Annotated in this window: 49 protein-coding genes and 1 other RNA gene (1 of these 50 running past the window's edge); 17 read left to right on the top strand and 33 right to left on the bottom strand. The window is 66.7% G+C overall.

Annotated features, from left to right (window positions below):
• Together D472_RS0111820 and D472_RS0111815 are read left to right on the top strand one after the other, a co-directional pair.
• Positions 1 to 516 carry the 3' portion of a PadR family transcriptional regulator gene (locus D472_RS0111820; RefSeq protein WP_017604693.1) on the top strand. The gene continues 447 nt to the left of window position 1, outside the view, so 516 of the gene's 963 nt are visible here — the last part of the coding sequence; its start codon lies beyond the left edge, outside the window; the stop codon is at positions 514 to 516.
• 93 nt (positions 517 to 609) lie between these two features.
• Positions 610 to 789, top strand: coding sequence for a type II toxin-antitoxin system HicB family antitoxin (locus D472_RS0111815; RefSeq protein WP_017604692.1), 180 nt, complete (start codon positions 610 to 612; stop codon positions 787 to 789).
• Between the two features lie 103 nt (positions 790 to 892).
• On the opposite strand, the gene D472_RS0111810 is transcribed toward D472_RS0111815, so the two are convergent.
• Positions 893 to 2,086 (bottom strand): NAD(P)-dependent malic enzyme, encoded by a 1,194-nt coding sequence (locus D472_RS0111810; RefSeq protein ID WP_017604691.1) that lies wholly within the window; start codon positions 2,084 to 2,086, stop codon positions 893 to 895.
• A gap of 381 nt (positions 2,087 to 2,467) precedes the next feature.
• On the opposite strand from D472_RS0111810, the gene D472_RS0111805 reads away from it, so the two are divergent.
• The 7 genes from D472_RS0111805 (at position 2,468) to D472_RS0111775 (ending at position 8,006) form a co-directional block, all read left to right on the top strand.
• Positions 2,468 to 3,379, top strand: a complete 912-nt coding sequence (locus D472_RS0111805; protein WP_017604690.1) for an ABC transporter substrate-binding protein — start codon at positions 2,468 to 2,470, stop codon at positions 3,377 to 3,379.
• 68 nt (positions 3,380 to 3,447) lie between these two features.
• Positions 3,448 to 4,407, top strand: a complete 960-nt coding sequence (locus D472_RS0111800) for an amino acid ABC transporter permease (RefSeq protein WP_026117604.1) — start codon at positions 3,448 to 3,450, stop codon at positions 4,405 to 4,407.
• 17 nt (positions 4,408 to 4,424) lie between these two features.
• Positions 4,425 to 5,237, top strand: coding sequence for an amino acid ABC transporter ATP-binding protein (locus D472_RS0111795; RefSeq protein WP_086003782.1), 813 nt, complete (start codon positions 4,425 to 4,427; stop codon positions 5,235 to 5,237).
• A gap of 221 nt (positions 5,238 to 5,458) precedes the next feature.
• Positions 5,459 to 6,049 carry a class I SAM-dependent methyltransferase gene (locus tag D472_RS0111790; RefSeq protein ID WP_017604687.1) on the top strand — a complete coding sequence of 197 codons (591 nt, stop codon included), beginning with the start codon at positions 5,459 to 5,461 and terminating at the stop codon, positions 6,047 to 6,049.
• Positions 6,050 to 6,163: 114 nt separating this feature from the next.
• Complete coding sequence (locus D472_RS0111785; RefSeq protein WP_017604686.1) at positions 6,164 to 6,655, top strand: GNAT family N-acetyltransferase; 492 nt, start codon at positions 6,164 to 6,166, stop codon at positions 6,653 to 6,655.
• A 125-nt stretch (positions 6,656 to 6,780) separates the two neighbouring features.
• A complete protein-coding gene (locus D472_RS0111780) occupies positions 6,781 to 7,206 on the top strand; it encodes an ATP-binding protein (protein WP_017604685.1) in 426 nt (141 codons plus the stop codon).
• Positions 7,207 to 7,247: 41 nt separating this feature from the next.
• The gene (locus tag D472_RS0111775) at positions 7,248 to 8,006 is read left to right on the top strand and encodes an RNA polymerase sigma factor SigF (protein ID WP_017604684.1); all 759 of its coding nucleotides are present in this window, start codon (positions 7,248 to 7,250) and stop codon (positions 8,004 to 8,006) included.
• Positions 8,007 to 8,301: 295 nt separating this feature from the next.
• Here D472_RS0111775 and D472_RS0111770 read toward each other — a convergent pair whose 3' ends face one another.
• Positions 8,302 to 8,700, bottom strand: a complete 399-nt coding sequence (locus D472_RS0111770) for a hypothetical protein (protein WP_017604683.1) — start codon at positions 8,698 to 8,700, stop codon at positions 8,302 to 8,304.
• Positions 8,701 to 8,874: 174 nt separating this feature from the next.
• On the opposite strand from D472_RS0111770, the gene D472_RS0111765 reads away from it, so the two are divergent.
• On the top strand, positions 8,875 to 9,807 hold the full coding sequence (locus D472_RS0111765; protein WP_026117602.1) for a diacylglycerol/lipid kinase family protein: 933 nt from the start codon (positions 8,875 to 8,877) through the stop codon (positions 9,805 to 9,807).
• A 274-nt stretch (positions 9,808 to 10,081) separates the two neighbouring features.
• Positions 10,082 to 10,339, top strand: coding sequence for a WhiB family transcriptional regulator (locus tag D472_RS0111760; protein WP_017604681.1), 258 nt, complete (start codon positions 10,082 to 10,084; stop codon positions 10,337 to 10,339).
• 100 nt (positions 10,340 to 10,439) lie between these two features.
• Here D472_RS0111760 and D472_RS0111755 read toward each other — a convergent pair whose 3' ends face one another.
• Positions 10,440 to 11,984: a sensor histidine kinase gene (locus tag D472_RS0111755; RefSeq protein WP_017604680.1), complete on the bottom strand. Its 1,545-nt coding sequence runs from the start codon at positions 11,982 to 11,984 to the stop codon at positions 10,440 to 10,442.
• Between the two features lie 144 nt (positions 11,985 to 12,128).
• On the opposite strand from D472_RS0111755, the gene D472_RS0111750 reads away from it, so the two are divergent.
• Entirely contained in the window at positions 12,129 to 12,869 is a 741-nt protein-coding gene (locus D472_RS0111750) for a GntR family transcriptional regulator (RefSeq protein ID WP_017604679.1), read from the top strand.
• Between the two features lie 41 nt (positions 12,870 to 12,910).
• Here the strand turns inward: D472_RS0111750 and D472_RS0111745 are convergent, their stop codons facing one another.
• The 4 genes from D472_RS0111745 to D472_RS0111725 form a co-directional block, all read right to left on the bottom strand.
• Positions 12,911 to 14,242 (bottom strand): HD-GYP domain-containing protein, encoded by a 1,332-nt coding sequence (locus tag D472_RS0111745; RefSeq protein ID WP_026117601.1) that lies wholly within the window; start codon positions 14,240 to 14,242, stop codon positions 12,911 to 12,913.
• Positions 14,242 to 15,597 carry an HD-GYP domain-containing protein gene (locus D472_RS0111740; protein WP_193373456.1) on the bottom strand — a complete coding sequence of 452 codons (1,356 nt, stop codon included), beginning with the start codon at positions 15,595 to 15,597 and terminating at the stop codon, positions 14,242 to 14,244. Before D472_RS0111740 ends, D472_RS0111745 begins: the two co-directional genes overlap by 1 nt.
• A 790-nt stretch (positions 15,598 to 16,387) precedes the next feature.
• Positions 16,388 to 16,693, bottom strand: a complete 306-nt coding sequence (gene rsrA / locus D472_RS0111730; protein ID WP_017604675.1) for a mycothiol system anti-sigma-R factor — start codon at positions 16,691 to 16,693, stop codon at positions 16,388 to 16,390.
• Complete coding sequence (locus D472_RS0111725) at positions 16,690 to 17,364, bottom strand: sigma-70 family RNA polymerase sigma factor (RefSeq protein ID WP_017604674.1); 675 nt, start codon at positions 17,362 to 17,364, stop codon at positions 16,690 to 16,692. The genes rsrA and D472_RS0111725 overlap by 4 nt, the downstream gene beginning before the upstream one ends.
• 340 nt (positions 17,365 to 17,704) lie before the next feature.
• On the opposite strand from D472_RS0111725, the gene D472_RS0111720 reads away from it, so the two are divergent.
• Positions 17,705 to 18,529 (top strand): methyltransferase domain-containing protein, encoded by an 825-nt coding sequence (locus tag D472_RS0111720; RefSeq protein ID WP_017604673.1) that lies wholly within the window; start codon positions 17,705 to 17,707, stop codon positions 18,527 to 18,529.
• A gap of 98 nt (positions 18,530 to 18,627) precedes the next feature.
• Here the strand turns inward: D472_RS0111720 and thiC are convergent, their stop codons facing one another.
• The 8 genes from thiC to D472_RS0111680 form a co-directional block, all read right to left on the bottom strand.
• On the bottom strand, positions 18,628 to 20,295 hold the full coding sequence (gene thiC / locus D472_RS0111715; protein WP_083903444.1) for a phosphomethylpyrimidine synthase ThiC: 1,668 nt from the start codon (positions 20,293 to 20,295) through the stop codon (positions 18,628 to 18,630).
• A 233-nt stretch (positions 20,296 to 20,528) separates the two neighbouring features.
• Positions 20,529 to 21,377 (bottom strand): SOS response-associated peptidase, encoded by an 849-nt coding sequence (locus tag D472_RS0111710; protein WP_017604671.1) that lies wholly within the window; start codon positions 21,375 to 21,377, stop codon positions 20,529 to 20,531.
• A 10-nt stretch (positions 21,378 to 21,387) separates the two neighbouring features.
• Positions 21,388 to 22,446, bottom strand: a complete 1,059-nt coding sequence (locus D472_RS0111705; protein WP_017604670.1) for a DUF3068 domain-containing protein — start codon at positions 22,444 to 22,446, stop codon at positions 21,388 to 21,390.
• Positions 22,443 to 26,882, bottom strand: a complete 4,440-nt coding sequence (locus D472_RS0111700) for an alpha-(1->3)-arabinofuranosyltransferase (protein ID WP_017604669.1) — start codon at positions 26,880 to 26,882, stop codon at positions 22,443 to 22,445. The genes D472_RS0111705 and D472_RS0111700 overlap by 4 nt, the downstream gene beginning before the upstream one ends.
• Complete coding sequence (locus D472_RS0111695) at positions 26,879 to 28,225, bottom strand: glycosyltransferase family 4 protein (RefSeq protein WP_017604668.1); 1,347 nt, start codon at positions 28,223 to 28,225, stop codon at positions 26,879 to 26,881. Before D472_RS0111695 ends, D472_RS0111700 begins: the two co-directional genes overlap by 4 nt.
• A gap of 256 nt (positions 28,226 to 28,481) precedes the next feature.
• Positions 28,482 to 28,622 (bottom strand): hypothetical protein, encoded by a 141-nt coding sequence (locus D472_RS28635; RefSeq protein ID WP_017542507.1) that lies wholly within the window; start codon positions 28,620 to 28,622, stop codon positions 28,482 to 28,484.
• 260 nt (positions 28,623 to 28,882) lie between these two features.
• Complete coding sequence (locus D472_RS0111685) at positions 28,883 to 30,679, bottom strand: hypothetical protein (RefSeq protein ID WP_017604667.1); 1,797 nt, start codon at positions 30,677 to 30,679, stop codon at positions 28,883 to 28,885.
• Positions 30,679 to 32,586 carry a hypothetical protein gene (locus tag D472_RS0111680; protein WP_017604666.1) on the bottom strand — a complete coding sequence of 636 codons (1,908 nt, stop codon included), beginning with the start codon at positions 32,584 to 32,586 and terminating at the stop codon, positions 30,679 to 30,681. The genes D472_RS0111685 and D472_RS0111680 overlap by 1 nt, the downstream gene beginning before the upstream one ends.
• Positions 32,587 to 32,773: 187 nt before the next feature.
• Here D472_RS0111680 and D472_RS0111675 point away from each other — a divergent pair, with 187 nt between their 5' ends.
• Complete coding sequence (locus D472_RS0111675) at positions 32,774 to 33,679, top strand: hypothetical protein (protein ID WP_017604665.1); 906 nt, start codon at positions 32,774 to 32,776, stop codon at positions 33,677 to 33,679.
• Positions 33,680 to 33,875: 196 nt separating this feature from the next.
• Here D472_RS0111675 and D472_RS0111670 read toward each other — a convergent pair whose 3' ends face one another.
• Positions 33,876 to 34,391: an NADPH-dependent FMN reductase gene (locus D472_RS0111670; RefSeq protein ID WP_017604664.1), complete on the bottom strand. Its 516-nt coding sequence runs from the start codon at positions 34,389 to 34,391 to the stop codon at positions 33,876 to 33,878.
• 621 nt (positions 34,392 to 35,012) lie between these two features.
• On the opposite strand from D472_RS0111670, the gene nagA reads away from it, so the two are divergent.
• From nagA to D472_RS0111655, 3 genes are all read left to right on the top strand, one after another.
• Positions 35,013 to 36,146 (top strand): N-acetylglucosamine-6-phosphate deacetylase, encoded by a 1,134-nt coding sequence (gene nagA, locus D472_RS0111665; protein ID WP_017604663.1) that lies wholly within the window; start codon positions 35,013 to 35,015, stop codon positions 36,144 to 36,146.
• Positions 36,147 to 36,248: 102 nt separating this feature from the next.
• Complete coding sequence (locus tag D472_RS0111660) at positions 36,249 to 36,557, top strand: hypothetical protein (RefSeq protein WP_017604662.1); 309 nt, start codon at positions 36,249 to 36,251, stop codon at positions 36,555 to 36,557.
• A gap of 98 nt (positions 36,558 to 36,655) precedes the next feature.
• Positions 36,656 to 37,162 (top strand): SRPBCC family protein, encoded by a 507-nt coding sequence (locus tag D472_RS0111655; protein ID WP_017604661.1) that lies wholly within the window; start codon positions 36,656 to 36,658, stop codon positions 37,160 to 37,162.
• A gap of 18 nt (positions 37,163 to 37,180) precedes the next feature.
• On the opposite strand, the gene D472_RS0111650 is transcribed toward D472_RS0111655, so the two are convergent.
• The 17 genes from D472_RS0111650 to D472_RS25345 all read right to left on the bottom strand — a co-directional run.
• Positions 37,181 to 37,897: a DUF2812 domain-containing protein gene (locus D472_RS0111650; RefSeq protein WP_017604660.1), complete on the bottom strand. Its 717-nt coding sequence runs from the start codon at positions 37,895 to 37,897 to the stop codon at positions 37,181 to 37,183.
• Entirely contained in the window at positions 37,894 to 38,226 is a 333-nt protein-coding gene (locus D472_RS0111645; RefSeq protein WP_017604659.1) for a PadR family transcriptional regulator, read from the bottom strand. Before D472_RS0111645 ends, D472_RS0111650 begins: the two co-directional genes overlap by 4 nt.
• Positions 38,227 to 38,237: 11 nt before the next feature.
• The gene (locus tag D472_RS0111640) at positions 38,238 to 38,978 is read right to left on the bottom strand and encodes a CPBP family intramembrane glutamic endopeptidase (protein WP_017604658.1); all 741 of its coding nucleotides are present in this window, start codon (positions 38,976 to 38,978) and stop codon (positions 38,238 to 38,240) included.
• A gap of 282 nt (positions 38,979 to 39,260) precedes the next feature.
• Positions 39,261 to 39,632: a transfer-messenger RNA gene (ssrA, locus tag D472_RS27590) on the bottom strand.
• Positions 39,633 to 39,997: 365 nt separating this feature from the next.
• Positions 39,998 to 41,998 (bottom strand): penicillin-binding transpeptidase domain-containing protein, encoded by a 2,001-nt coding sequence (locus D472_RS25350; RefSeq protein WP_017604657.1) that lies wholly within the window; start codon positions 41,996 to 41,998, stop codon positions 39,998 to 40,000.
• A gap of 38 nt (positions 41,999 to 42,036) precedes the next feature.
• Entirely contained in the window at positions 42,037 to 42,501 is a 465-nt protein-coding gene (gene smpB / locus D472_RS0111630) for an SsrA-binding protein SmpB (protein ID WP_017604656.1), read from the bottom strand.
• A gap of 76 nt (positions 42,502 to 42,577) precedes the next feature.
• Positions 42,578 to 43,489: a permease-like cell division protein FtsX gene (gene ftsX / locus D472_RS0111625; RefSeq protein WP_017604655.1), complete on the bottom strand. Its 912-nt coding sequence runs from the start codon at positions 43,487 to 43,489 to the stop codon at positions 42,578 to 42,580.
• A 90-nt stretch (positions 43,490 to 43,579) separates the two neighbouring features.
• Positions 43,580 to 44,269: a cell division ATP-binding protein FtsE gene (ftsE, locus tag D472_RS0111620; protein WP_017604654.1), complete on the bottom strand. Its 690-nt coding sequence runs from the start codon at positions 44,267 to 44,269 to the stop codon at positions 43,580 to 43,582.
• A 355-nt stretch (positions 44,270 to 44,624) separates the two neighbouring features.
• Positions 44,625 to 45,737: a peptide chain release factor 2 gene (gene prfB / locus D472_RS0111615; RefSeq protein ID WP_026117599.1), complete on the bottom strand. Its 1,113-nt coding sequence runs from the start codon at positions 45,735 to 45,737 to the stop codon at positions 44,625 to 44,627.
• Between the two features lie 276 nt (positions 45,738 to 46,013).
• A complete protein-coding gene (locus D472_RS0111605; protein ID WP_017604651.1) occupies positions 46,014 to 50,888 on the bottom strand; it encodes an NAD-glutamate dehydrogenase in 4,875 nt (1,624 codons plus the stop codon).
• 610 nt (positions 50,889 to 51,498) lie between these two features.
• Positions 51,499 to 52,191 carry an HAD family hydrolase gene (locus D472_RS0111600; protein WP_017604650.1) on the bottom strand — a complete coding sequence of 231 codons (693 nt, stop codon included), beginning with the start codon at positions 52,189 to 52,191 and terminating at the stop codon, positions 51,499 to 51,501.
• Positions 52,192 to 52,311: 120 nt separating this feature from the next.
• Complete coding sequence (locus D472_RS0111595) at positions 52,312 to 52,770, bottom strand: DUF6912 family protein (protein WP_017604649.1); 459 nt, start codon at positions 52,768 to 52,770, stop codon at positions 52,312 to 52,314.
• An 80-nt stretch (positions 52,771 to 52,850) separates the two neighbouring features.
• A complete protein-coding gene (locus D472_RS0111590; RefSeq protein WP_017604648.1) occupies positions 52,851 to 53,501 on the bottom strand; it encodes an HAD family hydrolase in 651 nt (216 codons plus the stop codon).
• Positions 53,502 to 53,627: 126 nt separating this feature from the next.
• Complete coding sequence (locus D472_RS0111585) at positions 53,628 to 55,301, bottom strand: glycoside hydrolase family 3 protein (protein ID WP_017604647.1); 1,674 nt, start codon at positions 55,299 to 55,301, stop codon at positions 53,628 to 53,630.
• Between the two features lie 103 nt (positions 55,302 to 55,404).
• Entirely contained in the window at positions 55,405 to 55,914 is a 510-nt protein-coding gene (locus tag D472_RS0111580; protein ID WP_017604646.1) for a PTS sugar transporter subunit IIA, read from the bottom strand.
• Between the two features lie 95 nt (positions 55,915 to 56,009).
• Positions 56,010 to 56,246 (bottom strand): glucose PTS transporter subunit EIIB, encoded by a 237-nt coding sequence (locus D472_RS0111575; protein ID WP_017604645.1) that lies wholly within the window; start codon positions 56,244 to 56,246, stop codon positions 56,010 to 56,012.
• 146 nt (positions 56,247 to 56,392) lie between these two features.
• Positions 56,393 to 57,671 (bottom strand): PTS transporter subunit EIIC (locus D472_RS25345; RefSeq protein WP_033303636.1); only part of this gene is annotated, 1,279 nt, incomplete at its 5' end.

Genomic DNA, 57,671 nt, shown 5'->3' with positions numbered 1-57,671 from the left:
GACGAGTCCTCTCGGGAGCGGGACCGTGGTGACGGCGGCATGTGGGCCCGCGAGTGGGAGAGGTTCGCCCAAGGTATCGGGGAGACCTTCGGTGCGGCCTGGGGTCGCACCGGCACCGGCCATGAGGAGGACACCACCCAGAAGGACACAGGTGAGCACGACCGCGCTCGTGGGGGCGAGCAGTCGGAGTTCGAGCACGCTCTGCGGGACTTCTCCACGCGGGTTCGCGACATGGTCCGGGGCGCCGGCCAGGTGGGCGGGTCCGCCGCCCACGACCTGCGCCGCATCCTGGACGAGACCATCGAGGTGATCCGACGCGACATGGACCGGTGGGGACCCTCCTCCGAGGGCCGCGAGGACCCCGGGGAGAAGGACGCCGACGAACCCATGACGCGCACGTTCGGGGAGAGCACCGCGCAGGAGCCCCCTCAGGGGTCGAAGGCCCGCCCCATGCCGCCTTCAGGCGGCGACCCTTGGTCCACCGCCACCGGTGAGGACGAGCAGAAGAAGGACTGACCACCGATGGGACGGGCCCGGGAGACCACACGGGGGCGTGGTCTCCCGGGCCCGTCGAGATCGGTGGAGTCCCTCGACCAGAAAGAAAGACCGGTGTTGGTCCCTTACACGATCGAGCTGGACGAAAACGGGGTCTGGTACGCCTACGCACGGTTGCGGCCCGGTGTCGGTGCCCACGGGGAGGGGGACACCCCGGACGCCGCGCTCGCGGACCTGCGCGAGGCGCTCGCCCCGTTGGTCGAGGAGGCCGGCGCACCATTGGAACTCATGTGATCGCTCCGATGGCACGCGGTCTCCAGAGCGTGTCCGACCCGGCACGAGTGGCAGGGGCCGGCACGACCATCATGGTCGCGCGGGCCCCCGGGTCGCACGCGCGCTAGCGGCGTGCGACGCCGTCCTTGCGGGCCTGGGCGGCGACGGCGGCGGAGACCGCCGGGACCACGCGCTCGTCGAAGGAGCTCGGGATGACGTAGTCGGCGCTCAGGTCGTCACCGACCAGGTCGGCCAAGGCCTTGGCCGCGGCCAGCTTCATGTTCTCGGTGATGTCCGAGGCTTGGACGTCGAAGGCGCCCCGGAAGACTCCGGGGAAGGCCAGAACGTTGTTGATCTGGTTCGGGAAGTCGCTGCGCCCGGTGGCGACGACGCTCGCGTACCTACGGGCGACGTCCGGGTGGACCTCCGGGTTCGGGTTGGCCATGGCGAAGATGATGGCGTCGTCGGCCATGTCGGCCACGACAGACTCGGGAACCTCGCCGGCGGACAGGCCGATGAACACGTCCGCGCCCTTCAAAGCGCTCTCGATGGAGCCCTGGAGGCCGGCCTTGTTACTGATCGCGGCCAGTTCCCGCTTGATCGGGGTCAAGCCCTCACGGCCGTCGTAGATCATGCCCTTGGAGTCGGCGACGGCGATGTCACCGACACCGCCATCGATGAGCATCTTGGTGACGGCGACGCCGGCGGCACCCGCACCGGAGACGACCACGCGCAGGTCCGCCAAGGTGCGTCCGGTGATGCGTGCCGCGTTGTGCAGCGCGGCGACGGTCACGATGGCGGTTCCGTGCTGGTCGTCGTGGAAGACGGGGATCTCCAAGCGCTCACGCAGCTTGGCCTCGATCTCGAAGCAGCGCGGGGCGGCGATGTCCTCCAGGTTGATGCCACCGAAGGAGGGCGACATGCGCACGATGGTTTCGACGATCTCGTCGACGTCGGTGCAGTTGAGCGCGATCGGCACGGAGTCGACGTCGCCGAACTGCTTGAACAGCAACGACTTACCCTCCATGACCGGCAGGGAGGCCTCGGGGCCGATGTTGCCCAGGCCCAGGACCGCGGTGCCGTCGGTGACGACGGCGACCAGATTGCTCTTCCAGGTGTAGGTCTCGACCAGGTCCGCGTTCTCGGCGATCGCATCGCAGACACGGGCGACGCCTGGCGTGTAGGCCAGGGAGAGTCCTTCGTGGTCGCTGACGTCCACGGAAGAGGTGACGTGCAGCTTGCCGCCACGGTGCATGGCGAAGGCCGGATCCTGGTCCAGCTCGGACGTGTTCTGGGTACGCGAATCAAAGGTGGTCACTACTCAAACCCCTCGGTCTGCTGTTCATCCCGCGTCGGCCATGACGAAGGACGGTGGGCAACGGATCGCACGCGAAGACGTAAGGGTGCTAGGGGTGCCCTCCACGGCGCCGGTCGGCCATGACCGGTCGTGTTCGCCGGGAGGAACGGTCTTCGCCGGACTCTTATGCGAGTACTGCGCGTCCGCATCTCACGGGGATGGCCCGTTACGCAATTCTCTCACAACGGTGACCACAGGAACATCGCGGGGCGACATGATGAGATGTTACCGACTCATCTGGACATGCAGCATAATGTTCCGAATGCCGTTCCAGGCTGGCGGTGTGGCCCCGAGAACCCGCCTCCGACCAGGCACGATCCGTGCCCATGAAGGAGACCCCAGATGCCCTTGCGCAAGCCTCTTCCCTATTTCACCGCCCTCGCCGCCGCGGGCCTGCTGACCCTGTCCGCGTGCGGCGACGGTGACGACGGCGGCGGTGATGACGCCGCACCCGAGGCACCGGAGGTCTCCGCCGACGAGGAGCTCGCCGCACTCGTCCCGGACCAGATCCGTGAGTCCGGTGTCGTCAGCATCGGTGTCGAGGCCGAGTACCCGCCCGGGGAATACCTGGACGACGACGGTGAGACCGTCCTCGGTTTCAACGTGGATCTGGTCACAGCCGCTCTGAACAAGTTGGATCTGGAAACCGAGTGGGTCCCGGCCAACTTCGACTCCATCATCATCGGTGTCGACACCGGCAACTACACCCTCGGCGCCTCCTCCTTCAGCATCACCCAGGAGCGCATGGAGGCCGTGAACATGGTGAGTTACTTCTCATCCGGTACCCAGTGGTTCGCCAAGACCGGCAATCCCGAGGGGGTGGACCCCGACGACGCCTGCGGCATGCGCATCGCCGTGCAGACCGGCACCACGCACGACACCGACATCGAGGCCCGCAGCCAAGCCTGTGTCGAGGCCGGCGAGGAAGCCATCACCATCGAGAAGTTCCAGAACCAGCCGCTGGCCACCTCCAGCGTGGTCTCCGGTGTCAACGATGCCTCCCTGGCCGACCTGCCCACTTCCCTGTTCGCCCTCCAGGAGACCGGGGAGCAGCTCGAGTTCATCGGTGACCAGTACGACGCCGCTCCATACGGCGTCCTCACCCACAAGGACGACACCGAGATGGCCGAGGCCCTCTCCGCGGCGTTCAACGCCATCATCGAGGACGGCACATACGACACCATCCTCCAAGAGTGGGGCATCGAAGTCGGTGCCCTGGAGGCTTCCGAGGTCAACCCCTCGGTCGACGAGTAGAAGCGCCCTCCACGGAGCATCTGCCCGACGTCCGAAGGTATCCGTCCTCTCTATCGAAAGTCTGACCCGTGACCTCACCGAGTCCATCGGTGGACGGCCCGGGGTCGCAGGAGCCGACCCCGGGCCGTTCGACCGACCCGATCACCGCGGTCCCCGTCCGTTACCCGGAACGCTGGGTCGCCGCGGGGGTCGTGCTGGTCTTGGCCGCGATGTTCGTGAACATGCTCGTCACGAACCCCGCGTTCAACTGGCCCTTCATGCTCGAGCACATGTTCTCGGACCCGGTCCTGCGCGGCGTCTGGGTGACCCTCAGCGCCACCGTGCTGTCCATGATCATCGGCATCCTGTTGGGCGTCATCCTCGCGGTGATGCGCCTTTCGGGGAACCCGATCCTGGTATCGGTCTCCTGGCTCTACACCTGGTTCTTCCGTGGCGTGCCCCGCTTGGTGCTGGCGGTGCTCTTCGGCAACATCGCCATCTTGTACTCGACGATCCACATCGGGCTCCCCTTCGACAACTACTGGATGCCCATGCTGGGCTTGGAGGGAGACGCCCGCTTCTTCGCGATCGACGCCCGCACCCTCCTGACCGGGTACACGGCGGGTCTACTCGCCCTGTCCCTGTCCGAGGGCGCCTACATGGCCGAGATCATCCGAGCGGGCCTGCAGTCGGTGGACAAGGGCCAGACCGAGGCCGCCCAAGCCCTTGGAATGAGCCGGAGCAAGATCATGCGGCGCATCACCCTGCCGCAGGCCATGCGGGTCGTCATCCCACCCACCGGCAACGAGACCATCGCCATGCTCAAGGACACCGCCCTGCTGGCCTACGTTCCGGTGACCATCGAACTCTTCTACCAACTCCAGGCCGTGGGAACCCGCACCTACCAGATCTTCCCGATGCTGGTGGCGGCGTGCCTGTGGTACCTGGCGATCACCAGCGTGCTGATGGTCGGCCAGTACTTCATCGAACGCAGGTTCAGCCGTAGTGAGCGCGGGGCCGGCGGCCACGTCGTGGGAGGGGCGCACTGATGGCCGAGGAGAATCACATGACCGGCCTCGACCAGGGCTTGGAGAGCACGGAGAGAACCGGGCCCTCCTCGGACGCGCTCGTCGTCGCCGAGAACGTGCACAAGAGCTTCGGCCGCCTAGAGGTCCTCAAGGGCATCGATCTTCAAGTCCGGCGCGGTGAGGTCATGTGCATCATCGGCCCTTCCGGGTCGGGCAAGTCCACGTTCCTGCGTTGCGTCAATCACCTGGAGAAGCTGTCCGCCGGCCGCCTGTGGGTCAACGGCGAACTGATGGGCTACCGGCAAAGGCGTGATCGTCTGTACGAACTGCGCGACAGCGAGATCGCCGCCCAACGCAGCGACATCGGCATGGTCTTCCAGCGCTTCAACCTGTTCCCACACCTGACCGTGCTCGGCAACGTCATCGAGGCCCCGACACAGGTCAAGCGCATACCCAAGGCTCAGGCCGTCGAACACGCCTTGGAACTGCTGGAACGAGTCGGGCTGCCGGACAAGGCGAGCGCCTACCCCGAACAACTCTCCGGAGGACAGCAGCAACGCGTGGCCATCGCCCGCGCACTGGCCATGGAACCGTCCTTGATGCTGTTCGACGAACCCACCAGTGCCCTGGACCCGGAGCTGGTCGGCGAAGTCCTGGACGTCATGCGCGACCTGGCCGAGGGCGGCATGACCATGGTGGTCGTCACCCACGAGATGGGTTTCGCCCGTGAGGTGGGCGACTCCCTGGTCTTCATGGACGACGGTGTCGTGGTGGAGGAGGGCTCGCCCACCCAGGTACTCTCCGATCCACGGCATGAGCGCACCCAGGCGTTCCTGTCCAAGGTTCTTTGACCTCCCCGACTCCTTCGGGGCCCGAGTGTCACGCGACGCGCGGGCCCCGTAACCCAACCCGGCGCCCCACACCCCCGCGACCGGGGCGCCGGGCCGGACCTGTCCCCCATGGGCGTGTGAGTGCCACCTGATCCAGGGACACACTCCCTCTTCCCTTGACCACGAGGGTCCGGTCCCAGAGTCTTTACTCAGGGGCGTCCCATCCGGCCCCGGGGAGAGGCATGGATTCGCGTACGGAGAAGACACGTCGGCTCTGGGAACACCGGGCGGGCCTTTACGACTTCGGAGGCCACTGCGAACACGTGGCCATCCGCAACACCAGGGAATTGCTGTGCGGCGGGGCTCGTGGCCGCACCCTGGAGGTGGCCGTGGGAACCGGACGGAACCTGCGCTACTACCCGCCCCAGGTCAAGCTGACCGGGTTGGACCTGAGTTCCGCCATGATCGCCAGGGCCGCGAAGAAGGCCGAGGATCTGGGGCTCGCGATCACCTTCGTGGAGGGCGACGCCCAACGACTCCCCTTCGCCGACCGCTCTTTCGAAACGGTGCTCTGCGCTCTCTCCCTGTGCACCATTCCTGACCAGGAACGGGCTCTACGGGAAATGCACCGAGTCCTGGTCCCCGGTGGTCGACTGCTGTTGGTGGACCACATCGAGTACACCCGTATGCCGTTGCGGCTGAGGGAGCGCAGGCGTGAACATCCGCGTCGGCTGCCCCGGGAGGTCGCCGAGGAGGTCGGCTTCGAGGTGGGCCACCATGACCGACTGTTCTTCGGTGTGGTGGAGCGGGTGGTGGCACACCGGCCGCACTGACCCTTCGGTCGGGAACCGATCGCCACATGCCACACCTCGGTCACACGAGCCCTCTCCGCCCAGCGCATACCCTGGAATCACCCGCAGGCCCCGACCCTGATCCGAGGTGGTCCGATGATCCGTCCTGCCCGTCCCGACGACGTTCCCGTCATCCATCGGATGATCGGCGAACTCGCCGAGTACGAGAAGGAACCCGACGCGGTGGTGGCCACCGAGGAGGATCTGGACCACGCCCTGTTCGGACCGAACGCGACGGTGTACGCGCACGTCGTGGAGCACTCGGGTGCCGACGGTGCCCTCGTCCCGGCCGGGTTCGCGCTGTGGTTCCGTAACTACTCCACCTGGACCGGCAGACACGGGATCTACTTGGAGGACCTGTACGTACGACCCGATCTGCGCGGTCACGGGTACGGCGGAGCCCTGCTGCGCCATCTTGCACGAATCTGCGTGGAACGTGGTTACGGCCGCCTGGAATGGTCCGTGCTCGACTGGAACGAGCCCGCCATCGGGTTCTACGAGTCGCTCGGTTCCACCGCCATGGACGAATGGACGGTCCGTCGCCTGGATGGTGACGCGCTGGTCGCTCTGGGTTCCACGAGGGACTGAGATCGGCCATTCGTCTCGTGTTCGGCCACCTTCGGACGGACACGGTCTCACTTCCCTGCGTCAGTGGCAGGGTGAAACCAGATACATTGCTCTCAAGCGGCAACCTCGCCCCCCGAAGGAGGGACGTGACCGAAGAAACCGCTGTGCCCATGGCCGACGCCACCGGTGTACGCGACGCTGTCACCGTCAACATGCCCGCCGATAGTGCCTACCTATCGGTGTTGCGAACGGCGACGGCGGGCTTGGCCGCCCGGCTCGACTTCACCCTCGACGAGATCGAGGACCTGAGGATCGGTGTCGACGAGGCCTGCGCGATGCTCCTCACCCAGGCGCTGCCCGGCACAGAACTGACCACGGAATTCGAACTCACCCCCGAGGGGATGCGCATCTCCGTCTCGGTGTTGACCGCGGATGGGCGTCTCCCGGCTCGCGACACCTTCGCCTGGACCGTTTTGTCGGCCCTGGCGGGAAACGTGGATGCCGGGGTGGGCCCGAACGACCGCGTCTACATCGTCTTGTACAAACGCCGTGGCATGTTGGAGCCGGCGTGAGCGAAAGGGGGCCCGCTCTGACAGCGAAGACCGAGCACGCGGTGCCCGACCGGGCGCGTGCCAGAGAGTTGTTCGAGCGCCTTAGCGAACTCGACCCGGAGGCGCCCGAGCGCCGAGCGATTCGCGACGAGCTCGTCGAACTCCACCTTCCCTTGGTGGAGTACCTGGCCCGGCGCTTCCGCAACCGTGGTGAGTGGCTGGACGACCTCACCCAGGTGGCCACGATCGGGCTGATCAAGTCCATCGACCGCTTCGACCTGGAGCGCGGGGTGGAGTTCTCCACCTACGCGACCCCGACGATCGTTGGTGAGATCAAGCGCCACTTCCGTGACAAGGGCTGGGCGGTCCGGGTTCCCCGTCGTCTCCAAGAACTGAAACTGTCCCTGACCAAGGCGGTCAGCGACCTGTCACAGCGCGAAGGGCGCTCCCCTACCGTGGCGGAGTTGGCCCAGCACCTGCAGATGACGGAGGAGGAGGTGCTGGAGGGCCTGGAGTCCGCCAACGCCTACTCGACGGTGTCCCTGGACGCCCCCGACAGCGGGGACGAGGACGCGCCCGCGGTGGCCGACTCGTTGGGCATCGTCGACGAGTCACTAGAGGGTGTGGAATATCGGGAGTCCCTGAAGCCGCTCTTGGAACAGCTTCCGCCCAGGGAGAAGCGGATCCTGCTGCTGCGTTTCTTCGGCAACATGACCCAGTCGCAGATCGCCCAGGAACTGGGGATCTCGCAGATGCACGTGTCCCGCCTATTGGCACGGACCCTGGCCCAGCTCCGACAGGCGCTCACCACCGACGACTAGCGGGGTCCACCCGTTACGGAGCGGCGTCCAAGATGACGCCTCACAAGGCGGCGAAAAGCCCACGTAGGGGTTCCTACGTGGGCTTTTCGCCGCCACAGCGAGGTGCCGTTCCAAGGGCCGCCACAAAGCGAACCTCGGCTGGCACGACACCAGGTCCAGGCACCGGCGGCCTTCTGCGAGAAGAGTCGGGCCGCGAGCCCTGAAGGGATCGCGCCATGGTCGCCCGCCGAGGGTGAACGAGGTGCGACGGTTGGAGACGGCAAAGGCCCGAAAGGAACGCGGCACGGCCGCGGTGCTAACCGCCCTTGGAGGGCTCGTCGGGGAACAGCACCGCGGTCGTCGGCGGCGCCAAGACGGCGGCGGCCGCGACGACGGCCGTGCCGAGCATGATCGAACCGACCACGTACTGCTCGCTGGTGAACATGTAGTAGGACACCACCGCCATGAACAGCTGGGTGACCACCACCGGAGTGCGGGCCCATTCGCGCAGTTGCCACAGGCCGCGCGCGACGAAGATCAGCAGGGCGCCGACACCCGCACCGATGACGGTGAGCGGGATGGCCGAGGAGACCACATCGGTGGCCTGCCCGGTGATCGCGGTGTACAGACTGAAGAGTCCGCCGGCGGCCGCGGCCAAACCGATCAGGGCCTCCAGCGCGGCGGCGACGATGAGAGTGATGGGACGCGAAGACACCAGACGAGCCTATACGCGTCCTCATCCGGACCCGGTCCCACCCCTTGTCGTTCTCGCCCCCTGCTCGCGCTCCGTTCCGTTTCTGGGCACGACGTCGAACGACCTGAGCCCTGCCGCCGTGACCGGCCAGGGCCGGCTCCGTCGCGGCACCCCGCACGGCACTAGACTGTGCGGGTGCGCGCCCTCTTCATCGTGAACCCCAAAGCAACCACGACCACCGACCGCACCCGCGAGGTGATCCTGGGCGCTCTGGCCTCGGAGTTGAAGATGAGCGTCGTCGAGACCGCCTACCGCGACCATGCCCGAGGGCTGGCTCGGCAGGCGGCGGCCGACGGTTTCGAGCTCGTGCTGAGCCTGGGCGGTGACGGAACCGTCAACGAGGTCGTCAATGGTCTCCTCTCCACTCCGGAGGGTCTCAAGCGCCCCCGCTACGCGGCGATCCCCGGGGGCAGCGCCAACGTGTTCATCCGGGCGCTGGGGGTCTCGGGCGACCCGGTGGAGGCGACCGGCCAGGTTCTGGCGGCGATCCGATCCGGCCGGGAACGGGAAGTGAACCTGGGACGCGTCACCAGCGACCAGGACGATCGCTACTTCACCTTCTGCGCGGGTTTCGGCTGGGACGCGGACGTGGTGCAGCAGGTGGAACACGAACGTGAAAACGGCCGGAAGGCCACGCCCGCGTTGTACGCGGAGGTCGCGGTAAAGCTGTTCTTCGGTGGAGATATACGCGACCCGTCACTTACCGTGTCCACCGATGGAAAGGTCCTGGAAGAGGTCTATTTCGCCCTGGTCACCAACACGACCCCATGGACGTACGCGGGAGCTCTGCCACTGCAACCGACTCCGGCTTCCCGTTTCGAGCTGGGTCTGGACGCTTTCGCGCTGACTCGCTCCTCGTACTGGCTCACCGGCTGGGTACTTTCTCAAATGTTCCTGCCCAAAGGGCTTCCCGCTCGCGGTGACGGCTACGTGACCTGGCATGACCAGGGCTCGCTGCGGATCAACTCGCGCCACCCCCGAGCCTTCCAAATCGATGGTGAATACCTGGGGGAACGCGAACAGGTCAACTTCCATTCGATACCGAAGGCATTACGAATCTTCTGTTAATTCGGGGAAAGAGCGCCATTCCCTGACACTGTGACGCACCCGACACGCCGAACAGGACCTTTGACCTCGGGAGCTCTTGCGTGCCTGTCGCGTCCCTGTCACGCTCAAGATATCGCCGCGAGTTACAGGCGAGTTAAATGGGCGCTTCCCACGTGGCCGTGGGGTGAAGGCTCGACCCTTGAGGCCGTTGACCTCTTTCCGGTGGCGACTCTTCCACCGGGTGCCCTTGCACAGCGATCGTGAAAAGCTTCACAACCTGTGAGGAGTGGACCGCATGGACTGGCGCCATGACGCAGCCTGCCGTGACGAAGACCCCGAACTCTTCTTCCCCATCGGTGACTTCGGCCCCGCCCTGATCCAGATCGAGGAGGCCAAGGCCGTCTGTCGACGTTGTCCGGTCAGCTCCGCCTGCCTCAAGTGGGCCTTGGAGAGTGGACAGGACGGCGGTGTCTGGGGCGGCACCTCCGAGGAGGAACGGCGCCGGCTCAAGCGCCGTGGTTCCGCCTCGCGCCCGATGGTCCGCAGCCACTGAGTGTTTCCGTCTGGGCGGAAACCAGGAGAGAACTCCGACCGACCCCGCCGACGCAACGGGGGGACGGCCCGCCGAACGACGCGTCTTCGGGCCCCTACCCCTAGGGGAGCGCGCCCTCCGGGTGCTCTAGTGGCAGACTGATCGCGACTTCCGTACCGCCGCCCTCCTTCGGCTCGACCGCCAAAGTCCCCCCGAGTTCCCCCACGATCAGGGTCCGCACGATCTGCAGGCCCAGACTCGTGGCTCCTTCCAGGTCGAAGTCCTCCGGAAGCCCACCACCATCGTCCGAGACGGCCAGTTCCAGACTGCTCGGCCCTGCGGCCCCCGGTCCGGCTTCGGAGCGCCGCACTCGCACCTCGATCTCCCCTGGCCCCTGCCCCAGTCCGTGTTCCACCGCGTTCTGCACCAATTCCGCCAGAACCATCGACAACGGTGTCGCCACGAGCGCGTTCAGCAGACCGAACCCACCGATCCGGCGCGGAACCACCACACTTCCGGTGGAAGACACCTCCGCCGCCATCTGCATGACCCGATCAGCGATGTCATCGAAGTCCACGACCTCGTCCGGGGTGTGCGAGAGCATCTCGTGCACGATCGCGATCGACCCGACCCGACCCACCGCCTCGTCCAACGCGGCCCGGGCCTCGGGCACGTCCAAGCGTCGAGCCTGAAGCCGTAGCAACGCCGCCACGGTCTGAAGGTTGTTCTTGACCCGGTGGTGGATCTCCCGGATGGTGGCGTCCTTGGTCATGAGCTCACGCTCACGGCGGCGCAGTTCGGTGACGTCCCGAACCATCACCAGGGCACCGATGCGTACCCCGTCGATGATCAGCGGAATCGCTCGCAGTTGCACGGTGACCCCGCGTGCTTCCACCTCGGCTTCCTGAGGCGCCCGGCCACTGGCGGTGTAGGTCAGGTTCTCGTCCCGGGCCTCCCCCGCCGCGGCCAACTCCAGGGTCGTGCGGTCCAGCCGGGCACCGACCAGGTCGGCGGTCAATCCCAACCGCCGATAGGCGGACAGCGCGTTGGGGCTGGCGTAGACCACCTCTCCGTTCTGGTCCAGTCGGAGTAGACCATCGCCGACCCGAGGAGAGCGCACCATGAGCGGCCCCTGGTCGCTGAAGGGGAAGGCACCCTCCGCGATCATCTGCGCCAGGTCGCCCGCGCTCTGCAGGTAGGTGAGTTCCAGTCGACTGGGTGTACGCGCCGAGCTGAGGTTGGTGCTGCGCTGAATGACGGCGATGAGGTTGCCCTGCCGGCGTACCGGAATGGTCTCCTCACGCACCGGGACCCCGCCGGACCAGTCGGGGTCACCGTCCCGACAGATCCGCCCCTCGCTCCAGGCACGGTCGATGAGGGCTCGGCGACCGACCAACCGGAGCCCGGAGCGGGAACCGGCCTCGCTCATGTCGTCACGCAGGACGCTCTCGACCAGGTCGTCCTGGAAAGCGGTCGGACCGGTGGTGGGACGCATCTGGGCGATGGCGACCCAACCATCGTTCTCACGGAGTCGCACCCATAGCACGAGATCGGCGAAGGACAGGTCGGCCAGCAGTTGCCAGTCGGAGACCAGAGAGTGAATCCACTCCAGATCCGCCTGTTTGAGTGACGTATGACGGCGGATGAGATCGCTGAGGTGAGGCACTCACAAATCATCCCATGGAGCCATGCATACTCAAGAGGTACACACTCGACCAGTGGTCCACACCAATCTGTGGTCCCCGGCTACCGGATGACCCCTGCCGGAAAGGGTGTGCACGATGAATGCGGGACGCTGCGGAGGAGATCGATGACTGGACAGCGCACACTGGACGGCAACCCCCGGGTGCCCAAGTACTACCAGGTCAAGAAGCAGTTGCTCGAGCTGATCGAGGCGATGCCCGCCGGAAACCCGGTCCCACCCGAACGCGCTTTGGCCACCCAGTTCGGCACGTCGCGCACCACGGTGCGCCAGGCTCTGACCGAAATGGTCGTCGAGGGTCGTCTCCTGCGTATCCAGGGCAAGGGCACGTTCGTCGCCAAGCCGAAGGTCGCCCAAGTCCTCCAGCTGACCAGTTACACCCAGGAGATGCGCGCCCACGGCCTGCATCCCGCCACCCGCATCCTGGACGTCAGCTACATCAACGCCGACGACCAGCTCGCCGAGCTGCTGTCGATCCGTTCAGGCGGGCGTGTGCTGCGTATCGAAAGACTCCGGCTGGCCAACGGCGAGCCGATGGCCGTGGAGACCGCCCACCTGGCCGCACGACGCTTTCCGGGGCTCAGACGTCAACTCGACCGCTACGCCTCGCTCTACGAGGCTCTGGCGAGCGCGTACGACGTCTCCCTGGCCGAAGCGGAGGCGTCCATCGAGACGGTGCTGGCGACCCCGAACGAGGCTCGGCTACTCGGTGTGGACGTCGGTCTGCCGCTGGTCCTGCACTGTCAGCACAGCTTCGACGGTGATGGACATCCGGTGGAATGGGTCCGCTCCCTTTACCGCGGTGACCGATACAAGTTCGTCACCCGACTGCGCCCGCCCACGGCCTGACCGAACCGCCTCCTTAGAGGACGGACGGTGGCGAGGGTTGCTCAGCCGCGACGGATGACACCGGCCAAGGCGTCCACCACGCGCGGGTCGTACTCGCTGTCGGTGTCCATTCGCAGCCGTTCGACCACAGCGACGCGGCGTTCGACGTCGCGGTTGTCCCCGACCAGGTCATCGAAGGCGTTGGCGACCTTGATGATGCGACAACCCAACGGCGGCGCACCCTCGTCACCGTCTCCATGGAGCGGTTCGCACTGTCGACGGACCAGTTCGGCGACGTTGTCCAATACTCCGGTCTCCCGGATGATCGCCGAGCCCAACTCTGCGATCCTGCGCTGTTCGCGCGGTGAGGCCAGCACGGTGGCCCCACCCGCGATGGGCTCGTGTAGGGACAGCTGGCCGATGTCGTGCATCAGCGCCGCGTACTCCAACTCCAACAGCTCACGCTCGCTCAGTCCCAATTCACAGGCGATGCCGTGGGCCAACCGACTCACCCTGCGGGAGTGCCCGTTCTCCACGTAACCGCCCACCTCTGTGACCCGGGACAGGGCCCGCACCGTCTCCAGGTAGGTGCGACGCACCTCGGCGTGCCGGCGAAAGGCCACTTGGGAGACCAGCAGTGGAGCGCTGAACACCAGCAGACCCACCAGTCCGGTGACGGTACAGGCGAGCGCGATGAGCACCCCACTGGAGGCGATCGCGCCACCGGTGGCGACCTGGGCACGGGCCTCGTCGCGCGCGGCCACCCGGAGCCGGGTGCGCAGCCGCTCGGCCCGCAAGATCGCCGAGACGACCACGTCCACCAGCCAGGCCACCATCACCAGCAGCGCCATGAGCATGACGACCTGGACCGAGGGGCCGCTCAGGGACAGCTGTGCGGCCAAGGGACGGAAGGCGGCCGCGAGCAGCAGGGCGGTGAACACCCGTCGGGCGACCCCCTCCACGCTGGGGCTCCGACCCACCGCCACGTGCGGGAGTTCTCCCAAGGCCACTCCCAGGGCGACCACCGCGACCACCTGACCGGCACCGTGATGGACCTGCTCTCCGCCCAGGCTGATCAGGAGCGCGTAGGCGATGGCCCCCGACACGGCGATCGGGGCCGACTCCCGATTCCCCGGAAGATTGATCCTGGTCAGCTCCCCAATAGCGATGACCAGGCAAAAAGCCAGTGCCACGTGGGGTTCGACGACTCCGTTGACGGCCGTGCCCACCAGCGCCACCAAGGAGGCCGCGCCCACCCCGGCCACCAGCATGGCCCTCAGCGGGCGCGCCGTGCGCCAGGAAGGCCCACACCGTCGTCGGTGTTCCAGGGCACCGCCCTCTGGTCCACCACCTTCGGCCCCCGAGTCAGGAGGCCCGTCCGTCCGCTGGGTCATCACCGGTCCTGCCCACCCGTCACGACTCCGGCCGAGGTGGATTCGGCGGCCTTGGTCGCCTCGTCACCACCCCTCTTGGCCGGCTCGGCCGACGTCGGAGCGTTCGATCCCTCGAGTTCTGTGTCCTCGGTGGAACCATAGTGACCACCGGGCGGTTCGGCGATGTCCGGGGTCTGCCACCCTTCCCGGGAAACGGCCCGGACCAAGGCCTCGACCATCTTCGGATCGAACTGGGTACCGGCGCATCGACGGAGTTCGGCGATGGCCTCCTCCACCGACCAGGCCTTGCGGTAGGACCTGGTGGAGGTCAGGCAGTCGAAGACGTCGGCCACGCTGATGATGCGGGCGGATTCGGGGATCTCCATACCGACCAGACCCATGGGGTAGCCGCGCCCGTCCAAGCGCTCGTGGTGGTGCCGGATGCCGGCGAGCGCCTCGTCGAGGAAACTGATCTCGCGAACGATCTCGTAACCACGGGTCGGATGGAGCTTGATGGCGGCGTACTCGTCGTCGGTGAGTTTGCCGGTCTTTTGGATGACCTTGGTGGGCACCCCGAGCTTGCCGATGTCGTGGAGCATCCCCGCGTAGCGGATCTTCTGTACCCGTTCGGCGGACATACCCAGTTCGGCGGCGATCATGGCCGCGCCCTCGGCCACCCGCATACAGTGCCCGCGCGTGTAGTAGTCCTTGGTCTCCACCGCCTGGCACAGGGTGGCGAGCGTGGCCTCGTGCGCCCGCGCTTCGGCGATCTGTTGGCCGAAGGTCCAGCGTGCGATGAACAGGGGCAACAGGATCAGCAACGGCGCGACGATCCCGACCGCGCCCCAGACCGCCGCGATGGCCAACCCCAGCATCTGGTAGCCGATGGAAGTGACCTCCAAGGCGAGCAGGGGGCGCCAGCGCCGTGGCCGTGGGCCGGCGGCCCGGCCCGCCCCCAGTCCCCACATGAGGAGGCCGATGAGCAGCGAGTTGATCAGGGTGTGCGTCAGGACGGCGGCGACGTAGGGGAAGACGATTTCGGGGAAATCCGACTGCCCGGGCACCCCGACGGTGCCGCCGAGTAGAAGATAGACATGTCCGGCCGTGTAGGCCGCCAGTGCGTACTGCGCTCCGTTGAAGGCCCGTTTGACCAGGATCTGCCTGCGCAGCGCCAAACAACAGGCGAAACCGACCACGGCGGCCCCGGCCGGGCCGACCAGGACGACCGCGGCCAGGGCCACGGCCGAACTGGGCGAGATCCCGGCCTTTTCGTCGTCGACGAGGACGTGCGTGCTGATCGACTCCGCGACGACGAAGAGAACCACCATGAGCACCAGGGTTCCCAGGTCGATTCCCGAGTAGGGACCGATGAGCACGATGGCGACAGCACTGACAACGATGATTCCGACGTAGACACGCGCGCCCCCTGGAAGAGCCCGCACCCTCGTTCACCCCCCGCCGACAACGACCGAACTGTCATGGTTTCAACGGTTCTGTTCTACCACCAGGTCCATCCGGTAAAAGCGGAAGCCATGAAAATTCCGTACATCGACATCATGAGCATGCCCGCGAACATCGCGATCCCCTCTCTCCACGGCGACGCCTCACTCACACACCGAGCACGCCGCACAAATTGACCCATTCGTTGGATATGGCGTTCAGTTTAACGGCCCTCGGCACCGCCAGGATTGCCCATGACCCGAACCGAACTTCTCCGAGGAGGGATCGCCCCTCGGAAGTTCCGAACTATGGAATTACTAATCCAATTAGCAATTCCAGCTTGCTACACAGCGTAACCATGCCCTTTGCCTCGAAACGGTCGACGCACCTCCCCTCGGCGGATCCAGCCACCATCCACACCGAACCCGACCAGGAGCCACTACCCCCCGTGACCAAATGAAACGACTGGGCGAACCCCGAAGAAATCCATTCCGAGTCGGTCACGACCGAAAATACCCGCACCCCATCGGGCGTGTCGACCACCCCCGAAACCACTCACAGGGGCACCTAGTGACCAAAACTCTCATACTTAAGGGAAAATACTCCGCACACCACCACAAAAGCATATAAACGCATCGGAACCCAACAGATAACAGCAATAGGAACCAGAGCACAAAAAATGGCGAAGGCTGGAATTCCAGCCTTCGCCATCCGTCGGGAAACCCTTCAGGCGGGCGGGGTCCCCAGCTCGGCCTCACGAGCCAATTGCTCCTGGCGGGCTCGGGCCAACCGACCCAGGACCTTGTCCCGCAGGTCCAACGGGACCGGATCGCAGCCGCAGTGCTTGGCGACGAGCTTCTTCACGGCTTCCTCCAAGCCGTACTCGTCCAGACATGGGCTACATCCATCCAGATGCCGACGCACCTGGTCGCAGTCGCCTTCTTCGAGTTCACCGTCGATGTAGACGTAGAGCTGTTCGAGCACCTCACTGCACGGGGTGCCCGTTTCCGATTCGTCCTGACCACCGCTCATCGTCGATCTCCTCGATCCGACCCACTCGCCTGTGCCCGCCCACCGGCGGAAGAACCCGTGGCGACCGCCTCGGCGGCCGCGGCCGCGCGCGTCGCCGGGAGGAAGCCACGGTCCACCGCGTACTCCTCCAAGTACGAACGAAGCTGGCGCCGCCCACGGTGCAGGCGCGACATGACCGTCCCGATGGGGGTCCCCATGATCTCGGCGACCTCCTTGTACGCGAACCCCTCGACATCGGCGAGGTAGACCGCGATCCGGAAGTCCTCCGGAAGCTCCTGCAGCGCACGCTTGACATCGCTGTCGGGAAGATGCTCGAGTGCTTCGGCCTCGGCCGACTTCAACCCCACCGAGGTGTGCGACGCGGCCTGTGCCAACTGCCAATCCTCGACATCCTCGGTACCGGCCTGCTTCGGCTCTCTCTGCTTCTTCCGATAGGAGTTGATGAAGGTGTTCGTGAGGATGCGGTACAGCCACGCCTTCAGGTTGGTTCCGGCCTTGAACTGGTGGAAGGAACCGAACGCCTTGGCGAAGGTCTCCTGAACGAGGTCCTCCGCGTCAGCGGGGTTACGGGTCATGCGCAACGCCGCCGAGTAGAGTTGGTCGAGGTAGGGGAGCACGTCCCTCTCGAACCGCTCGTCCCGTTCCTCGGCTGTCTCCTGGCTCTGTTCCAAGCCCTTCGGCCTCCTTGCACTGGTCCCGTCTGGGGCGTCCATATCCCAACGATACGGCCCCACGGCCCGGACCTGCGCATCGACGCCACCCGACGTCGGCACCACTTCCTCGCGTTCAAGACACGCGCCGGTGGTCGACATGGTCTCGTGCTCCCCCTCACATGCGGTGAAACCCCCGGACACCCACTCTCCGGACGGTGCTGTTGACAACAACGGGCCTTGTGAACTGATTCCGTCCACACCGGGAACGAAGGTCCCGGGAAAGTCGGTCGAACGGCCCCCTCTTCGAAGGTGAGGCATGGAAGAGTGCGGGTAGGACTACTTGAACGTTGGGAGAGGAGTGCACGTGCGACCGTCCTCGACTCCGGCCTCCGATCGCCCTCGATCGCCCGCGGCGCAGTTCGCCGCTACCGACCGGTTGTCCGATTACTGGCGGTTCTACTGGGCCGTCGCCGAAGCCCAGATCAGCCGTTGGTTGCCGACCTCGCCTTCCCTCCTGCTCGATCTGTCCAGTCCGGACTTCCAGGGCACGCCCCGCGCCGTGGCCGCCGGGCACGACGTGGTCACCCTCCTACCATCGGTGGACACCGCCATGCGTCGCCCCCTCACCCTGGTGAACGGTCGCGCGACGATACCCCGGCCGACACGACCCAAGGGCCGATGGCGCCATGTGATCGGTGACTCCGCCTTCCTGCGTTCCTTCGCGGCCGACACCTTCGACGGAGTGATCGCCGACAACCGGGTACTCTCGCGACACCTGGCCACGGAAGCGTCCATGGTCGAGATCGCGCGTGTCCTACGAACCGGAGGACGCGCGCTCGTGTGCGTGGACTCCGTGGTCCTGGGCATGGCCCTGCTCGCCGAACAGGACTACTGGCCCGAACTCAGTCACGCCCCCAGCGCCGACGTGTTGCTGGTGCCCTGGCCGGACGGCTCCATCACCCGCTGCTTCACCGCCGAGCAGCTCACCGAGGTGGTCACCGAGGCCGGCCTGGAGCTGGAGTGGATCAAACCGCGCACGGTGCTGTCGGTCTCCACCGTGGAGATGATGTTGGCCCGTGACCCTCGATCGATGGGCCGCCTGGTGGAAATGGAGATGCGCGCCGCCGAGTCCGACGACTACGTAGGAGTGCACCTCATCGCCAGTGTCGTCAAACCCGGTTGAGCCCTCACTTTTGGGGTGGCCTCGGTACCGCCCCGTCTTGAAGGGACCGGTGGACCCGCACGGGTGGACGGGCCCGCCGGCAAGGGGCACTCCCCCGATCAGTCGACCAAGGGCAGGTAGAGGCGGTTACCACCCTCGGCGAACTCCGCGGACTTGTCGGCCATACCCTTCTCGATGGCCTCCACCGTGTCCAGGCCGTTCTCCTCGGCGTACCTGCGCACGTCCTGGGAAATCTTCATCGAGCAGAACTTGGGCCCGCACATGGAGCAGAAGTGCGCGGTCTTCGCGGGTTCGGCGGGCAGGGTCTGGTCATGGAAGGACCGGGCGGTCTCCGGGTCCAAGGACAGGTGGAACTGATCCCGCCAACGGAACTCGAAACGCGCCTTGGACAACTCGTCGTCCCATTCCCGTGCCTTGGGGTGACCCTTGGCGACGTCAGCGGCGTGGGCGGCGAGTTTGTAGGTGATGACACCGACCTTGACGTCGTCACGGTCGGGCAGCCCCAGGTGTTCCTTCGGGGTGACGTAGCAGAGCATGGCGGTGCCGTGCCGAGCGATCTGCGCGGCACCGATCGCGGAGGTGATGTGGTCGTAGCCGGGGGCGATGTCGGTGGTCAGAGGACCGAGCGTGTAGAACGGCGCCTCACCGCACGACTCCTCCTCCAGACGCACGTTCTCCGCGATCTTGTCCATCGGCACGTGGCCAGGGCCCTCGATCATCACCTGCACGTCGTGGGAACGGGCGATGTGGGTGAGCTCACCGAGGGTGCGCAGCTCAGCGAACTGGGCCTCGTCGTTGGCGTCGGCGATGGATCCGGGGCGCAGCCCATCGCCGAGGGAGAAGGTGATGTCGTAACCACGGAAGATCTCACAGAGTTCCTCGAAATGGGTGTAGAGAAAGCTCTCTTCGTGGTGGGCCAGGCACCAGGCGGCCATGATGGAACCGCCGCGCGAGACGATTCCGGTCACGCGTCGGGCCGCCAACGGCACGTAGCGGAGCAGGACGCCCGCGTGGACCGTCATGTAGTCCACGCCCTGTTCGGCCTGTTCGATGATGGTCTGACGGTAGATCTCCCAACTGAGCCTGGTGGGGTCGCCATCGACCTTCTCCAGCGCCTGGTAGATGGGGACCGTGCCGATCGGGACCGGAGAATTGCGGATGATGCGTTCTCGAGTCTCGTGGATGCGCTTGCCCGTGGACAGGTCCATCACCGTGTCGGCGCCCCAACGGGTGGCCCAGACCATCTTCTCCACCTCCTCGGGCACGGAGGAGGTGACGGCGGAGTTCCCGATGTTGGCGTTGATCTTGACGAGGAAATTCTTACCGATGATGGTCGGTTCGGATTCGGGATGGTTGCGGTTGACCGGGATGACCGCGCGGCCGATGGCGACCTCATCGCGCACGAACTCGGGGGTGACCCCCTCACGGGAGGCGACGAAGCGCATCTCAGGGGTGATGATGCCCGCCTTGGCGTAGCTCGCTTGGGTGACCGAGCCGTTGACGGGGTCCAAGGCCCAGTCCAGGCGGGTCCTGGTGAGTCCTTGGTGAACGTCGATGTCGGCGGTGTCGTCGGTGTACGGACCGGATGTGTCGTACAGATCGAAGTGGCTGCCGTTGGTGAGTTCCACCCGTCGCCGTGGGACGCCGAGCGTGAGTCCTTCGGGGGTTTGGACCTCGCTGTACACCTTGTGAGATCCCATGATGGGACCAGTGGTCACCTGGTGCACGTCGGTGGTGGAAAGGTCATGGCTGTCCATAGCCGTCATGGCGCGCCTTCCTACGTCGGAATTACCCGAACAGGTTCTGCGGTCGGCGACACCGATGAGTCGCCCTCTCAGCCCGCCATGGCGCGAGCTCCCGCGTTGTTTATTCACGTGTGCGCACGTCGAATGTGCGTGGGGACGCCTCGATCATCGCGCCCCGGCCGGGGAAGACCCTCTCCCCGTGGCCTCGCACACCATACACAGGCCACGCCCTGGCCTGTCCACCATCTCCGGGGTCAGAAAAGTGTGTCCGATGCGTCGCCACCGGCGGACGAGACGGGCTCCAGCAGGTCGGCACGGTTGTTCTTGATGCTGTTGACGTCCGTGGAGACCTCGTCGACGACGAAGCGGTCCGCCGGGGTGCGGTTCATCAGGTGGAACAGCTCCTCGGTTCCCGAGGCCGGGTCGAGCCAGGACGCCCACGCGTCCGTGGGTACGACGATCGGCATGCGTTCGTGGATGTGCGCCAGTTCGGGCGCGGCCTCGGTGGTGATCACCGCGCACGACCAGACCCAGGCGGCCGGGTCGTTCTCGTCGACCTCGGGATCGCGCCAACGCTCGAAGATCCCGGCCAAGGCGAGCGGCTCGTCTGTCTCGTAGTGAATGGAGAAGGGTTTCTTGGCGGCCTTGGCCTTGCGCTTTTTGTGTTGGGGATCGGTCGCGGGAGAGGTGCTCGCCTCGGCCGTTCCGTCCTTGTTCAGCAGCTGCCACTCGTAGTAGGCGTCGGCCGGGAGCAGACAGCGACGGTGTCGGAAGGCCGATCTGAACGCGGGCTTGTCCGCGACGGTCTCCCCACGTGCGTTGATCATCCGATAGCCGATGTTGCGGTCCTTGGCCCAGGAGGGGATCAGACCCCAACGCAGGGTGTGCAAGGAACGCGGTCCCGCTTTCCCACCATCGCTACCCAGCGGTGGCGGGCCGAAGACGGCTTGGACCGGCCGCCCCGGTGAGATGTTGTAGTCGGGGTCGAGTTCTTCCAGGGGTGGCCAGGATCGCGGGTCGGCCCCTTCCACCGCTTGTTCGGGCAGACCGAAGGCGAGCTGGAGCCGGTGCACGTTTCTGGACTGGGCATAACGACCGCACATGTGTCGGATTCTATGCCTCGGGCGCCCGCCCAGCGCTCTTCGGTGAGGAGGGCCTTTCCCGGACGGGTCTGGAATTGTGGACCACCTGGTCCTCGTCGCGGGAGCGCCATGCCTGCGACAGCCCGGCCAGGATCGCCACCACGCCGAGTGGGCCGAGTGTCCAAGGGGCCCACACGTCCAGGCCGCGTAGCAGTAGTGCCTGGACCCGAGCCTGTTCGGCCAGGGAGGAGGTCTGGTTCTCGGCCAGGGCGAACTCGCCCTCGAGCAAGGTCACCTCACCGGATCCGTTCTGCGGACGCAGGGTCTCGGAGCGATCCTCGGTCATGTGGACGAGTCGGCCGGTGATCGGCTCGACCCAGAAGGTCCGTTCGAAGGTCAGCCAGCGGTTGGCGGAGACCGTTCCCTCGGCCCCGGAGGTGAACAGGGCCGAGGGCACGTCGCGAGACGATTCGGGGACCTGGGTGGAAACCACTTCTTGGGTGTAGCGGCGCACCGACAACCCACCGATCTGGTCATCCTCCTCGAAGACGACCGCGGGTGCGGCGCGCACCTCGGCGTCGTAGAAGGAGTGGTCTGCCTCGGGGGCTCCGGCGGGCCACTGTAGAACCAGTCCGGCCTGACGTACCGCACGGTCTCCGTTGACGTGCTCACCACAACAGTTGACCGCGCGCCCGGTCTCGCGATCGACGATGACGCGGCGGCTCCAATGGTCGATGACGTGGTCAAAGACGCTGGTGTCCACCGTCATCTCCCAGGCCGACCAATCCGCCCCGTGCGAACTCCCCCTGATCCGGGTGGTCCGCTCTAGTTCGACGTTTTCTTGGTAGGTCCAGGTGGCGGTGTCCAGGAAACCCGCGCCGGGGGCCTCCATCCTCAGGTGGTGGGACACCTCCCCCGGCATGAGGGCGACCCGGTCGTGCACGTACAACGGCAGCAACAGCGCCGACGTCAGCAGGAACGCGCCAAGGGCCACCAAGAGGGTGCCCTTGGGCAGCGCGCTGCCTTGCCGGGGCGGCGACGGGCTCGGCAGGCGTTCGGGTACCCGACCCACCTGAGTGAACACGCTCATCCGCGGACCTCCTCGACACCGGGAACATCGGCCATCGCCCCGGTGTCGTCGGAACCGGGGCCCGCGTCGTCGGGTCGATCGTGCCCCTGGGCCGGGCCGTCCCGTACGACGGTCCGCGCCGGCACCGACACGATGTTCTCTGCGGTGTCCGTGCCGGCCCCCGGTCCATGCTCCTCACCGCGCTGCCCCAGGGCCAACACCAGGCGGGCCATCGCGGGCAGACAGAGCACCTGGGGCACCCAACCGCGCAACGCGGTGCCCAAGGTCTCGGTGATGTCGTGGAAGGGCATGTGCACGGCCAGATGTGTGCCGACCGCCGTGGCCAGTCCGGCCAAGGCCAACGACACCGTGACGACCCACGGGCCGGCCAGGTGGGGCAGCAATCGTCCGCCCATGGAGGGCCGACCGGGCTTGGCGTGACGCAACCGTTTGGGTGCCTGGCGGGCCAGCCACCAGATAGCCAGCAGGATCAGGCCCACCATCGCGGCGCCGGCCCAGCCGGCGATCCACACGCCATAGGCCAAGCCGAGCGGCAAGACCACCCAGCGCGGCAACCAACCGGAGCCGGACTCGGGCAGGGCACGCGCCCCACGCGGCGGTTCGGTGGTCATGCGACCGCCGCCGGGCAGCAGTCGGCGTGGCCACAGCGCGAGGACCACCAGCAGCGCGGCCAACGCACCACCCATGGCCAGGACCCGGTGATAGACGGCGTCGGGCGCGTAGGTGAGCGTGACGGTACCCGCGGTGCCCTCCGGGAGCGCCCATGCCTGTTTCCAACCCTCCAACCGGACCGGTTCCAGGGGGCCATCGACACCTTCGACCCGGGCCTGCCAACCCTCGTTGAAGTTCTCGTTGACCACGAGCAGGCTGTCCTCGTCGACGGACACGTCGAATCTGCGCTCGCTCACTCCCCACGAGTGCAGGGTGTCGACCTCGGCCATCCGTACCTCGGGGGGAGCGGTGTCGACCAGGTCGGCCGACTCCACCAGTGCGGATCGGACCTGGTAGCGGTTGCCCGGATCCACCGTCACCCGGTTCTCCCCCTCACCGAGTTCGAGGTCGGTGCAGGTCTCGTACCGCAACGGCCGCCCGGTGATCTGGTCGGCGAGGGTACCCTCGCTGATCCGGGTCTCCACCCTGCGGTCGTTGACCCGCAGGGTCGGACCCAGGCCACAGGTGGTGGAGGCGTCGCCCTCGGGCGATGGGTCGACCGGGGCGACACCGGGCAGGTCGATGGTGCCGATCTCCAAGGCCTGCCCCTCGGGGCGTTCGAAGGTGATCCTCAAGGAAGAGGCGGTGAGTTCGGCGAAGTCGACACGACCGCTGCCGTCCAGCCACCCCTGGCGGACCGTGTCATCACCCTCGATGGTGACTTTGATCGGACGCATCACGCTGTCGGCTCGGGGGAACTCGACCTCCATGTGGTCCAGGGTGGTCGGTGAGTCCAGTTCGACGTCCAGCCAGGGAGCCTTCTCCTCCGGGTCCGGGTACCAGACCGTGCTCTCGTCGTCGTCGAGCGCTCCGCGCCCCATCGCGGCGGGATGCTGAACCGCGGTAGAGGAGCCGGTCACGCGCGGGAAGCCGCTCGCCCGGTTGGCGGCGTTCTCCGCCTCCCGGGGGTCGGTGAGGACCACCTCACCAGAGATCTGGTGCGGAGAGGCGGCCGACTCGGCGGACAGCTGGAAGGTGCGGTCCAGTCTGCTGGAATCCTCACCACTGACCTCCAGGTCCGGGTTGCACACCCACACGTGCGAGCCCTCCATGCACCCGGGGGCGGTGCCGGTGGAGCCGGTGAACAGCAACGTGCCGGTGTCCGTCGGGCCCGGAACGTCCAGGGTTCGGGCGGGGTCCAGTCCGGGAACGGAGATCGAGGAGATCCCCACCCGGGTACCGAAGCGGTACTCCGGTTCCCAGGCGAGTTCGTCGACGCGTACCCGCAGCGTGGAGGTCTGCCCCGGTGGTGCGTTGAGCTCCTGGGGTTCGTCGGTCTCGGCGATGGCCGCCTCGGCCTGCCCGTTGTCGGTGATCAGGGTGACCCGTGAGGGCGGAGGCTCTCCGGGCAGTTGTTCGAAGGCCACGCTCAGGCCGTCGAGGTCGCGTGGCTCGGTGAACTCCACCTCGATCCACTGGCCCAGTGCACCGGCGAAGGCACTGGAACGCCACGCGGTGCCCAGGTCGTCGTCGAACGCGGCGTGCGGCGCGTGGCCCGGGTCCCGGTCGCCGGGGCGAGCCTCCACGCCGGCTTCCGAGGTGGACGCGGTCACACCCGCGATACCGAGGTCGCGTGCGTGGGAGACGTACGCCTCCCACGCGGGGTCCATGATGTCCGGGGCGGGGACGTCGCGCTCGTACTCCTGGTCCTCGGTCATGGTGGCCGAGACGTTGCGTCGCACGTCGGAGTAGACCACTTCACGGCGGCGTACGGTGTCCGTGACGATCGTGTCCTCGGCGGCGATCTCGGCGGCACCGGGGTCGTCGCCCAACAGGATCGGACGATCATCGGTGACCATGCCCTGTTCGGCCAAGTGCAGGACCGACTCGGGTCCGCCGGTGACGCGCAAGGTGTCCGCCGAGGGGACGGTGCCGACGGTGGGCGCGGCCTCGTCCACCTCGTAGATGGTCAGGGAGCGGTAGGGCTGGTCGAACCACTGGGAGGCGGAGTGGTGGTCCAGGGAACCGACGAACGGACCGAACTCGGCGGCCTCGGAGATGCCCGGCGAATTCCGCAGCGCCTGGTGGGTGCGGGCCGGCCAGCCACCATTGTTACCCACCCGTTGAAGGTCGTTGCGAACGATGAGGTGGGTGACACCCAGCCTGGCGAAGGTATCGGCCAACCCCTCGGAGCCACGTCCGGAAGAGACCCGTTGGTCGATCTCGTGGGTGATGCGGGAGATACCCGAGGAGCCCCACGGGATGATCTGATGGTTGGTCCAAGCCCCGGAGAGCAGTGGTTGCATGGGTTCGTCGAGAGGGCGCCCCCACTCGTACTCACCACGTGCGGAACCGGGCAGAGCCATGGTCATACCGCGTTCGTCGGAGCGTTCCTCCAGCCATTCGACCGCTTCGTACCAGTGCTCGGGGATCTCCTCGAAACCGCCCTTGGGGGCGATGCCGACGGTGGCGATGGGGACGAGGGTGATCAGGAAGACCATGGCCGTGGCCCCCGCGACGGCGCGCCTGACCCCGTCGGCGACGGCGCCACCCCTGCGGTCGGACCAGTCCCTGGCGACCACCACGGGCAGGTGGGCCAAGCCCAGGACGATGGGCAACCGAATGAGCGCATCGAACTTGTGGACATTGCGGAAGGGAGCCAGGGCACCATCGAACATCTCCCGCATGAACGGGGCGAAAGGCCCGGTGAGAGCCCCGGTGAAGCCCGCGACCACGATGGCGGTCCCCACCAGGAGGCTGCTGATGAGGAAGAGGCGTTCGGGGGTGCGTCGGTTGATCAACCCGGCCAGACCGAGCCCGGCGACCAGGGCGGTGACCGCCACCAGCCAAGGGGTGAGGGAGAGTTCCGCGCCCGAGGGCAGGGCGGTGTTACCCATGTCGGGTAGGAAGCCCATCCAGTTGGAGGTGCCTCGTAGCGCGTTGAACAGCGAGGTGATGCCGGTGGTGACGGCGGCGTCCTCGGTGTAGGGCATGAACGAGTACACGTACCGCGACATGATGAGCAGCGGAACGATGTACCAGAAAGAGGCCAGCAGCAGAGCCAGAGACCACCACAGGATGAGCCGCCACTTACGCGGTCCGTTGGCCCGGGTGAGCAGATATAGTCCCGGAACCACCAGTACGGCCAGTTCGGAGGCCGCGTTGGTACCGCCGCACATCAAAAAGGCCAACCCCGACAGCAGGGCCATGCGCGCCGGCGGATATCCGCGTTTGGCGCCCAGGATGAGCGGCAGCAGGATCCACGGCATGAGCAGCATGGGCTGCAGTTCGGCCGAGTTGTACGACAGCAACGTGAGCACCCGGGGCGCCAGGGCGTAGGCGATCCCAGCGATGACGCGGGTGTTGACCGTACCCAACCCCAAGGCCTCGGCGACCTTGTAGACGCCGAGGAAGGCGGCGATGAGCAGTACCGCCATCCACAGTCGCTGGATGAGCCACTCGGGCATCCCGAGTACCTCGAACAGCAAGTGGAAGGGGCCATTGGGGAAGAAGTACCCATAGGCCTGGTTCTGGAGCTGCCCGAAGTAGGAGGCGTCCCACAGATGCAGGGCGCGCTCCATGAACCCCAAGGGGTTGATCGTCAGGTCGATCTTGGTGTCGCTGACGATCCGACCGGGGTCGATGCTCGCCGCCAGCACGCCCAGAAACACACACACCGCGAGGACCTTGAGGCGCGCCAGCAGCCTCTCGTCCATTCCGCCGATGGCGGCCGGTGCCGTGGAATCCTCCGGTTCGCGCCTGGCGGTGGATTCCGCCGAAGTCACATCTTCGCTTTCTTGCCTGCTGCCGGGTCAGGGGTGCCGTTGGGGGAGTCGATGCCGAGTTCCGCGGCGACGAGGTGGGCCATCCGCGCGCCGCCGGCTTCCCAAGTGAACTGGGAGGCCCAGGCACGGCAGGCTTGGCGGACCTCCTCGGCTCGTCGGGGGTCGGACAGTTCCTTCAGGGCCCGGGAAACGACGTCCTTCAAGGATTCGTCTTCATGGACGAGCCAACCGGTTTCTCCATCGCGGACCGAATCGCGTAGTCCGTCCACATCGTAGGCCACGGTGGGTACTCCAAGGCGTGCGGCCTCGATGACCGTCAGACCCCATCCCTCGAACTCGGAAGCGGTGACGTGCAGGTGGGCGGAGGACAGCACGTCGTTCTTGTCCTGCTCGGACAGGAACCCGTGCAGGTCGACGCTGCCCTGAAGCCCGTCACGTTCGATCTGGTCGGCGAGGTGTTCACCTTCGGGCCCGCGCCCGATGATGTGCACCCGCAGCCCTGGGTGGTCGTCGGCCAGGCTACGGGCCAGGTCGACCACACGGGACACACGCTTTTGCACCACCAGACGACCGAGGCTGACCAGGGCGGGCGCCGTGTCCGTCGCGGGTGCGGGCGGGAGGGGCTCCAGGGCGGGGCCTCCGTTGTGGATGATCTCGATGGGCGCACGCCAGCCGAGTTTGGAGCGCATGGCGGCCCGGGAGGACTCCGAAACGGTGACGGTGGTGCATCGGCGGTAGACCCAGGAGGCCACGGTGGACTCCATGAACCGCCCGAACCAGGCCACCGGAGCCGGGAAGTAGGCATTGAACTGTAGGTCGTGGACGTGATGCACGATACTGACGACCTTGGTGCGCCGACGCAGGACCAACCGGGACAGGAAAGGGATGCCGTTCATGCAATCGAAGGCCAGGTGGTACTCACGTCGCCATAGGGCGAGCCAGGCCATGACGCGCGGGTAGACGGTGAACTTTCCGCCCATCCGACGGATGACGATCCCATCCTTGGTCTCGACCCGGGCCTGGTGTGCTTCCCTGCTGGTCAAAAAAGTGACGATGGCGCCACGTTCGGCCAGATGGCGGCTGATCCGCCAGGCGTATTCCTCGGCGCCACCGGCCGTGGACTGCCAGGGGTCGCGCCAGTTGATCATGACGAGCCGGACCCCGTCGAGACGGGGCCCGAGATCGACGGGTGGTGTGGGTTCGGGTGCGCGGTGGGCCGCACCGGGCTCCGATGTCGCGGACTCTTCGACCTCCGCCAATGCTGGGACGGGGATGGCGGCCGGGGTCGTGGTGACCGTGGCGTGTCCGGGCTCCACCCGGTGGGGAACCTTCTGGAAGACCACACGCTCTCCTTCCGCGCGCTGTCCGACCGAAGCCTTTTCTCACGCTCCGAATGCAGGCGATCGCCTCGTGCGATCGTTCGGGGTAAGCGCTGAGCGCACGCCGAACAGGCCCATGAACCGGACGTCATTGGGGTGGGGCGGCCGTGTGGGACCGCGAGGGGATGGTGACGACTCTGGGGCACCGCCACCGAGATCTGAGGGCGTAGGGCGCCCCGCCGGCTGCGAGGCGCCCGCCGGACCTCGGTAACTCGATGACCTAGCGGTCGCCGTAGTTGTAGAGGGTTTCGTTCACCGGTTCCGCGGTCGCGGTCGACTCGGTGGCGAGGTTGGTGGCCACCACGGTGGCACCTCCCGCCAGAGCCGCGCCGATCACGCAGGCGGCGATTACCTTGATCACTGGGATCTCCTTCCGCACGCCCCGGTCCCACTTTGGGCAGGGACGCTGGGAACCGAGACTAGAACCTGATCTAGCTACAGACCAGATGATTGCCCCAACTGTAACTAACCCGCAGGTAACTTCCAACCCCACAATGTCGTCTTTATGAGCATTTATGCGCTGGTCATGGCCCGACCAAGAAACCAGGCCCGCTGGTGAGGCCATACCGGGAGCGCGGACCAGAACCGGTTACAGATATCGACATAGCGAACTTTCGCTCTTCATCGCATTCCGCTGTGCCCCATCGATGAGGACCCGATGCGGGCAACGATGATCAGGGACCAAAGGAACGTCCCGAGAGTGATCACGCTTGCGAGCACCACGAGTCCGTGTCCGCCCTCGGGTTCGGCGTCCACGTACCGGTCCGCGACCTCGACCAAGAGCATGTCCCGTCCTTCGACCAGCACGGACAGGCCATCCGCGGTGAACAGGGGTTCGCCCTCGACCGGCGCCGAAACGACCACGTATCGCACGCCCAGTGATCCCAGAACCTCCGGTGACTCTCCGGGATCGACCGTGGGCAGACCGGTCTTCGGAGCGGGTTCGAGCAGCGCGGCCACCTCACGCGCCCGCGTGTCCTCACCGGTCACCGATACGGCCCCACCATCAGGTGTGCCGATCCGCAGGTCATCGTTCCAAAGCGTGCGTCGGTCGAACAGCTTGGTCGCCGGGTCCAGCGTCACCACCGTCTCCCCGGACCACTCCAATCCTCGGTAAGCGCTCCAAGGCAACACCAGGACCGCACCCGGTCGCTCGTCGGCGGAGACCACGGCCTGCGCCTCCTGCCAGGCCGATGGATACTCCACGGGCTCCAACCTGCCACCCGCACCCCACAGCAGCCCCGGTAACACCATCACCGGCGCCAGCCCCAAGAACACCGCCGTCACTATCCGTCCCAGACCGGGGATCTCCCCAGAAGGCGCCCATTCAGTGCCACGAAGCACCCCGAGCGACCACAGGACGGCCGCGCTCAGCCCCAGGGCTTGGAGCAGAGCGAATGGAGCCACGTACAGCTGCCCGTCCCGCAAAGGACCGAATCCAGGCCACAGGTCGATGAGCGACACCAGCACGCCCGGAGCGAACGTACCCAGCAGGGCGATCGAGAGCCCCAACCCCGCCGACACCGACAACCCCACGGCCACCGCGTGGCGCGTTCGCCACGACCACCACACCCATCCCAGCAACGCCACTGCCACCACCAGCGACCGAGCTGCGGCGGTGACCGGCTCGCCGTACCCTGGCGGCACCGCACCCGAGTTCCACACACCTCCCAGCAACAACAACGAACCCACCGTGCCGAAGGGAGTGTCGGCTCGGGCCGCGAAGGCCTCCACGCCGGCCGGGTCGGTTTCGGCCCCGCCCGTGAGCGAGGGCAGCAGCCACGGTAGTGAGACCAGGGCCAACGCAAGGAGCACCAGGCCGGCGTCTCGCCATCGGCGCAGTGCCCGAGGGCCGGCGATCAGAGCGCTGAGCACCACCGATGAGAACCCGCCCACCGCGGCGGGCGCCAAGGCACCCACCAGCCCGGCCAGGCCTCGAGACGCGGGCAGAAAGGCCAAACGCACCACGGCCGCCAGAACCCAGGGAAGTCCGGCATACCCCAACAGGGCCGCCCACTGGCCCAACAACAGACGCTCGGCCACGAACGGGTTCCACGTGTAGGCCAAGCCGGCGACCGCACCGCCGGCCAGAGCGACCACGGGTACCGGACCCGTACCGTGAAGCAACCCGACGGCCAACCGGAAGGCCCCCGCCGCACCCAGGACGAACACGGCGGTCAGGAACAGACTCTGGACCACGTCGCCCGGCAAGAACATGGACAGAGCGGCGACCACCGCGTCGCTGGGGATGGCGCGAGGGAAACCGTCCGCACCGGCCACCACCGTGGTCAGGGACAGGCCGGGCACGAAGACCATGTCGTACCGGAGCACGTAACCGGGCCCCAAGGCCGGACCCAACGCCATCAACGCGATCAAAAGCCCCAACACCCACGGAAGCAGGCGAACGACCACGCCCATCAGTGACCGTCCAAGACGACGGCGGTGGAGTAGCCACCCTTCACGTAGTCACGGTAGGAGCGGATCACGACCTCGTAGGGTCCCGAAACGGTGACCCGCCATCGGGGGTCTCCCTCGACGGGGCCGAGCGAGTGCCAGTCCTCGCCGTCCCCGGGCCCACGGTCATCGCGGGGCGAGCAGGACGCGCCGGGTTCGGGATCCGGGGCCGGGGCCGGCGGCGGCGTCGAGGGCGCCGGCGTGGGAGTGGGTTCGGGCTCGGGACGAGGGGGGCGTGGTGGCTCCGAGGGAGTGGGGCGCGGGCCTTCCCCTCCCCCGTCGGCGTCGGAGGTGTCACTGGTGCTCGTATCCGTGTCCCGAGGGCTCCTGTCCACATCCCGGGGACGTTGGAAATGGTCGGTCGGGGCGCACTCCAACCGGCGAACCCACACTTCGTAGTGGCCGGCCTCCTCGACCTCGTCCCAAACGACCAGGTCCCCACCGTCACGAACCCGCACCCCGCTCGGACCCGGCGGCGGATCGTCGTCCCACACCAGTTTCAGGGGATCGGACTCCACACCCTCGTCCTTGCCCTTGTAGGGGCGCACGACGAACTCGTAGCCGGCCCCGCTGAGCAGTGACTCGATGGTGACCGAACGCCGGTCGTCGTCGCTCTCCACGTCCATCGGCAACACGAACGGATCGTCCGGGTCGGGATCGATGCGACGTTGCACCACCCGGTAGTCGGTGGCGCCGGGGACCGCCGGCCAGCTGAGCCGTAGGCCGCCCTCCGTCTCCTCGTACTCGGGTTCGGGTGCGGTCAACGGTCCCGTGGAGAACTCGGGAAGGGGCCGGGGAAAGGCGTCGCCCACCCCCAACGGTTCGGCGAGCGCGTCGGCGAAGGCCGCCGCGATCTTGAGTTCGCCTCGCACGTTGGGGTGGGTGGCGTCCCAGTTGTCGTAGGCGGGGGCGTAGTCTTGGGCGGTCTGGGCGACCACCATCGGAGAATCGCTGGAGGTGAGCTGTTCGGCCAGGTCCACCAACCCCATGTTGAACAGCTCGATCTCGCTGTTGACCCGACCATCGTCGCTCGTGCCGTCCACCTCGGGCAGTTCTCCGACCACGAAACGGGCGTCGCCGATCACCACCCTGACCGTGGAGACGATCTCGGCGATGCCTTCGAGGGCGTGATCGGCGCCTTCTCCGGCGATGATGTCCTCGGTACCGGCGAGCAGAAGCAGGTAGTGGGGCTCGTGTTCGGCGGCGGTCCGGGCGGCCTCGTCGGCCAGGTCCTGGGCCGTGCTGCCCCAGCGGGCGGCGTGGTCGGTGTCGAAGTCGGGAGCGGCGTAGTCGTGGTTCCCGAAGTCCTCTTCCTCCAACGAATAGAGGTCGTCGTGAGGTCCGACGAAATCGAACTCGACCTCCTGTTCCGTCAGGTGGGACCACAGGTGGTAGCGCCAGGTGTGGTCCCCATCGCTGCCCTGGGTGGCGGCTCCGCCCAACGGCATGATTCGCAACTCCCCTTCCGGAGGGTCGGGGATGGAGACCGGTTCATCGGCTCGGCCCGCACCGTCACCACCGACGCCTCCCGACCCGGTCTGCAGGAGGAGCATCGTGATCGCCATGGCCGCGAGCATGACACCGAGGAGACCGAGGGGACCGGGTTCGAAGCGTGATTCACCGCGCTGCCACAGACCGCGCAGGTGCCAGGCCGTCGCCGTGGAGCCGAGACCAGGAAGATCCCGCCAAGAGAGCTCGCGCCAGTACTCACGACTCGCCCAAGCGGAAAGGCGCTCTCGCCAGGAGCGCCCCTGCGAGCCGTCTGAACGGACCTTCCGGTCCTCTTCGGCTTTCTCATCCTCAGGGGCGGCGGCTGTGTCCGAAACGTCCTCGTCCTGGGGGGTGGCGTCCTTGCCCGGGTCCTGCACCATGCCCCATCTCTCGCGGCGGCGCCTTGCGGTAGTTACAGGTTCCTGTTCGACAGACGAGCATTATCTCCCCTGCTGAGGAAGCCAGAAGGAACACGCTCGCCATACCAGACTAGAACTGGTTATATGGAAGCCGTCAACTTTCGGGCCCCATGGGGTCTCGGAGCACCGAGCCGAAAGGCCCCTCCTCGTGGTCGGACTGCTGGTCGCGTTGTTCTCAGCGGTGGTCTACACGATCGGACTGACCGTGGAGCAGCGCGCGCTGCACGGCTCCGAATCGATCTCGATCAACCGCCCCCTGCACCTCGCCAGGGTACTGCTGGGTAACCCGCGATGGGTCTTCGGCTGCGTGTTCGCCGCGCTGGGCAGCGTGGGACTGATCGTCTCCCTGGGCCTGGCCCCGGTGTCGGTGGTCCAGCCGACCTTCGCCGCCGGTGTGGCCACGATGTTGCTGGTCATCACCCTGGTACGGGGTGATCGCATCACCCGGGGCGAATACGTGGCGCTCGGCCTGATGCCGGTGGCGTTGGGCTTGTTGAGCCTATCCACGGTGGACGGTGCCGAGACTGGGACCACGGCCGATACCCCTGTTCTGGTGATGGTCAGCGTGGTCACCATCGTGGCCTGCGTGGGCGTGATGGGTTTCGTGGGTGGGCGCGGCAAGTACGTCTCCGCCGCAGCGATGGGTGCCGCCGCCGGACTCGCGCAGGGCAGTGCCGGACTCCAGGGCAAAGGGTTGGGCGGGCTTTTGGCCGACCACGGGCTCTGGGCGGCGATCGGGCCCGCCCTGCTGTCCCCCTACCCGTACTTGTACGCGCTGGGCTGGGCGGTGGGCATCGTGCTCTTCCAGACCTCCCTCCAGCGCTCCCGCGTTTCCATCACCGCACCGGTCGCCAACGTGGTCGGCAACGTGTTCACCGTGGTGACGGGCACCCTGCTGTTCGGAGAGAGCCTGCCCGAGGACCCGCTCACGATGACGCTGCGCGTGTGCGGCTTCGCCCTGACCCTGGTCGTGGTGGTACTGGTACGCGGCAACGTGGCCCAGGCCGAGGCGGACACCAGTCGGTTGCGCGGCGAACCCGCCCGCATCGAATGACCCGGATGAGCGAGGCCTCGAAGTCGCGTGAGGGCAGGGGACCCGGTTGTGAGGGGCATGTTCGTGATGCTCGTACGACCAAGCCCCTCACCCGCGCAGAACCAACGAAAAACTCAGTAGGTCGTGTTCTCGGATCGTTCCGGGCTCGCGCCCACCAGGCCGCTCACCGATCCGGAAGCCTTCTAAAAAACACTCCCTAGACGGAGACGGAGACGGCCTGGTGCAAACCAGGCGCGGCCACGTCGGCCCAGGCCCGAACGACGTTCTCGGGTTCTCCTGCCTCACCGGAGGACAGGATCAGGCCGGGCTCGGCGACCCAGGCACCCAGGTCGGCCAGGAGGATGCGCAGGTCCTCCTCGATGCCGTGGCTGTTGCGCAGGTCTTCCACCACGGCCAGCGGGACGGCGACGGTATGGCCCAGTCCCAGTTCGGGCAATCGGTCCAGGAAGACCTTGAGCAGCCCGGTGTAGGTGCCGTGTACCTGGGGCGAGGCGACCAGCAGCACGTCACTCGCGCCGACCCGCTCCAGCGCGTCGATGACCGAGGGCGCGGAGTCGGTGAGCAGGTCCGGGCCGAGCTCGGCCAGGTCGATGACGTCGGGTCGGGCACTCACACCCACCCGGGCGGACACCTCGGAGGCGGCACGCAGGGCGGCGGTATGCACGTAGGAGTGGGACTGGGGAGCGGCGACGAGCACGGTGAAGCGAGTCATGCGGAGAACTCCTGGTTCGGTCTGAGCGAGCCGGGATCGACCGGAAGGAACGCGGGGGTCGGTGATCGAGAACGTGCGACACCGGCGAAGAGCCGTGTTCGGTGCGGGTACGCGCGCGGCGCGGGACCTCATCGTCCGACGTCGGTATCTCGCGCGATCCACACGAAGTGCTCACTCGAACCGTGAGGTCCGGGGCCCTGAGGTGGGGAGCCGAGCGTCCGGTGTCTGCGTAGGGGCACGGGGCACACCCGTGACGCGGGGCACGGCCCCGCGAAGGCGCTAGCTACAACAGAGCGCGCTCGCCTGCTGTCGGAGATCGACGTGCAGGCGCTGGACAAGCAGCTCACCGGCGGACATGTCTCCATCATGGATCGCGCCGTCGGTATCGTCAATGCGTGCCGCCGCCCCTCCTATGGGGGCGCCGGGGTCCGCGTGGTCCGGTCCACCTCGCGGACAGTCATCCCAAGGAACGGGATCACCCTGTATTCCCTGGGAATACGTGACCCGGAGGGGGCGCGCACACCCCCTTCCGAGCGGCCCGGTCAGACGTATGTAATTTACGACACACAGCGTCCACCGCCCGAAGGCGCGGTGGCCTCACACGCGAGGAGAGCCCCACCCATGGACCACACACCCCTGACCCTCACCAAGGCACGCGTGATGACGGCCGACGGTCTCCATGAAGGATGGATCCGTGTCCATGGCGGCCGGGTGAGCGAACTCGGCACCGGTGATCCCGGCCCGGGAGAACGCCACGACGTCGGTGGTCGGCTGATCGTGCCCGGGCTGGTCGACACCCACATCCACGGCGGCGCCGGGCGCTCCTTCCCCGACGCGGATCCCGAGGAGGCACGCGAGATCGTGGCGTTCAATCGCCGTGCGGGCGTGACCTCACTGCTGGCGGGCCTGGTCGCGGCCTCTCCGCAGGACACGCTCCGCCAGGTGTCGGTGTTGGCCGAACTATGCGAAGAGGGCGAGTTGTCCGGGATCTACCTGGAGGGCCCCTTCATCGCCGAGTCGAAGTGCGGTGCGCACGATCCCGCCCTACTGCGTGAACCCGACATCTGGGAGTTCGACGCCTGGTTGAAGGCAGGGCGTGGACACATCCGCATGATCACGGTCGCCCCGGAGTTGCCTGGAGCCTTGGAGTTGATCCGCGCGGCGGTCTCCTCCGGCGTGGTCGCCGCGGTGGGCCACACCGAGGCGACCTACGAGCAGACCTTGGCCGCGGTGGACGCGGGTGCCACGGTGGCGACCCACATCTACAATGCGATGCGGCCGCTCAACCACCGCGACCCGGGCCCGATCGCGGCGCTGCTGGGCGACGAACGGGTCACCGTGGAGTTGATCCTGGACAACGTGCACGTCCATCCGGGCGCCGCCGGACTGGTGTTCGAGGCGGCCGGCCCGGGTCGGGTGTCGCTGGTCACCGACGCGATGTCGGCGACCGGCCTGGGCGACGGTGAGTACACGCTGGGAGAGTTGCGTGTGCGGGTGCGCGAAGGGCGGGCGCACGTGGTGGAGACGGGGGCGATCGCCTCTAGCACGATCGTGCTACCCCAGGCAGTGCGCAACGCGGTCGCGATGGGGATTCCGGTGGAGGAGGCCCTACGTTCGGCCTCCTCGGTGCCGGCCGCGGCCTTGGGGCTGTCCGAGGCCGGTCGGATCGAGGTCGGAGGCCACGCCGACCTCTTGGTACTCAATGAGGATCTTTCGGTCTCGAAGGTGATGTACAGGGGCACGTGGGAGGTGTGACGGCGTGTCGATGGAACGATACGTATTAGTAACTTGCCTCTGGGTAACAATCTTGATGAGGGCATAGAGGTATGCACCCTGCTCGTCACGAAAGGATCCGCCATGGCCCAGTCGAGACAGGCGAACGGCCGGCAGCCGACCCAGGTGCCCTCCGAGGCACACGGACACCTCGGCAAGCTCGCCGGTGAACTCTCCCGGTACGAAGTCCGGGCCGAGGTGGTGGAAGAGCCGGGATTGTGCCTACGAGTGAGCAACCCGGCCTCTCACCACGCCATCGAGGACGTGATCTGTGAACGTCGTGAGCACGACTACGCGTTCCTGGCCTCGTTCGGGGTACACCTGGGCAACAGCGGAAGCGTCTCACTCACGGCTCACAAGGTCGCCTGGCTAGTGGGAGCGACCGAAGAGTAGCGCAGCCGATCCCGAGGGGGCGGAGCCTTGGGTTCCGCCCCCTCGGGATCGGCCGGGGAGTTGGTAGCTTCGATGTCCCCGGACGAAGAGGATGACCCGTGAGCGCTTTCCGCTACGAACTCGACCCCGTCGACGAGAGCTACTTCGACACCGCTCCCATGCGCTGGCGGGTCGGATTGGAACTGGCCGCCGAACCGGATGAGGTCTGGGCCGGGCTCACCTCGCCTCGCCCCCTGTCCTGGTGCCGGGCCTTGGGCGACGTGCACTACACCTCCGACGCCCCCTACGGCGTGGGCACCACCCGAGAGGCACGGGTTCTGGGGGCCTACCGCGTGCGCGAGTACTTTTTTCGCTGGGACGAGAACGAGCGCCGCAAGTCCTTTCACGCCACCGAGGGCACCCTGCCGCTGTTCGGTTCGTTCGCCGAGGACTACCACGTACTGCCCTTCGCCGGGGGAAGCAAGCTCGTGTGGTCGTTCGCCTTCACCCCGTGGCAGGGTCTGGACAGCGCCATGCAGCTGGGACGACCTCTCACCGAGAGCATGCTGGCCTCCCTGATCAAGGACACCCGTGCCCACTTCGGTCCGCTCACCGAGGTCCGCTGAAGCCCGGCCTACCTCGGGTCAGCGGTTGCGGAACCGGGCGATCGACCAGAACACGCCCAGGAACGCGCCCAGTCCGAAGAGCGCACCGACCCCGGCTCCCAACAGGGTGGCCACCCGGTCTGAGCCATCGCCCTCCCACAACATGCCGCCCAGGGTGTACAGGGAGGTCGCCAGGACCACCACACACAGTGCGACCACCGTCAGACCACGGCCACTCCAAAAGAAACGCTTGGCGGTGGGCTCGGGACGCTCGTCCAGCTCGGCGGCCGGTCCCACCAGCGCGGCCCTGGAGCGCTTGAAGTAGGCGAGGGTGGAGTAGTGGCCGCAGAGCTCCCAGCCCTCCGGGGCCAGCCGGGCCAGCAAGCGCTCCCGCTCACGACGCCCCGGAGCGATCTCCTGGCGATACTCCCAGACTTGTGGTTCCTCACCCCGACGGCTGACGAAGCGGCCGCGCCAGTCCACGTAGTCGACCTCCCAGCCCTGGGCGCCCATCTCGTTGAGACGCCCAGGAGCCACGAAGGAGTCGGCCGACCAGACCAAGCTCTCCGGGTCGGGTTCCATTCCCCGCTCCCCCATCAGGTCGTCGGCGAACTCGGTGAGGGGACCGAACTCCTCCTCCGGGTCGAGGTCACCCTCGGCCAGGAAGGCGGCCAGGTCGTCGCTGGTGCTTCGGACACGTTCCTCGGACAGACCGCGTTCCCGCAACAGTGTCGCCAACTCGTCGAGGTAGCTCATCGGACCCCGCCCTTTCTCAGTACCTCTCGCACGGATTCATCGAATGTCAGCCAGGCGGCGCCCTGTTCGGCGAGGACCTCATGCCCCTGGTCGGTCAGGTGGTAGTAGCGCCGTCCCGGGCCCTTCTCCGCCGCGCGGAACTCCGCGGCGACCAGCCCGGCCTCCTCCAGCCGGTTGAGCACCGGATAGAGGGTGCCGCCCTTGATCCGGCCGAACCCGGCCTCGTCCAGTCGGGCGGCCAGGGCGTAGCCGTAGCTCTCACCCTCGGTCAGTCCGGCCAGCACCAGGAGGTCGAGGACCCCCTTCAGCCAGCTCGATCGTCGATCCATCCGTCTCTCCTTCAGGCGGTGTGGGTGAGGCGCTGTGGCGCCTTGGTCTCGCTCTTGGGGGCGGGTGTGAGCAGCAGGGCACGCAGGTCGACCAGGATGTGCACGATGATCGGCATGAGCAGACTGCCGGTGCGCAGGTACAGGTAGGTCAAGGCGAAGCCGAGCAGGGCGACGAACAACATGTTCTTCTTGCCCTGGTACAGGTGCGCGAAGGTGAAGATGGCCAGCGCCGACCCGGCGGCCGCGTACAGGGGCAGCCCGAAGGAGACACCGACGGCGATCAGCAGGCCCCGGAAGACGATCTCCTCGCACACTCCGGCGGTGACCGAGGCGCCCACCGCGCACCAGCGCTCCCTGGTGGTGCGCGGCAGCATGGAGACCAGCTCCGAGGCCGGCGGCGTCTTCTTGCGACGCGCGAGCAGGGCGACCACCACGGCCGCGCCCGTGAACCCGACGAGCATTCCGGAGACGGTCCCCCAGTCGACGTCCGAGTCCAGGCCGAGGTGGGCCCATCGCACACCGGGCGAGAGAAGAACCGCGAGCGCCGTCAGGCCGGTCAGCCCCCAGGAGACCGCCATCCCGAGCCCGAAGAAGCGCACGTAGGTGTTCGGGTCGGTGTCGCGCTCGCGTTTGAATCCCTCGAACATGCGCCGGCCCCAGAAGGGTTCGACCACCAGTAGGTAGAGGACGATCGCGGTCACCAGCATCAGGGCCGGTCCGGTGAAGGTCGGAGCCGGGAGCTCGGGGGGCATCTGTGTCTCCTCGTTCGGTTCGACTTGGCTACCTAGAAGGTAAAGCAATCTAGTTAGGATCGCAACCTATATAGCCGCACCACTCTCGTCCAGGTGTGGATCGACGCCCTTGCGCGATCACCGATGGCGTCGAGGTGCTGATCCGGCCCTTGGGCGACGCTCCCATCGGCCGGCGCCTCTGCACAGGCGAAAGGCCCTCGAACCACGCCACAGCGTGGTTCGAGGGCCTTGAAGGGAAAAACGAAACGACCCCGCGCTCGCGCGCCGGGTCGTTTCGGAGAGGAGTGGAGGTGGCGGGAATCGAACCCGCGTCCTTCAGCACCGAACCAGGGCTTCTCCGGGTGCAGTCTGCGGTACCGTTCTACTCGGCCCCAGCGCTTGCACAGACACATCGCTGACGGGCCCAGCCACGTGAATGTCCCACTCAGGCCCCGTGGCCTGATCTGAGCGGTGAGTCATCTGAATGGTGCCGGATCCCGAGCCGATGACGAGCCCGGACCGACAGAGTCACAATCGCTTAGGCAGCGAGAGCGAACTCAGTGCGCTTAGAATTGGCACTTGAATTTATGCGAATGCAGGATTTACGAGGTCACAAACGCAACCCTCGACCCGCTTCCCCTGGCACGACTACCGAAGTCGAAACCGATCACCCCCTGTGCAGTTGTCAAAGCCATCGGAACTCGTGTGGATCCTGATGACCGACAGGCGAGTGGCGAACCGCTCGCGCGTTCGTCACTCTACCCGTTCAACGGTGTGGGGACCAAGCTGATTCCCGCCGGCCGAGATTTCTTCTCCGCAGGGGAAACCCCCGTGAGGCGGACTCAAGAGGTGGTCGACGCGGCTCACGGGGGCGGTCGGCAGGGTCGGGCCGACCTTTGGAACCGGCAGGGCCTCCCCCGAGACGAGGTCCTGCCCTTCTGGACCGGTCGCTTACCCCCTGATTCGCGAACCCGGTCACCAGGTAAGACGCCACCGAGGTCGCCCAAGGTTGCTTCGGCGACGGCTGTGTTCCCGTCCGATCAGTTCCCGTCGAGATCGGTCTCGGCGGCCACGTCGCCCAACGGCTCGGTGTCGGCGAGTGAATCGGTGTCAAAGGACGGTTCGGTCGCCTCCGCCATGGGCGGCTGTTGGCCTTCTGGGACGCTACCGACCGCCATACCGTTGAGGAAGCTCGCAGCCGCGGTGACGGCGTACTGCTGCCACATGTTCATCTCCGGGTCGATCTCGGCCAGCACGGCGAAGGCGACACCGTCCTGGTAGCCGATGAACCAGTGCAAGGCGGTCTCGCCCTGTTCGGTCCGGGCGGCCTGACCGTACACCGGTTCCTCACCGACGCCGACCTCGGGGAACCGGTTGACGACGGCTTCACGCATTCCCTCTCGGATCACCTCGAGGTGCGCGGCGTCGATTTCCTCGGAATCGTCCGTGGCCGAGTCGTCCTCACGAACGAGGGTGGGGCCGCGCCAAGTACCGTCGGCGATCGCGGCGGTGGCCATCGCCATGACGAGCGGGCTCACCTGGACCCCGTGCTCGCCGACCATGGCGGCGGCGACGTCGCTCTCCTGATCACCGATCTCGATGGCGCCGGAGGACGCGGGCAGAGCCAACTGCCAATCCACTCCCAGTCCCAGACGGGCGGCGGAGTCGGTGATTCCGTCCGCGCCGACCTCGGAGGCGACGTCGACGAAACCGACGTTGCACAGGAAGGCCAGGTTGCGGGTCAGGTCAGGCTCCCCGGCGAGAAAACCACCGCTGGGGTTGGTGAAGGTCCGGTCGCCGATGTCGGACTGGTAACCGCAGGGCATGGGGCTACCAGGGGCGACGGCTCCGGTTTCCAGAGCGGCCAAGGCGGAGACAGGGGTGAAGGCACCACCCGGACTGTAGCTCCCGGTGAAGGCCCCGTCGTCGGAGGCCCGGCCGGAGGCGTTGGCGGCGGCCAGTACCTCACCGCTACCGGTGTCGACGGCCACGAGGTAACCGTCACCGGGCAGGTTCTCCAAGGCGCTTTCGGCGGCGCTCTGCACACCGTAGTCCAGGGTGGTTTCGATGCCGCCGCTGCGAACGCCTTCCCAGGACTCCAGGACCGCGTTCTGCTCACCGTTCTCCCCGAGGGTGACCACCTGGGTGGTGGCGGTCCCGGCGAGTTCGTTCTGGAAGATGTTCTGCAATCCGCTCAGACCAACGGTGTCACCGGCCTGGTAGGCACCGGGAACCCGGGAGGAGACCCGGTGCTCGGCGGTCCCCGCGACATCACCCAGGAGAAAGGGCGCCACCCGTGGTGAAAGGTTGATCTCGACCTCTTCGGTCCGTACCCCGGAGATCTTGCCCGCCTCACGAAGCAGAGCGGAGTCCACACTGTCCTCACGCATCAGCACGAGTGGCTGGAACTGCTCGGGCGGAGCGGAACGAACCCGGTTGAGCAGCGGGTCGGGGTCCTCATCGAGGAGTTCGGCGAGTTCGGTGACGCCGGCGTCCTTGTCGTCCATCTCCGCGGGCAGCACACCGAAGGCCGTAACGCTGTCCGCCGAGACCAGGGGCTCGCCCTCCCGGTCGAGGATCTGCCCGCGTTCCTCGATCTCGTAACTGACGGCGAGTCGTTCGCCCTCATCGAGATCGGGATGGATGACACTGAGCGACCAGTCGATCCGCCAGCCTTCGGGCCCGTTCGTGAGCGGCATTCGCCCGGTGTAGCTCCACATCGGGTCCCCGATGCCCAGGTCGGCGTTGACCTCGAACTCGGCGGTGGCCCGGTCACCCTCATGGGAGATGGGCCCCAGGTCGAACCGGAGCGAGGCCAGGTCGAGTTGTTCGTGTACGTCCGTGAGCGCCGCCTCGACCTGTGCCGGATCACCGTTGGTGAAGCGGGCGGCCTCGGCGTGGTTCCCGTCCTGCCAGGAGAGCAGGAAGGACCTGACGGCCACCTCCGGGCTGGGGTGGGTCGTACACGCCGCGAGGGTCAGGGCGACGATCAGGCCGCTGCTGGCGGCCGCGATCCTGCGGCCGAGGGGACGGGGGGACACCTTGTGTGTTCCTTTCAGGCGCCTCAACGGAAAAATTGCTACCGCCGACGGCGAAGCGCGCGCTCCATGTCACGCTTGGCCTCACGCTCGGCGATGGCGTGGCGCTTGTCGTACTCACGCTTACCACGCGCCAGGGCGATCTCGACCTTGGCCCGACCATCACTGAAGTACAGGGACAACGGGACCAGCGTGCGCCCTGGCTCCCGGGTCTTACCGATGAGCCGGGAGATCTGTTCGCGGTGCAGGAGTAGCTTACGTGATCTACGAGCAGAGTGGTTGGTCCAGGTGCCCTGCGAGTACTCGGGGATGTGCACACCTTCGAGCCACACCTCGTTGTCGTGGACGTGCGCGAAGCCATCGACGAGGGAGGCACGCCCCTCACGCAGCGACTTGACTTCGGTTCCGGTCAAGACCAGGCCCGCCTCATAGGTCTCGTCGATGTGGTAGTCGTGCCGCGCCCGACGGTTCTGGGCGATCTGCTTGCGCCCGGTTTCCTTGGCCACGGAGTTATCCCTTCGTACGTCCGGGGGGCCAGTCGCCCCCCGGTGCCCCGCGCCCGTCCTTTCGACGGTGGAGCCGTCAGACCTTCAGGTAACGGCGCAGGGTGAGGAACGAGGTCACGGTGCACAGAAGCACACCAAGGATCATCGAGACACCGATGACGTACATCAACGAACCCGCGCCCAAGGCCACGTCGAACTGGAACCAGTCCTCGATCTGGGTGAGCAGCGTGAACCTGGTGGCCACGATGAACCCGGAGGCGATCACGCCACCGAGGAAACCGGCGATGGCGCCCTCAAGGAGGAAGGGCAGCTGGATGTAGAAGTTCGACGCACCGACCAGTCGCATGATGCCCGTCTCTCGACGGCGGCTGTAGGCCGACAGGCGGATGGTGTTTCCGATGAGCAGGGCGGCCGCGCCCAACTGCACGAGCGCGACCATCAGGGCGGCCCACTTGAGACCGTCCAACAGTCCGAAGAACTGTTCGAGCACGCGCTGATCGTTGGAGACGGAGTCGACGCCGTCGGCCCCGTCCACGGCCGCGCGCACCGCGTCGTAGTGGTCCGGGTCGGTGAGCTGCACCCGGTAGTTGTCCGGGATGTCACCTTCCTGGGCCGCCTCGGCGAGCGCCTCGTTGGAGGAACCGATGCGCTCCTGGAAATCCTGCCAGGCCTCGGCGGCGGTCAAGTAACGATAGCTGTCGACCTCGGCGAGCGAGTCCAACTGCTGCTCCAGGGCGGCGCGGTCCTCCGGAGTCGCGGCGCCGTTCTCCTGGCAGGCCGTGGTCGGCGAGATCTCGTTGCACATGTAGATGGTCAGCGTGATCCGCTGATCCCAGTAATTGCGCATCTCGGAGACCTGCTGGTTGACCAGCAGACCGGCACCGAACAAGGCGAGAGAGATGGCCACCGTCGTGATGACGGCGATGGTCATCGTCAGGTTGCGACGCAGGCCGATCCACGTCTCGGAGAGAACGAATTGTGCTCGCATGATCTGTTAAAGGTCCATCCTTCGGGGCTTCACCGTGCCGGTGCTCTCGCGGTCGCGCCGGCCGAGACGTGGCGACGAAAGTACCAGGAGTCAGTAGGCCTGGCCGTAAACGCCGCTCATCTGGTCGCGGACCACCACGCCCTCTTCAAGCTCGATCACACGCTTGCGCATCGAGTCGACGATGGCGGCGTCGTGCGTCGCCATGACGACGGTCGTTCCCGTGCGGTTGATTCGGTCCAGCACCTTCATGATGCCGATGGAGGTCGCCGGGTCGATGTTTCCGGTGGGTTCGTCGGCCAGCAGGATCTGCGGGCGGTTGACGAAGGCGCGAGCGATGGCCACGCGCTGCTGCTCACCACCGGAGAGCTCTCCGGGCATCCGCCCGGCCTTGCCTTCGAGACCGACCAGCTCGACGACCTCGGGCACGACCTTCTTGATGAACCGCCGGGGCTTACCGATGACCTCCAAGGCGAAGGCGACGTTCTCGAAGACGTTCTTGTTCGGCAGCAGGCGGAAGTCCTGGAACACACAGCCGATACGACGGCGAAGGTGGGGGACCTTCCAATTGGACAGCTTGGCCAGGTCCTTGCCGGCGACGTGCACGCGACCCTGGTCGGGCTTCTCCTCCTTGAGCACCAAGCGCAGGAAGGTCGACTTTCCAGAACCGGACGGGCCGACCAGGAAGACGAACTCGCTCTTGTCCACGTCGATGGAAACACCGTCGAGCGCGGGGCGCTTCTGAGTCGGGTACTGCTTGGTGACGTTATCGAAGTGGATCACAGGCACATCACAAGGCTCTCGAAGGTATGGGTGCCCGGCGGAGGCACTCCGCACGGGATCGTACCGGCCGCATGGCCAACCGACAGTTTAGAGGGGACGGCGGCCCGGATTGTCCAGGTCCTGTCGCGCCCAGAAGATCCATGGAGATCAGTGCACCGTCGGACAACAGCCACGAGCATATCGGAGGTGTCAACCAACGATAACGTTCACATATAGCAGTTTCGGTAAAACTGCGGAGTCGTGGGCATCACCTTTGGGACACATCACCCCGGGATCGCCCACGTTCGCGACCCGGGGTGAAGAGGCCACCACCGAACGCGCCCCCACCTCGAAATGAGGGCCCGCCGGCTCTCTGCTACTCGGCTTTCTCCTTGCTGCGCATCCAGCGGATCTCCGCGTCGATGAACGCTTCGATCTCACCGTCGAGCACAGCGCTGGGATTGCCGCTCTCCAGACCGGTGCGCACGTCCTTGACGCTCTGGTACGGGTGCAGGACGTAGTTGCGCATCTGGGTGCCCCAACTGCTCACCGAGTCACCGCGGATCTCGTCCAGGGCCGCCTGCTCCTCCTCGCGTTTGCGCGCCAACAACTTGGCCTGGAGCATCGACATCGCGGTCGCCTTGTTCTGCAACTGGGACCGCTCGTTCTGACAGGACACCACGATGCCGGTCGGCAGGTGGGTGATACGCACCGCGGAGTCGGTGGTGTTCACGCCCTGGCCACCGGGGCCGCTGGAGCGGTACACGTCCACCCGCAGCTCACTGTCATCGATGTCGATGTGGTCGCTCTGCTCCACCATCGGCACCACGTCCACACCCGCGAACGAGGTCTGGCGCCGGTTCTGGTTGTCGAACGGCGAGATGCGCACCAAACGATGGGTGCCGTGTTCACCGCGCAGGGTGCCGTAGGCGAAGGGTGCCTTCACCGCGAACGAGGTCGACTTGATGCCGGCCTCCTCCGCGTAGGAGGTTTCGTAGACCTCCGTGGGATAGCCCTGGCGCTCGGCCCAGCGCAGGTACATGCGCTGCAACATCTGAGCCCAGTCGGCGGCGTCCACGCCACCCGCCTGGGAGTTGATGGTGACGATGGCCTCGCTCTCGTCGTGCGGACCGTTGAGGAGGGTGCGTACCTCCAGTTCACCGATGTCCTTGCGGAGCTGTTCGAGCTCACGGTCGGCCTCGGCCCTGGTATCGGGGTCGTCCTCGCCCTCGGCGAGCTCGTAGAGGACTCCGAGGTCCTCCAAACGCTGCTCGATACCATTGACCTTGTTGACCATGGACTCCAGGGTTGAGAGCCGACGCGTCACCTTCTGCGCGTTGTCCTGGTCCGACCACAGGTCGGGGTCGGCGGACTGCTCGCGCAGTTCGGCGATCTGCGTCCGCATCGCCTCCAGGTCCAACACGGCGGTCACACTCGCCAGGGTCGCCGCGAGTTCCTTGATCTTCTCTGCTGGGTCCAGTTCTGCCACGGACCCAGTGTAGGACCCAGGAAAAGGGCGAGGGGCGCACGGAATGCTTCGTGCGCCCCTCCTCTTCCACGTCCTCGCCCAGCACTCGGCCCCACGGGGCGCCCGTTCCGGCACCGTCGGGCCGGGTTCGTTTCAACACCNAGACGAGTAAAGCCGCGAACGAGGAACGAGCGGCGGGCGTACACGAGGACGCCGTGTTCGCTACAGCCCGACTCCCTGGCTCCCAGGCCCCCGAACACGCTTCGAAGCCAAGCCAAGGAGGGGAACGAACACCGCCTAGTCGACCAGGGAGCGGAACGACCGCAGGGCCACGGACAGGGTGGCCAGGTCGAAGCGCTCGTTCTCCTGGATCTCGGACAGGGTGATGCCGGCCCGTTCGACGGCCGCCTCGTTCTCCTCGGTCCACCGGTCGATGAGCTCGGTGTCGGAGCCGCTCCCTCCGGACTCCAGGACCCGCCCGGTCAGGTCCGCGTGCGCGGCGTACAGGTCGTCGCGCAACGCGGAACGGGCCATGGTCGCCCAGCGGTCGTCACGGGGCAGGTCGATGATCCGCTCCCGCCACCAGCTGATGTTGAATCGATCGGCCAGTGCGAAGTAGAGCGAGGCCACCTCGCCCACCGGTCGGCCGGTGCGATGGGCGATCTCCACCAGGTCCAGGGTGGAGTAGGCGGGCACCATGACGGCGACCCGTTCGGCGAGTTCGGCGGGTACCCCCTGGGAGACGTACCGATCACGGCGTTCCTCGAAGGCTTCCCGGTCCCGACCGTGCAGCAGGTCGACGAGCTGTGGCAACACCTCACCCACCCCGGCCGCGAAGAATCCGATCTCGGTGCTGAGGTCGAAGGGGAAGGTGCGGTTGCGCAGCAGCCAGCGCGCGGAACGCTCGGCGAGTTTGCGGGCCTCCAACAACAGGACGAGTTGGCTGTCCACGGAGATCTCGTGCTCGAGCGCCTCGATCTGCCCCCACAGCTCTCGTAGGCCGAGCACCTCCTGGGTCACCAGGTAGGCGCGGGCGATGTCGGCGGCACCGGAGCCCAACTCCTCGTTGAGACGGAACGCGTAGGTGATCCCGGACCGGTTGACCATCTGGTTGGTCACCTGGTTGACGATGATCTCCCTGCGCAACGGGTGTGAGGCCACCTCGTCCGCGAAACGCTCCGAGCGCAGCGGCGTCGGGAAGTAGTCGATCAGGGCCGACGACAGGTAGGGGTCCTCGGCCAGGTCCGATAGCGCGATCTGGTCCTTGAGGCTGATCTTGGTGTAGGAGAGCAGTGTGGCGAACTCGGGGCTGGTCAGCCCCTTGCCCGCGGCGCGGCGCTCGGCGATCGCCTTGTCGGAGGGCAGGTCCTCCAACTTGCGCTTGAGGAGCTTGCTGCGCTCCAGATGACGCATGTAACGGCCGTGGACGTGCAGCATCTCGTGGCTCTGCTTGCGTGCGGCGGCCAGCACCGTGTTCTGGGCGTAGTTGTTGTCCAAGACCAACGAAGCGACCTCGTCGGTCATGTCGATGAACAATCGGTCGCGTTCGTCCTTGCCCAGCTTGCCCGCCCGCACCTCACGGTCGAGCATGATCTTGATGTTGACCTCGTGGTCGGAGGTGTCCACACCGGCGGAGTTGTCGATGAAGTCGGCGTTGTTGCGACCACCGTTGCGCGCGAACTCGATGCGGGCGGGTTGGGTCATGCCCAGATTTCCGCCCTCGCCGATCACCTTCACCCGCAACTCCGTGGCGTCCACACGCACCTGATCGTTGGCCTTGTCTCCGACCTCGGCGTGGCTCTGGGCGCTGCCCTTGACGTAGGTACCGATACCGCCATTCCAGAGCAGGTCCACCGGGGCGGTCAGGACGTGTCGGATGAGTGCGTCCGGGGTGAGTTCGGTGACGTCGTCGTCGATACCGAGGACTTCACGGACCTGCGGGCTGATCGGGACCGACTTCGCCGAGCGCGAGTGCACACCGCCGCCCTTGGAGAGAAGGTCGACGGAGTAGTCCTCCCAGGTGCTACGGGGCAGTCGGAACAGGCGCTCACGCTCCTCCCAGGAGGTCTGCGGGTCGGGGTCCGGGTCGAGGAAGACGTGGCGGTGGTCGAAGGCCGCCACCAGCTTGATCCGCTTCGACAACAGCATCCCGTTACCGAACACGTCACCGGACATGTCACCGATACCGACGGTGGTGAAGGGCTCTTCTTGGACGTTCACGCCCATCTCACGGAAGTGATACTTGACCGACTCCCACGCGCCCCGAGCGGTGATGCCCATGCCCTTGTGGTCGTAGCCGACCGACCCACCACTGGCGAAGGCGTCGCCGAGCCAGAAGTCGCGTTCGGCGGAGATGCCGTTGGCGATGTCGGAGAAGGTCGCGGTGCCCTTGTCGGCCGCCACGACCAGGTAGTAGTCGTCGTCATCGTGCAGGACGGTGCGTTCGGGGTGGACGACCCGATTCTCGACGAGGTTGTCGGTGACGTCCAGCAGGCCACTGATGAACTGCTTGTAGCAGGAGACGACCTCGGCCATCATCTCTTCACGACCACCCTCGGCGGGCAGGCGCTTGCAGACGAATCCGCCCTTGGCACCGCTGGGCACGATGACGGAGTTCTTGACCATCTGGGCCTTGACCAGGCCGAGGATCTCGGTGCGAAAGTCCTCGAACCGGTCGGACCAGCGCAGGCCACCGCGGGCGACGGAACCGAAGCGCAGGTGGACGCCCTCCACGCGCGGTGAGTAGACGTACATCTCGAACCGGGGCCGCGGCTGCGGCAGGTCCGGGATCCGCTGCGGGTTGAGCTTGAAGGTCAACCGCTCTTCGGAGCCGTGCTGATAGTGGTTGGTGCGCAAGGTGGCCTGGACGACGGCGAGGAACGAGCGCAGGATGCGGTCGTGGTCCAGACTGGCCACGCCCTCCAGCTCGGTCTCGATCTTGTCGGCCAACGCGTCGACCCGATCGGTGCGTCCCTCGTCGGGCTGGTCGGGGTCGAAACGGGCCTCGAAGAGCTCCATCAGCAAGTTGGTGATCCCGACATTGGTGACCAGAACGTCGGCCAGGTAGTCCGGGGTGAAGGCGGACCCGGTCTGACGCAGGTACTTGCCGTAGGCGCGCAGGACGGTCAGTCGACGCCAGTCGAGGCCGGCCCGGACCACCAGGGCGTTGATCCGGTCGGACTCGGTCCGGCCACGCCAGGAGGCGTCGAAGGCCTCCTCGAAGAGAAACCTCATACGGGTGTGCGGCAGGTCGGACGGGGGGAACTCACCCAGGCCGAAGTCGTAGATCCAGACCTTGCCCACGTGCTCGATGTCGAGGGAGTAGGGACGTTCGTCCACCACCTCGACGCCGAGGTGCTCCAAGACCGGCAGGACCTGGGAGAGGGAGAGGGGCTCGTCGAGACGAACCAGACGGAAGCGCCAGGCCGAGACCTGGTTCTCCTCGGCCCGGTAGAGCGCGGCGGAGAACTCACCGCTGCGTTCGTCGACCGGGAGGCGCTTCACCAGCTCTTCGATGCGCGCGACGTCCTTGGCCGCCGTGGTGGGGCTGTTGTCGACCTTGTAGGTCTCGGTGAGGCCGGAACCGTAGCGTTCCTTGAGCGTGGTGGCACGGGTGGGACCGAACTCCTCCACGAGCGCGTCGTCGAAGTCCAGGTCCCAGGAGCGGGCGACCTGGCGGACCTTCTCCTCCAGGGCGACCTGGTCGATGTCGGGCAGGGTCTGTCCGTGCCGGGCTCGGGCGACCAGGTACAGGCGTGCCAACGGGGCGGCGCCGATCAGCACGTTGTGGTCCATCGTGGCGTCCTGGAAGGCGTCGGCGAGAACCTTCTGGATGTCCAGACGCACCCGGGTGCTGTACTGATCGCGCGGCATGTACACGAAGCAGGACATGTAGCGGCCCCCGTAGGGGTCCCGGCGCATGAACAGTTTGGTGCCGCGGCGTTCGCGCAGGCGCAGGACCCCGCGGACGATGCCGTAGAGCTCACCGACGGGGATTTGGAGGAGTTCTTCTCGGGGGAAGGTCTCCAAGAGTTCGATGAGGTCCTTGCCATCGTAGCTGTCTGCTTCGAAACCCGCTTGGGCGAGCACGTCGGCCTGCTTGCGGCGCAAGATGGGCACCTCACCGATGCTGGTGGTGCCGGCCCGGGAAGTGAACAGGCCGAGGAAACGGCGTTCGCCGACGATGTTGCCCTGGGCGTCGAACTTCTTGACGCCGATGTAGTCCAGGTACTCGGGGCGGTGGACGGTGGATCGAGAGTTGGCCTTGGTGAGCACCAAGACGTAGGGCTCTCGGGCCTTGGCACGGATCTCCGGGGGCAACGCCGCGAAACTGGTGGAGGCGGAGGAGTCCATGCGCAGGATGCCCAGGCCGGTACCGGGCTCGGGACGCAGGGTGTCGTTGCCGTCGGCGTCGGTGGTCAGGGCGTACTCGCGATACCCCATGAAGGTGAAGTGGCGATCGGCGATCCAGCCCAAGAAGTCCACGCTCTCACCGAGCTCGCGGGGGTCGACACCACCGGAGACCACGTGGTCGGTGTGGGTGGAGAGGTCCTTGGCGATCCTGAGGACCTGCTCGCTCATCTTGGCCGAGTCCTCGTGCACCTGACGGACGTCGCCGAGGACCGTCTCCAAGCGGTGGGTGATCTCCTTGACCCGCTCGGGGTCGCTCTGTCGGTCGATCTCGATGTGCATCCATGACTCGTCGAGCGGCAGCAGGCCATCGCCCCCGATCTCCGGGTCGATCTCGGTCAGCCGTCCCGACAGGTCACGTCCTACGCTCATCTGCGGGTGGATGACGAGTCGCACCCCGGCGTGGAGGTCGGCCAGGGCCATGGTCACGGACGAGACCAGGAAGGGTGCGTTGTCGGTGACGATCTCGACGATGCTGGTCTGTTGTTCCCAGCCGTCCCGTTCGAGGTCGGGGGTGTGGACCCGAACCTTGGCCCGGCCCGGAGTCCGCTCGGCACCGAAGGAACGGTGCGCCTCTGCGATGCCGCAGATCTGTTCTGGGCTGCGGTCGCTGATCTCTTCTGGGTCCGTGTGGCGGTAGTAGAGGGGGAGGAAGCCGCGAATCGCGTCGGCGGATTCGGGACTCAACCGCGTCCCGGGATTCCACCGGGAGGCTGCGTCATTGAGCAGCTTCTGGAGAATGACGTCGGACTGCCCGGACATAGGGATCTCTCACTCCTTTGTGAGCAACGTCGCACGAGCGCTTCGAAGAACACCCGGTCATGTGACGTGTCGACGGGTGGGCCGATGGACTCGTCTGACTCGTGAACTTCTGTGCTGGGTTGTGATTTCCCGTGAAGCCCTTGGGCCGCAAGGGACTCACGATTGGCGATGGTCGGGTTGTACCTGTGCGCACAGGTGACATGAAGCGAGGCCGTGGAACTCCTTTGTTCCCACCTCGAAGGCACCCGCGCACGGGACGCCCCGGCCCCCACCGCAGTGGGAGTCGCGACCAGGCTACTGGTTTTCGCGTTCAGAGACAGGACCAACACCGTTACAAGGTGATTACCCACCGTTGAGAACGGATTGCGACGGTCCGCTACCAGACGCACGGGAACACGACCCTCTCGTCGACGAAACTCACTTTCGCTATCGAGAAGTTACCTTTTGGGCGTTCGGGTTGATGGTTACCAAGACGGTAGACCCATCTTCCGCAGCACGATGCGGACTGCGGTCGAACCATCGGCTACCCGCGAGGGCCTCGTCATAAGCGTCTGTCGGGGGTCTGTGGCGAACAAGGCGAGGGCATCGAGTGCCCGGCGTCACGCCCCGCTCAGTCGGTCGCCTGGTGGACGGCGGTCATCACGGCCCTGGGGTCGCTCAGGTCCGGAAGAACGATCCGCGCCCCCGCGTCACGGAGTTGGCCCTCGGTGGCCGAGTCGTTGAGCACCGCGATCGGGGTCGCCCCACCGATCAGGGCGGCACGCACGTCCGGAACCGAGCTGGAGATGAACACCGTCTCCTGCTCGGCGTAGGCCCGGCCACCCTCCCCCGCAGCATGTAGTCGGATCGACTGGATCAGGCTCGCCTTGGGGTAGTTCACCGAGCCGAACCCGCCCACGGCCAGGTTGAGGTGCGTATCCAGTCCGAAGGCCACCAGCTTGGCGGTGGCGGTGGCACGGGTGCTACCGCTGACCACGGTCTGGACGGTACCCGGCATGGAGGCCACCGCGGCCAGCGAGGCGGCGGCGCCGGACATGAGCCTCCCCTTGGCGGGCAACTGATCGCTCCGAGCCACGAAGGCCTTCTCCAGGGCGGCCAGGAACTCGGCCAGGGTGTCGGTGTCCGCTTCGAAGTCGACGTAGTTGCGAGCGCAGAACTCGAAGAACATCTCCGAGTCAGTGCGCCCCGCTGCGGACGTCAGGTAGACCAGCGGTTCACCGGTGACCTTCTCGAAGGCCTCGGCGTAGGCGGCCCGCATGACCTGACCGACGTCGAGGAGGGTGAGGTCGACGTTCCATAGCACCAGGCGGCTGATGGCTGACTCCTCGGCGTTAGCGGCTTTTGGGACGTCTCCATTGTGCCGGATGGGCGTTTGAAGCGGGAAATGGAGTCCGAAGCCGGCCAAGCCCTCGGCGGCCGTACGTCAACGGCGGGCCTCCTCGACGAGGTAACGCAGTTCCTGGACCGCGAACCACATGAGTTCGTGCCCCTCCACCGCCTCGGAAGCGGGGTCCTCGACCGCCTCGGCGACGTCCTCCGCGGCGTCGACGTCGTCCACGTGGACCGATTTGAGCTTCTTGTAGGGAATGGCCCCCAGAACGCTCACCCGGGCCACGCCTTCGCCTTGGTGGGCCCGGTGCTCGATGATCCGGTCGGGCATCTCCGCGGCCAGGACCACACGACGGCGGGGCGCCTCGGGGTCCGCCGCCAGCATCCGCAGCGACTCCTCCGCCGCCGCGTACATGGCCGCGTACTCGGCCTCCTCGGAGTCCCCCTCGACCCCCGGGTCGGCCACGAAGGCGGTCAGGGGAGTACCCTCCACGCGGCCCTCCTCCAGGAGGGCCGCCAGGGCGGGAACGGTACTGGGCAAGAAGACGTACATCGAAGGCTCCAAGGCACGGTCGGGTTCCCTAGGAGTCTGGCAAAGGACCCGAGGCGACCGGACCCGAGCCTCGATGGAGGTCAGGCCGGTTGACGTTCGTCGGAGGGGGCCAGCAAGAGGGAGAGCGCCTCCCTGGTGCTGTCGACGTCGGTGTGCAGGATACCGGACATGCCGAGGGATTCGGCGGTGGCGACGTTGTGTTCGAGGTCGTCGATGAACACGCAGTCCTCGGGGTCCAGGCCCAGGCTCCGACAGGTGTACAGGTAGATGCGTTCCTCGGGTTTGCGCATACCCACTTCACCGGAGATGACCAGGGTGTCGAAGGTGGACTCCAGGTGCTCGCGCGGGTAGCCGTTGCCCCAGGAGTTGGACAGCAGCGCCGTGGCGTGTCCGGCGTTCCTCGCCGCGCGCAGGGTCTCGTACATGCCGTGGACCGGCTCGAAGCTCGCGAACATGCGCTGGATGAGCCCTTCGGCTCGGATCGGACCTCCGTGGGTGGAACGCAACAGAGCGGCCAGGTCACGCTCGAACTCGGCGGTGTCGACCTCACCGCGTTCCAGGGCGTGTACGGGGTTGTCGGGCAGGCTGCCATCGAAGTAGGGCCGCATGACCTCGTAGTAGTGCTCGATGTCGATCCGATCGGCTTGGAGCCAGGCCTGGATACCGTCGACCAGCGGCGGAGTGAGCACGCCGCCCCAGTCGGAGATGACCCCTCGTCGAGTGGGCTTCATTCGATCGCCTCCTTCGGTGATCGCCATGGGGACCACCGCCCGGCCCGTCGGTGATCCGACGGGCCGGGCGGGGAACGGTTCTTCCCATTCCCCGCCCGCCTCAATCTTCGCCGGACGCGCGCACCATCAGTAGCCCAGACCGGTTCCGGCGCTCACGTCGACCCCGGGAATGTCCACCGGCAGGGTTCCGGAAGGCTCCACCTGCCCGGAGATCACCCTGGCCGCCGCCACACGAGAGACCTCCACGGCGGAATACAGGGCGAGGTAGCCCTCGACCTCCGGGAACGCTTCCAGGTCGTAAGGGCCGCCCTGGGCGACCGCCACTACCGGGGTGCCCGCGCTCCGGCCACCGGCGACCAGGGCCTGCTGTTCGGTGGAACCACGAGCATCCTCCGTGCCCACCACGAGCACGTCCTCCCCGCTGTCCACCACGTTCAGGCCGACGTCGGTCAGGGCCCGGGCCAGGCTTTCGGAGCCCACCCCGACCACACGCACGTTCGTGCCCTCGTCGAGTGGCAGGAGGCCGTTCTCATTGCGCACGAGGGTGACCGAGGCGTCGGCCACCCGTTGGGCGGCTTCGGCGTGCTCGGGGTCGTCCATGGTCTGAGCGGCCGCCGCCGGGTCGATGCCCTCGCGTTCCAGGATGCCCCGCTTCTCCTTGAGCGTCAGTACCCTGAGTACCGACTCGTCGATGCGTTCCTCATCGATTCGTCCGCTTTCGACCGCCTCTCGGATGGCGGATACCGCACCGGCCGGGTCCGGTGGCATGAGGAGCTGGTCCACGCCCGCTTCGATCACTCGGACGGCGATCTCTCCATCGGAGTGGCGTTGACGCACGCCCTCCATGTTGAGGGCGTCGGTGGTGACCACCCCGTCGTAACCGAGTTCCCCACGAAGGATGCCATCGATGATCGCCGGGGAGAGCGTGGCCGGATCCGGGTCCGCGTCATCGTCCAGCCCCGGCATGAGCACGTGCGCGGTCATGATCGAGTCCACACCCGCTTCGACCGCGGCTCGGAAGGGCGGTAGGTGTTCGGCCTCCCACGTCCGCCGGTCCAGGTCGATGACGGGCAGGCCGGTGTGGCTGTCCACGTCGGTGTCCCCGTGTCCGGGGAAGTGCTTGGCCACCGGCACCACACCGTTCTCGGAGTAGGCGGCGGCCTCGGCCAGCACCATCTCCGACACCCGTTCAGGGTCCGAACCGAAGGAACGGATCCCGATCACCGGGTTGTTCGGGTCGGTGTTGACGTCGGCGTCGGGCGCGTAGTTCAGGTTGATACCCACCGAGGTCAGTTCGGCGGCGGTGGTGGCGGCGCGCAATGCGGCCAGGTCGGTGTCACCGGTGGCGCCGACCGCCATGGCGTCGGGGAAGTGTGTCCCCACCGGCATCCGCACGACCCGGCCCTGTTCCTGGTCGATGCCGAGGAACAGGGGGACCCCTTGACCCTGCTCCGAGGCCAGGTCCTGGACCCCCGACGACAACTCGGCGATCTGCTCGGCGTCGTCGAGATTGGCGTCGAAGTAGATGAGTCCGCCAGGGCGGTGGGCCTCGATCAACGAGGCGTTGTCGGCGGCCACCGTACCCTGGGCGGTGAGTACGAGGAGTTGACCGATCTTGTCGTCCAGGTCCATCTCGGCCAGCAGGCGTGGGGCCAGGACCGGTTCGAAGGGCTCGGCCGAGGCGCCCGGTGTCCGTTCGTCTTCTCCAGGCGAAGTGTCCACCTCCTCGGGGGACGTATTGCATGCGGCGATCAGCAGGGCCATGCCTGCGCAGACCGGGACCAGGGCGTGCGGTTTCATGTGGGCTTCGTCTTCCGGCGGGACACTGGGTGCGTCCGGAGACTATCCCGCCCCGAGGTCAGGCGGGTTCACTACGAAGGAAACACCCCGCTCGGTTTCGGGCTCAGGGAAGCCCGGTCACGTCCGGATTCCACACGAAGAGTTCATCACCGGTATCGACCGCGCCCCGTGTGTGTCCGCTCAGGGCCTCGGGGGTGGTGTCCAGAGCCACCACCGGCACCACGGAGGGTCTACCGAGGGAGGCGACCATCCCCGGCGACCAGTCGATCAAGGGAGTGCCCGCGACGACCTCGGCGCCTTCTTCGACGAGAAGGGTGAACCCCTCCCCCGCGAGTTGGACGGTGTCGATGCCCAGGTGGACGAGGACACCACGCCGATTGTCGGGTGCCATCACCACGTATGCGTGGGGGTGGAGCTTGACCAGGGTCCCGGAGATGGGGGCGACCGCCTCCTGTCGGGCCTCCTGGCCGCCCTCCTGACCGGGTTCGGGGTGAACGGCCAGTCCGGGGCCGACCATGCCCTGGGAGAACACCGGATCTGGCACGGAGTCCAGGGACATGGCCGTTCCGGTGACAGGGGAGAGTACGCGTAGCGCACCGTTGGCATCTGGCATGTGGGAGATCTTCCCTCCGGGCAGGAGTTAATCCGGGTTCACGTCGACCAAAAGGGGCGAAAGGCCCGGTTTCTCCTTCCGCCCGGCTCCCCTCATCACTCCAGCAGGTCCTGGATGTCGTCGGTGAGACTGTCCGCCTCCGGTCCGACCACGACCTGGACGACTCGTCCGGAGACCAGTACACCGTGGGCGCCCGCCGCCCGAAGGGCCTTCTCCTGAACCAGGCCGGGATCGGCCACTTCCGTGCGCAGCCGGGTGATGCAGGCTTCGATGTCCTCGATGTTGGCCGCGCCGCCCAGTCCCGCGACGATCGCCTCAGCCTTGTCCGCCATGAACCCTCCGAGCCCTCGAGTCTGGCGTGCCTCACACAGGCACGCTCACGAATCTGAGCCGAGCTTAGGAGGTGACGCACCACACACGCCAGGGTCGACGCCGAACGGGTGCCCCGGAGGCCGTTCGGGGCACCCTGGACGACCGATCAGTCGGAGCGATCGGGCGCCTCGCCACTTCCCTTCTTCGCCTCCGGTGGCCCGTCCCCGGTGCCGTCCTCGTGGGCGGCCGAGGTGGTGTGCGCGGCCACGTTCTCCTCCGGATCGCTCTCTCGACCCGGGGTCGGGATGTTCAACCTGGTGATGAGCAGGTAGAAGATCCCGAAGTAGACCACGAAGTACAACAGGCCGAAGAGGAGCAGGATCCCCAACCCTTGGGTGTTGTCCTTGGTGGCGTTGAGCAACAGGTCGATCAGACCGGCCGAGAAGCCGAAGCCCAACTGCACGTCGAGAGCGTTCAGTACGGCCATGGAGACACCGGTGAGCACGATGTGCACACCGAACAGCAGCGGGGCCACGAAGATGAACGCGAACTCCACCGGCTCGGTGATGCCCGTGGCGAAAGCGGTCAACGCGGCCGGGATCATGATCGAACCGATCTGGGCTCGGCGCGCCGGAGAGGCCGCCAACCACATCGCCAGGGCCGCCCCGGGCAGGCCGAACATCAAAACCGGGAAGAAACCGGACAACATGCCGCCGGCGTCCGGGTCACCCGCGAAGTAGCGGGTGATCTCTCCGTGCGTGACGCTTCCGTCCTCCGCCGTGTGGCTGCCGGAAACGAACCAGATGAACGAGTTCACCACGTGGTGCAGGCCCATGGGCAACAGGACGCGGTTGACGACCCCATAGACCCCGGCGCCCAGCGCGCCCGCGCCGATGATGGCCTCTCCCAGGTTCTGGATCCACATACCGACGATCGGCCAGATCAGGCCCTGGGCCACACCCATGAGCAGGCCGACCACCGCGGTGACGATCGGCACGAAGCGTCGACCGCCGAAGAACCCCAGCCAGGTGGGCAGTTCGATGCGGTGGTAGCGCTGCCACAGCACGGCGGCGAGCAGACCCATGGCGATACCACCGAGCACGTCGGTTGGATTCTTGACCGCGTGGTCGATGACCGGGGCGACCGCGTTGACCGACTCGGGGTCGGTGAGCGGTTCGCGGGTCACCGGATCGACCGCCAACGGATAGGCGGTGACCTGGGAGCCCAGATCACCCTGGGGGCCATCGAAGGTGGCCATCGTCCAGGTGGCGACCCGGTCGAAGACCAGGTAGCCGACGACCGCCGCCAAGGCGGTGGAGCCGTCGGCCCGCCGGGCGAAGCCGATGGCCACTCCGATGGCGAAGAGCAGCGGAAGCGCCTGGAAGATCGCCTCGCCCGCGGTGCCCACGGCACCGGAGACTGGGTCCATCCAGGCCATGCCCGGC

The sequence above is a fragment of the Nocardiopsis alkaliphila YIM 80379 genome (assembly GCF_000341005.1).
Taxonomy (GTDB): Bacteria; Actinomycetota; Actinomycetes; order Streptosporangiales; family Streptosporangiaceae; genus Nocardiopsis; species Nocardiopsis alkaliphila.
This window is presented reverse-complemented; position numbering and strand designations above follow the sequence as displayed.

Bases quoted from the DNA above. Each gene is read 5' to 3' on its own strand.
- D472_RS0111805 (WP_017604690.1), top strand. From the start codon at position 2,468: ATGCCCTTGCGCAAGCCTCTTCCCTATTTCACCGCCCTCGCCGCCGCG.
- D472_RS0111795 (WP_086003782.1), top strand. From the start codon at position 4,425: ATGACCGGCCTCGACCAGGGCTTGGAGAGCACGGAGAGAACCGGGCCC.
- D472_RS0111790 (WP_017604687.1), top strand. From the start codon at position 5,459: ATGGATTCGCGTACGGAGAAGACACGTCGGCTCTGGGAACACCGGGCG.
- D472_RS0111785 (WP_017604686.1), top strand. From the start codon at position 6,164: ATGATCCGTCCTGCCCGTCCCGACGACGTTCCCGTCATCCATCGGATG.
- D472_RS0111760 (WP_017604681.1), top strand. From the start codon at position 10,082: ATGGACTGGCGCCATGACGCAGCCTGCCGTGACGAAGACCCCGAACTC.
- D472_RS0111750 (WP_017604679.1), top strand. From the start codon at position 12,129: ATGACTGGACAGCGCACACTGGACGGCAACCCCCGGGTGCCCAAGTAC.
- D472_RS0111745 (WP_026117601.1), bottom strand. From the start codon at position 14,242: ATGACCCAGCGGACGGACGGGCCTCCTGACTCGGGGGCCGAAGGTGGT.
- rsrA (WP_017604675.1), bottom strand. From the start codon at position 16,693: ATGAGCGGTGGTCAGGACGAATCGGAAACGGGCACCCCGTGCAGTGAG.
- thiC (WP_083903444.1), bottom strand. From the start codon at position 20,295: ATGACGGCTATGGACAGCCATGACCTTTCCACCACCGACGTGCACCAG.
- D472_RS0111710 (WP_017604671.1), bottom strand. From the start codon at position 21,377: ATGTGCGGTCGTTATGCCCAGTCCAGAAACGTGCACCGGCTCCAGCTC.
- D472_RS0111705 (WP_017604670.1), bottom strand. From the start codon at position 22,446: ATGAGCGTGTTCACTCAGGTGGGTCGGGTACCCGAACGCCTGCCGAGC.
- D472_RS0111685 (WP_017604667.1), bottom strand. From the start codon at position 30,679: ATGGGCGTGGTCGTTCGCCTGCTTCCGTGGGTGTTGGGGCTTTTGATC.
- D472_RS0111680 (WP_017604666.1), bottom strand. From the start codon at position 32,586: ATGGTGCAGGACCCGGGCAAGGACGCCACCCCCCAGGACGAGGACGTT.
- D472_RS0111670 (WP_017604664.1), bottom strand. From the start codon at position 34,391: ATGACTCGCTTCACCGTGCTCGTCGCCGCTCCCCAGTCCCACTCCTAC.
- nagA (WP_017604663.1), top strand. From the start codon at position 35,013: ATGGACCACACACCCCTGACCCTCACCAAGGCACGCGTGATGACGGCC.
- D472_RS0111660 (WP_017604662.1), top strand. From the start codon at position 36,249: ATGGCCCAGTCGAGACAGGCGAACGGCCGGCAGCCGACCCAGGTGCCC.
- D472_RS0111650 (WP_017604660.1), bottom strand. From the start codon at position 37,897: ATGAGCTACCTCGACGAGTTGGCGACACTGTTGCGGGAACGCGGTCTG.
- D472_RS0111645 (WP_017604659.1), bottom strand. From the start codon at position 38,226: ATGGATCGACGATCGAGCTGGCTGAAGGGGGTCCTCGACCTCCTGGTG.
- D472_RS0111640 (WP_017604658.1), bottom strand. From the start codon at position 38,978: ATGCCCCCCGAGCTCCCGGCTCCGACCTTCACCGGACCGGCCCTGATG.
- ftsX (WP_017604655.1), bottom strand. From the start codon at position 43,489: ATGCGAGCACAATTCGTTCTCTCCGAGACGTGGATCGGCCTGCGTCGC.
- D472_RS0111605 (WP_017604651.1), bottom strand. From the start codon at position 50,888: ATGTCCGGGCAGTCCGACGTCATTCTCCAGAAGCTGCTCAATGACGCA.
- D472_RS0111595 (WP_017604649.1), bottom strand. From the start codon at position 52,770: ATGTACGTCTTCTTGCCCAGTACCGTTCCCGCCCTGGCGGCCCTCCTG.
- D472_RS0111590 (WP_017604648.1), bottom strand. From the start codon at position 53,501: ATGAAGCCCACTCGACGAGGGGTCATCTCCGACTGGGGCGGCGTGCTC.
- D472_RS0111585 (WP_017604647.1), bottom strand. From the start codon at position 55,301: ATGAAACCGCACGCCCTGGTCCCGGTCTGCGCAGGCATGGCCCTGCTG.
- D472_RS0111580 (WP_017604646.1), bottom strand. From the start codon at position 55,914: ATGCCAGATGCCAACGGTGCGCTACGCGTACTCTCCCCTGTCACCGGA.
- D472_RS0111575 (WP_017604645.1), bottom strand. From the start codon at position 56,246: ATGGCGGACAAGGCTGAGGCGATCGTCGCGGGACTGGGCGGCGCGGCC.